Source organism: Caballeronia sp. GAWG1-5s-s (genome assembly GCF_023631445.1).
In the GTDB taxonomy this organism is placed as follows: Bacteria; Pseudomonadota; Gammaproteobacteria; order Burkholderiales; family Burkholderiaceae; genus Caballeronia.
Map to the genome: position 1 here is coordinate 343,903 of NZ_JALQDC010000030.1, position 42,953 is coordinate 386,855.

General features: G+C 62.0%; 43 protein-coding genes and 4 pseudogenes (1 of these 47 running past the window's edge). 31 read left to right on the forward strand and 16 right to left on the reverse strand.

What is annotated here, in order from left to right; genetic code table 11:
* A protein-coding gene (gene adhP / locus NCR34_RS23890; RefSeq protein ID WP_250501198.1) for an alcohol dehydrogenase AdhP crosses the window boundary here: on the forward strand, positions 1 to 718 show its 3' portion. It extends 308 nt beyond the left edge of the window; only the last 718 of its 1,026 coding nucleotides appear in the window; the start codon falls outside the window, past its left edge; its stop codon occupies positions 716 to 718.
* Positions 719 to 975: 257 nt separating this feature from the next.
* Here the strand turns inward: adhP and NCR34_RS23895 are convergent, their stop codons facing one another.
* The 3 genes from NCR34_RS23895 to NCR34_RS23905 form a co-directional block, all read right to left on the reverse strand.
* Positions 976 to 1,272 (reverse strand): hypothetical protein, encoded by a 297-nt coding sequence (locus NCR34_RS23895; RefSeq protein WP_248324166.1) that lies wholly within the window; start codon positions 1,270 to 1,272, stop codon positions 976 to 978.
* Positions 1,273 to 1,366: 94 nt separating this feature from the next.
* Positions 1,367 to 1,666, reverse strand: coding sequence for a DUF4148 domain-containing protein (locus NCR34_RS23900; protein WP_248324165.1), 300 nt, complete (start codon positions 1,664 to 1,666; stop codon positions 1,367 to 1,369).
* A 348-nt stretch (positions 1,667 to 2,014) separates the two neighbouring features.
* Positions 2,015 to 3,589: a S53 family peptidase gene (locus NCR34_RS23905; RefSeq protein WP_250501199.1), complete on the reverse strand. Its 1,575-nt coding sequence runs from the start codon at positions 3,587 to 3,589 to the stop codon at positions 2,015 to 2,017.
* Between the two features lie 884 nt (positions 3,590 to 4,473).
* On the opposite strand from NCR34_RS23905, the gene NCR34_RS23910 reads away from it, so the two are divergent.
* The 9 genes from NCR34_RS23910 to NCR34_RS23950 all read left to right on the forward strand — a co-directional run bounded on the left by NCR34_RS23910 (position 4,474) and on the right by NCR34_RS23950 (position 13,230).
* Positions 4,474 to 5,454 carry an AraC family transcriptional regulator gene (locus NCR34_RS23910; RefSeq protein WP_248324163.1) on the forward strand — a complete coding sequence of 327 codons (981 nt, stop codon included), beginning with the start codon at positions 4,474 to 4,476 and terminating at the stop codon, positions 5,452 to 5,454.
* 133 nt (positions 5,455 to 5,587) lie between these two features.
* A complete protein-coding gene (locus NCR34_RS23915; protein WP_371747487.1) occupies positions 5,588 to 6,520 on the forward strand; it encodes a substrate-binding domain-containing protein in 933 nt (310 codons plus the stop codon).
* A 47-nt stretch (positions 6,521 to 6,567) separates the two neighbouring features.
* Positions 6,568 to 8,088, forward strand: a complete 1,521-nt coding sequence (locus NCR34_RS23920) for a sugar ABC transporter ATP-binding protein (RefSeq protein ID WP_248324162.1) — start codon at positions 6,568 to 6,570, stop codon at positions 8,086 to 8,088.
* Positions 8,075 to 9,079, forward strand: coding sequence for an ABC transporter permease (locus NCR34_RS23925; protein WP_248324161.1), 1,005 nt, complete (start codon positions 8,075 to 8,077; stop codon positions 9,077 to 9,079). The genes NCR34_RS23920 and NCR34_RS23925 overlap by 14 nt, the downstream gene beginning before the upstream one ends.
* Before the next feature lie 34 nt (positions 9,080 to 9,113).
* Positions 9,114 to 10,208: an alcohol dehydrogenase catalytic domain-containing protein gene (locus NCR34_RS23930; RefSeq protein WP_248324160.1), complete on the forward strand. Its 1,095-nt coding sequence runs from the start codon at positions 9,114 to 9,116 to the stop codon at positions 10,206 to 10,208.
* A gap of 17 nt (positions 10,209 to 10,225) precedes the next feature.
* On the forward strand, positions 10,226 to 11,770 hold the full coding sequence (locus NCR34_RS23935) for an FGGY-family carbohydrate kinase (protein ID WP_248324159.1): 1,545 nt from the start codon (positions 10,226 to 10,228) through the stop codon (positions 11,768 to 11,770).
* The gene (locus NCR34_RS23940; RefSeq protein ID WP_248324158.1) at positions 11,767 to 12,501 is read left to right on the forward strand and encodes an SDR family oxidoreductase; all 735 of its coding nucleotides are present in this window, start codon (positions 11,767 to 11,769) and stop codon (positions 12,499 to 12,501) included. Before NCR34_RS23935 ends, NCR34_RS23940 begins: the two co-directional genes overlap by 4 nt.
* A 175-nt stretch (positions 12,502 to 12,676) precedes the next feature.
* Positions 12,677 to 12,934, forward strand: coding sequence for a type II toxin-antitoxin system ParD family antitoxin (locus NCR34_RS23945; RefSeq protein ID WP_248324157.1), 258 nt, complete (start codon positions 12,677 to 12,679; stop codon positions 12,932 to 12,934).
* A complete protein-coding gene (locus NCR34_RS23950; protein WP_248324156.1) occupies positions 12,931 to 13,230 on the forward strand; it encodes a type II toxin-antitoxin system RelE/ParE family toxin in 300 nt (99 codons plus the stop codon). Before NCR34_RS23945 ends, NCR34_RS23950 begins: the two co-directional genes overlap by 4 nt.
* A 513-nt stretch (positions 13,231 to 13,743) precedes the next feature.
* Here the strand turns inward: NCR34_RS23950 and nikE are convergent.
* The 4 genes from nikE to NCR34_RS23970 are packed head-to-tail and all read right to left on the reverse strand — an operon-like array spanning position 13,744 to position 18,893.
* Positions 13,744 to 15,495: a nickel ABC transporter ATP-binding protein NikE gene (gene nikE, locus NCR34_RS23955; RefSeq protein WP_248324155.1), complete on the reverse strand. Its 1,752-nt coding sequence runs from the start codon at positions 15,493 to 15,495 to the stop codon at positions 13,744 to 13,746.
* Entirely contained in the window at positions 15,492 to 16,334 is an 843-nt protein-coding gene (locus NCR34_RS23960; RefSeq protein ID WP_248324154.1) for an ABC transporter permease, read from the reverse strand. The genes nikE and NCR34_RS23960 overlap by 4 nt, the downstream gene beginning before the upstream one ends.
* On the reverse strand, positions 16,331 to 17,269 hold the full coding sequence (locus tag NCR34_RS23965; protein ID WP_248324153.1) for an ABC transporter permease: 939 nt from the start codon (positions 17,267 to 17,269) through the stop codon (positions 16,331 to 16,333). The genes NCR34_RS23960 and NCR34_RS23965 overlap by 4 nt, the downstream gene beginning before the upstream one ends.
* 1 nt (position 17,270) lies before the next feature.
* A complete protein-coding gene (locus NCR34_RS23970; RefSeq protein WP_248324152.1) occupies positions 17,271 to 18,893 on the reverse strand; it encodes an ABC transporter substrate-binding protein in 1,623 nt (540 codons plus the stop codon).
* 482 nt (positions 18,894 to 19,375) lie between these two features.
* Between NCR34_RS23970 and NCR34_RS23975 the strand changes: the two genes are divergently transcribed.
* From NCR34_RS23975 to NCR34_RS23985, 3 genes and pseudogenes are all read left to right on the forward strand, one after another.
* Positions 19,376 to 20,569 (forward strand): porin, encoded by a 1,194-nt coding sequence (locus NCR34_RS23975; protein WP_502800122.1) that lies wholly within the window; start codon positions 19,376 to 19,378, stop codon positions 20,567 to 20,569.
* Positions 20,570 to 20,781: 212 nt separating this feature from the next.
* On the forward strand, positions 20,782 to 22,386 hold the full coding sequence (locus tag NCR34_RS23980) for an ABC transporter substrate-binding protein (RefSeq protein WP_248324151.1): 1,605 nt from the start codon (positions 20,782 to 20,784) through the stop codon (positions 22,384 to 22,386).
* Positions 22,387 to 22,425: 39 nt separating this feature from the next.
* Positions 22,426 to 22,908 (forward strand): annotated as a pseudogene (locus NCR34_RS23985) (MFS transporter); the annotation flags it as partial.
* Between the two features lie 128 nt (positions 22,909 to 23,036).
* Here the strand turns inward: NCR34_RS23985 and NCR34_RS23990 are convergent.
* The gene (locus NCR34_RS23990) at positions 23,037 to 23,651 is read right to left on the reverse strand and encodes a TetR/AcrR family transcriptional regulator (RefSeq protein ID WP_248324150.1); all 615 of its coding nucleotides are present in this window, start codon (positions 23,649 to 23,651) and stop codon (positions 23,037 to 23,039) included.
* A 296-nt stretch (positions 23,652 to 23,947) separates the two neighbouring features.
* Between NCR34_RS23990 and NCR34_RS23995 the strand changes: the two genes are divergently transcribed.
* Positions 23,948 to 24,112 carry a hypothetical protein gene (locus NCR34_RS23995; protein ID WP_250501200.1) on the forward strand — a complete coding sequence of 55 codons (165 nt, stop codon included), beginning with the start codon at positions 23,948 to 23,950 and terminating at the stop codon, positions 24,110 to 24,112.
* A 162-nt stretch (positions 24,113 to 24,274) separates the two neighbouring features.
* Here the strand turns inward: NCR34_RS23995 and NCR34_RS24000 are convergent, their stop codons facing one another.
* The gene (locus NCR34_RS24000; protein WP_248324148.1) at positions 24,275 to 25,261 is read right to left on the reverse strand and encodes a zinc-dependent alcohol dehydrogenase family protein; all 987 of its coding nucleotides are present in this window, start codon (positions 25,259 to 25,261) and stop codon (positions 24,275 to 24,277) included.
* Between the two features lie 90 nt (positions 25,262 to 25,351).
* On the opposite strand from NCR34_RS24000, the gene NCR34_RS24005 reads away from it, so the two are divergent.
* Positions 25,352 to 26,236, forward strand: coding sequence for a LysR family transcriptional regulator (locus NCR34_RS24005; protein ID WP_248324147.1), 885 nt, complete (start codon positions 25,352 to 25,354; stop codon positions 26,234 to 26,236).
* 177 nt (positions 26,237 to 26,413) lie between these two features.
* Here the strand turns inward: NCR34_RS24005 and NCR34_RS24010 are convergent, their stop codons facing one another.
* From NCR34_RS24010 to NCR34_RS24030, 5 genes are all read right to left on the reverse strand, one after another.
* Complete coding sequence (locus NCR34_RS24010; protein WP_248324146.1) at positions 26,414 to 27,163, reverse strand: glucose 1-dehydrogenase; 750 nt, start codon at positions 27,161 to 27,163, stop codon at positions 26,414 to 26,416.
* Positions 27,164 to 27,389: 226 nt separating this feature from the next.
* Complete coding sequence (locus NCR34_RS24015; protein WP_250501201.1) at positions 27,390 to 27,782, reverse strand: winged helix-turn-helix transcriptional regulator; 393 nt, start codon at positions 27,780 to 27,782, stop codon at positions 27,390 to 27,392.
* Positions 27,783 to 27,919: 137 nt separating this feature from the next.
* Positions 27,920 to 28,645 carry an SDR family NAD(P)-dependent oxidoreductase gene (locus NCR34_RS24020; protein ID WP_248324144.1) on the reverse strand — a complete coding sequence of 242 codons (726 nt, stop codon included), beginning with the start codon at positions 28,643 to 28,645 and terminating at the stop codon, positions 27,920 to 27,922.
* Positions 28,646 to 28,657: 12 nt separating this feature from the next.
* Positions 28,658 to 28,816 (reverse strand): hypothetical protein, encoded by a 159-nt coding sequence (locus NCR34_RS24025; RefSeq protein ID WP_248324143.1) that lies wholly within the window; start codon positions 28,814 to 28,816, stop codon positions 28,658 to 28,660.
* A gap of 334 nt (positions 28,817 to 29,150) precedes the next feature.
* On the reverse strand, positions 29,151 to 30,014 hold the full coding sequence (locus NCR34_RS24030; protein WP_248324142.1) for an aldo/keto reductase family oxidoreductase: 864 nt from the start codon (positions 30,012 to 30,014) through the stop codon (positions 29,151 to 29,153).
* Between the two features lie 108 nt (positions 30,015 to 30,122).
* Here NCR34_RS24030 and NCR34_RS24035 point away from each other — a divergent pair, with 108 nt between their 5' ends.
* The 15 genes and pseudogenes from NCR34_RS24035 to NCR34_RS24105 all read left to right on the forward strand — a co-directional run.
* Positions 30,123 to 31,022, forward strand: coding sequence for a LysR family transcriptional regulator (locus tag NCR34_RS24035; RefSeq protein WP_248324141.1), 900 nt, complete (start codon positions 30,123 to 30,125; stop codon positions 31,020 to 31,022).
* A 190-nt stretch (positions 31,023 to 31,212) separates the two neighbouring features.
* The gene (locus NCR34_RS24040) at positions 31,213 to 31,482 is read left to right on the forward strand and encodes a CopG family ribbon-helix-helix protein (protein ID WP_248324140.1); all 270 of its coding nucleotides are present in this window, start codon (positions 31,213 to 31,215) and stop codon (positions 31,480 to 31,482) included.
* A complete protein-coding gene (locus NCR34_RS24045) occupies positions 31,431 to 31,802 on the forward strand; it encodes a type II toxin-antitoxin system RelE/ParE family toxin (protein ID WP_248324139.1) in 372 nt (123 codons plus the stop codon). The genes NCR34_RS24040 and NCR34_RS24045 overlap by 52 nt, the downstream gene beginning before the upstream one ends.
* A 196-nt stretch (positions 31,803 to 31,998) precedes the next feature.
* On the forward strand, positions 31,999 to 32,280 hold the full coding sequence (locus NCR34_RS24050) for a DNA-binding protein (RefSeq protein WP_248324138.1): 282 nt from the start codon (positions 31,999 to 32,001) through the stop codon (positions 32,278 to 32,280).
* 246 nt (positions 32,281 to 32,526) lie between these two features.
* Positions 32,527 to 33,249 carry an ABC transporter substrate-binding protein gene (locus NCR34_RS24055; protein WP_248324137.1) on the forward strand — a complete coding sequence of 241 codons (723 nt, stop codon included), beginning with the start codon at positions 32,527 to 32,529 and terminating at the stop codon, positions 33,247 to 33,249.
* 659 nt (positions 33,250 to 33,908) lie between these two features.
* Entirely contained in the window at positions 33,909 to 34,103 is a 195-nt protein-coding gene (relB, locus tag NCR34_RS24060; RefSeq protein ID WP_248324136.1) for a type II toxin-antitoxin system RelB family antitoxin, read from the forward strand.
* A gap of 47 nt (positions 34,104 to 34,150) precedes the next feature.
* Positions 34,151 to 34,366, forward strand: a complete 216-nt coding sequence (locus tag NCR34_RS24065) for a type II toxin-antitoxin system RelE/ParE family toxin (protein ID WP_248324246.1) — start codon at positions 34,151 to 34,153, stop codon at positions 34,364 to 34,366.
* 302 nt (positions 34,367 to 34,668) lie between these two features.
* The gene (locus tag NCR34_RS24070) at positions 34,669 to 35,052 is read left to right on the forward strand and encodes a hypothetical protein (RefSeq protein WP_248324135.1); all 384 of its coding nucleotides are present in this window, start codon (positions 34,669 to 34,671) and stop codon (positions 35,050 to 35,052) included.
* 64 nt (positions 35,053 to 35,116) lie between these two features.
* On the forward strand, positions 35,117 to 35,518 hold the full coding sequence (locus tag NCR34_RS24075) for a hypothetical protein (RefSeq protein WP_248324134.1): 402 nt from the start codon (positions 35,117 to 35,119) through the stop codon (positions 35,516 to 35,518).
* Complete coding sequence (locus NCR34_RS24080; protein WP_248324133.1) at positions 35,502 to 35,717, forward strand: DUF3717 domain-containing protein; 216 nt, start codon at positions 35,502 to 35,504, stop codon at positions 35,715 to 35,717. The genes NCR34_RS24075 and NCR34_RS24080 overlap by 17 nt, the downstream gene beginning before the upstream one ends.
* A gap of 301 nt (positions 35,718 to 36,018) precedes the next feature.
* Positions 36,019 to 36,471 (forward strand): annotated as a pseudogene (locus NCR34_RS24085) (HAMP domain-containing protein); the annotation flags it as partial.
* 73 nt (positions 36,472 to 36,544) lie between these two features.
* Positions 36,545 to 36,973: an IS66-like element accessory protein TnpA gene (tnpA, locus tag NCR34_RS24090; RefSeq protein ID WP_284506671.1), complete on the forward strand. Its 429-nt coding sequence runs from the start codon at positions 36,545 to 36,547 to the stop codon at positions 36,971 to 36,973.
* Between the two features lie 50 nt (positions 36,974 to 37,023).
* Positions 37,024 to 37,314 carry an IS66 family insertion sequence element accessory protein TnpB gene (tnpB, locus tag NCR34_RS24095; RefSeq protein ID WP_350029449.1) on the forward strand — a complete coding sequence of 97 codons (291 nt, stop codon included), beginning with the start codon at positions 37,024 to 37,026 and terminating at the stop codon, positions 37,312 to 37,314.
* 30 nt (positions 37,315 to 37,344) lie between these two features.
* A pseudogene (gene tnpC / locus NCR34_RS24100) lies at positions 37,345 to 38,939 on the forward strand (IS66 family transposase).
* A gap of 90 nt (positions 38,940 to 39,029) precedes the next feature.
* Positions 39,030 to 39,671, forward strand: a pseudogene (locus NCR34_RS24105) (methyl-accepting chemotaxis protein); the annotation flags it as partial.
* A gap of 325 nt (positions 39,672 to 39,996) precedes the next feature.
* On the opposite strand, the gene NCR34_RS24110 reads toward NCR34_RS24105, so the two are convergent.
* Complete coding sequence (locus NCR34_RS24110; RefSeq protein ID WP_248324131.1) at positions 39,997 to 40,749, reverse strand: hypothetical protein; 753 nt, start codon at positions 40,747 to 40,749, stop codon at positions 39,997 to 39,999.
* A 401-nt stretch (positions 40,750 to 41,150) separates the two neighbouring features.
* On the opposite strand from NCR34_RS24110, the gene NCR34_RS24115 reads away from it, so the two are divergent.
* Positions 41,151 to 41,333, forward strand: a complete 183-nt coding sequence (locus tag NCR34_RS24115) for a hypothetical protein (RefSeq protein WP_248324130.1) — start codon at positions 41,151 to 41,153, stop codon at positions 41,331 to 41,333.
* Positions 41,334 to 41,750: 417 nt separating this feature from the next.
* Here NCR34_RS24115 and NCR34_RS24120 read toward each other — a convergent pair.
* On the reverse strand, positions 41,751 to 42,953 hold a 1,203-nt coding region (locus NCR34_RS24120; protein WP_250501202.1), incomplete at its 5' end, for a hybrid sensor histidine kinase/response regulator.

Sequence of the window (42,953 nt, forward strand, 5' to 3'; positions counted from 1 at the left end):
CTCGGGATGGGAAACGCTTTGCCATGCGCAGAAGAACACGGGCTATTCGGTCAACGGCGGCTATGCGGAATACGTACTCGCCGACCCCGACTATGTGGGCCACCTGCCGAAGCAGGTCGCCTTCGACCAGATCGCGCCGATTCTGTGCGCGGGCGTGACCGTCTACAAGGGCATTCGCGTCACGGACACGCGGCCCGGACAATGGCTCGCCATTTCCGGCATCGGCGGGCTCGGGCACGTTGCAGTCCAATACGCCATCGCGATGGGCCTGCATGTGGTCGCGGTGGATGTCGATCCGGCCAAGCTCGCGCTCGCCCGCGATCTCGGGGCGAAGCTGGCAATCGATGCATCGCTCGGCGATCCCGCCGCCGTCATCCAAAAGGAGATCGGCGGGGTGCATGGCGTGCTGGTCACGGCCGTGTCGCGCAGCGCGTTCGCGCAGGCGCTCGGCATGGTGCGCCGAGGCGGCACAGTGTCTCTGAACGGCCTGCCGCCGGGCGACTTTCCGCTGCCCATCTTCTCGACCGTCCTCAACGGCATCACCGTGCGGGGTTCCATCGTCGGCACGCGGCGCGACCTCCAGGAAGCACTCGACTTCGCCGCCGAAGGCAAAGTGCGCGCGCACATCCGTCGAGACCGGCTGGAGAACATCAACTCGGTGATCGCCGATCTGAAAAGCGGGAAGGTGGACGGTCGCGTCGTGCTCACGCTGGAATGAAAGCGGGAACAGCGCGTGTCCACGGATGATACGGGCGATATGCGACGCGCTGTGAAAGCCGGTGAAGTCGCGCCTCCTCCCATATCTCTGCAACGATATTTACGTCATGGAGCAAGGCGGCGAAGCGCTCGCAAGGCGACTCGGCGCGAAGTGGCCCGCGTGGCTCTTCTTCGATGACGAAGCCATGAATTGCGCCCCGAACCCCTGCATATAACGTTGACACCGGACACCTCGGGCCGTCCTCATTGACCGCGGCGTCACGCGCCCTTGTTCTCCACCAGCGCGGCAATCTGCACGAACTTAACGTCGGGGCGCACGCCATACAGGCCCGCTATTCGATCCAGATTTTCATTGCAGAAGAATGCATTGGCGACGTCGTCCGAGTCCCACACATAGAAGTTCGTCGCCTCGCGCCGCGCGGAATCGACCGTGAACGCTTTCGAGTGTAAGCCCGCCATTCCTTCGAACTTCGCGCGCGCGGTCTGAGCGATGTGCCGAACGGCTTGCTCATCGAAGTCGTCGCCGTAGCGAAATCTGACGAAAACACCAATCATGTCATTTCTCCTTCCGGGACTTTCAGGCAGTCCCGATCTGCGGTCGCGCGGCGGGCTCGCAATCGCTTAATCGGCCATTGCCGGCCGTCGCCACTTACTTGCACTCCGTCTCGAACCACTGGTCGACCAAGCGCTGCGCTGCGTGCAGGTTCGCGGGGTAGTGGGGGTCGTCGTGCCACGGTGCAGGGTTGTAGCCGGCTTTTCTCAACGCCGAGAGCTCGCTGCGGTGTTGCGTCTTTGTCGGGGGCTGCTTGTTTTTCATCGCGGACAGGTCACGGCACTCCGTCGCTGTCAAATGTCGTCCGCCTTGTGAGACGTCGGCGGCAGCAGCGTTTCCGGCCTGTAGGAGCGACAAGGCCGCAAGCGTTAAGCAGCTACCCTTGAGGCTTTTCATAGCAACCTCCACGCGTCGTGATTAGCAGCGCTCGGCGGTGCCAGCCCGCCGCCCGCGCGTCGACTTCCGCATTCATTGTGCTCCAGTCGGCGCAGAGGCGACCAGAGGGAACCAGCAGCGCGATATTCTTCAGCAGCACACGAAGTATGTGCCTCGAAAGGCATCGGGCTTCGTCGGTATGGCTGCCAGGCGCCAATGAGGCCGGTCGCTGAGACCGCCGTGTCGGGCGTGCGTCTTGTTGCGGTAGATTCCTTCGCGCGTCTCGCCGTGAATGCTCCAACGATCCCTCCGGCCGCCGGCGTGCTCGCCAAGCATGACTTGTTGCATCACGAGCACGCCGTGCCCGCTTCAACTCACGGCAGCCTGCACCTTCTTGCCATCAGGCCGTCCGAGCCCGGTACACGCATCCCATCCGGCCGACGCCGCAAAATCCCCGTTATTGCCCTGCGTGATATCCACGAGCAGCGACGGGTTTTTGTAGAGCTGCGGATTGATGTATCCCACCGGCGCGCCCTTGATCGCATTGATGCGCGCGATGAGCCCGGCCCATAGCGGTGCGACCGCGCTCGTTCCGCCGATCACCATGTTGTGACCGTCGACACGCACTTCGTAGCCGGTCTCGGGATCGGCATCCCCCGCGACGTCGGGCACGCCGCGCTTCGTGAGCGGACTGTGCTGACCACCCGCGCGCGTGACGTGAAGCCCTTCCTGCCACGCCGGCAACGCGAAGGTCGCGCTCACCCCGCCGCCGCTCGCACCGCCGCCCGCGCCATTGTTCCAGACGGTCTCGCTGCTCGACTGATTGCCGTTCGCCCGCAGCGACGTGCCGCCGCAACCCAGTGCATACGTGCTGGAGGCGGGAAAATCGACATGATCGGCGCCGTCGTTCACGCCGTCGCCCGAACCGTTGTCGCCCGATGCGACGCAGACCGTGATGCCGAGCGCTGCAGCCGACTGGAACGCCTGATCGAAAGCGCTTAGGGCCTGCGGCGTCCATTCCGATTCGGGACCACCCCAACTGATCGAGATGACCGACGGCCTGTTCTTCGTGTCATGAATCGCCGTGCTGATGGCATCGAGAAAGCCTGCGTCGGTGTTGGGCGCGAAATACACGACAATCTTCGCGCCCGGCGCGACGGCGCCCGCAACCTCGATATCGAGCATCACTTCGCCATCGGGGCCGTTCGGATCGCCGGTCGGATGGTTCCGAGCGTGATCGACGGAGACCGCGGTCACGGAAGGCGCGGCCACCCGCAGCGAGGCGAAATAGGTCTTCAGATCGGCGGGTCTGAATCCTCCGCCAAGCTCGATCAGCGCGATGCACTGACCCTTTCCGTCGCCTGCAGGGAAGTCATACAGCGACGCGATCTGCACCGGCGTGAACGCAGACGGCCCCGCCGCTGCGGCCGCCCAGCGCACATTGCCGTGCGGCGCGCGTGCGCGGAAGTTTGGCCGCGCCTGCGGGCGGTTGTCGAGACCCATGACGGCACCGACCACGCCGTTCAGTTCGTCGGGAAGATGGACCGCTCCGACGCGCCCGCGATACGTGCCGCCCGCATGCTCATACTGTTCGAGGCTCACGTTGAAGGCCGCTTCGAACTGGGAGACGGTGCCGGACAGCACCACCGCGCGCCGTGCCGCATGACACTCGACCACCGCGAGACCGTGCCTCTGTGCGAACGACCGAACCGCCGACAGGTCCGCGTCGTCTGCGCCGAAGTCCCTGGTGAAGTCATCGTGACCGATATGCCTCGCCGATGTCCCTTGCGCCGCGAGTTCGGCCATATGCTTCGCGAATGCGTCGCTCGACCGCCGCCGCACCAGCAGGGTGACCTCGAGGCGTTCGTCCGGGTCTGCCTTGCCGACGGGCTTCGCGCCTTGAAGGGGCGCGCGCTCGCTTCCGTTGAGTGGATGGATTGCCATGTCTGACTGCTCCTAAGAGACGCCGCCTCCGTGCGCTGTCGCATCGATGCCAGGCGGGCGGCGACCGGGCATCGAATGATAGTCAGGCGTACTTCCGTTTGGGTCGGGAGATGGGCGAAACGCTTTTTGTCTTTCGCGTGGGTGGCGCGCGGATTTTGCTGCATCCACCGATGGAATACATTCTCGGCTCGTAATGCGCGATGCACCATCCTGCATAAGTCGCATATCCGGATGGGGGGACGCGCCTATTCGGTACCTGCACGAGAATCAGGGCGCCGGCCCGGGCCAACGCCATTCATCGGCTTTCAAGAAACAAGCGCCGGGGCAGTCTGCTGATCCGTCGGCAATTTTTTGGTGAAGCTGCAGGCTACGCGTCGGGCTCAAGCTCCTACCCCGCGCGTCGAAGAATGAGCAGTCTCCAGGTCCGGCAAACTTTGCACCGAGGCATGATTTCATCCGGCCGGTCGCGTTGAGGCAGGGCAGGGTGGACGCACCGGCGAGGGCACGTTATCGCTCACCGGAATAACCCCACGGTTCCGCTGTAATTCGCGATGCCTTCGCCTTTGGAGGTTTCATGCTCGACAAGACAACTGCGCGTCTCACGAAACTCGCTTGCCTCGTATCGGACGGTCTTGAACCCTGGTCCCTTCGAATCGGGGGAAACCCGCTACGCCGCCGATCAAGAAAATACTGGAGCTGAACATTTTTGCGTCGCACAATTTGCTGTCGAGACGCAATGACCCTCTGTGCATGCAAAAAAGTACATAAAAAGAGGCGAAAAGTTGGTAGAAGCGCGACACTGACCGATCTAAATTGGCGTCAATAGCCGGCGCCCCGAAAATGGCAACAAGCAGCCGGCAATAAAAGAAACTGGAGACGGCTTCATGAGGCACCCCGATCTAGAGGTGGTCGACGTTCGACACGGCGAGTCCTTCAAGGCCTGGTCGCACGGCTATCCGTACAAGACGGTGCGCTGGCACTTCCATCCGGAATTCGAGTTGCAGTTGATCGTCGCCACGCACGGCAAGTTCTTCGTCGGCGATCATGTCGGCTCGTTCGGCCCAGGCAACCTCGTTCTGATGGGAGAGAATCTTCCGCACAACTGGGTCAGCGAAGTGCCGGACGGCGAATTCGTGGAGCGGCGCAATCTCGTGATCCAGTTCGGCACGGACTTCGTCAAGCGCTGCATGGAAGCATTCCCCGAGTGCCGCGACGCCCAGCCGTTGCTCGACAACGCACGTCGCGGGATCCTGTTCGACTCGCAGACGAGCGCGGTCGTCGCGCCGCTGTTCGAAGAACTGTTGACGGCGCGCGGCATCCGGCGCATTTCGCTGTTCCTTCGTATTCTCGAATGCCTTTGCGATGCGAAGGAACAGACGCTCCTCGCGAGCATCGCTTACGAGCAGAACGTCGCTTCGTCCAAGCGGTTCGGTCATGTGCTTGCGCACATCGGCAAGAATCTGGCGTCGGATCTGCGCGAGTCGGATCTCGCCGGCCTCGCCGGACAGAGCGTCAGCGCATTCTCGCGCGCGTTTCATCGCCATACGGGCGCGACGTTCGTTCAGTACGTGAACCGCCTGCGTATCGAAGCGGCGTGTCACATGCTGCTCGCCGACGAAATCAACATCACGCAGATCTGTTTTCAGGCCGGCTTCAATAACGTGTCGAACTTCAATCGGCAGTTCCGGGCGGCAAAAGGCATGACGCCGTCCGAGTTCCGCGCGCTGCAGCGGATCAATGCGCGCAGCCGGGAAGTCAACTTGAACGCGCCGTCGGAAGGCAGCCCGGAGCATGTGTCGCCGGGACACACGGCCGCCGGCTACGCGTCGTCCGTCGATCGACGAATGCGATCGTCGCCCACGTAACGACCAACGCCCAACGCCCAAGGCGCTCGCGCTCTTTTCGCCGTAAAGCAGCCGTCTTGTCGAGATTCGCCCTTCGCTCGCGCGAGGGCTTCATTCACCCTGAAGAAGTGCAAGTTAATTAGGAGACACAACTATGAACCGCATGTCCGTTTCGTCGCTGCGCCGGGGCGCGTTGATCGGCACGCTTGCTTTTGGGGGCGCGCTTTGCGGTGTCGCGCACGCGGCGGCACCGCTCACGATCGGCATGACCTTCCAGGAAATGAACAACCCGTATTTCGTCACGATGCAAAAGGCGCTGAACGAAGCGGCGAATTCGATCGGCGCGAAGGTCGTCGTCACCGACGCACACCATGACGTCAGCAAGCAGGTCAGCGACGTCGAAGACATGCTGCAGAAGAAGATCGACATTCTGCTCGTCAATCCCACCGATTCGACCGGCATTCAATCGGCCGTCACGGCGGCGAAGAAAGCGGGCGCGGTCGTCGTTGCAGTCGATGCGAACGCCAACGGTCCCGTCGACTCCTTCGTCGGCTCGAAAAACTACGACGCCGGCGTGATGTCGTGCGAATACCTGGCGAAAGCGATCGGCGGCAGCGGCGAAGTGGCGATCCTCGACGGCATTCCGGTCGTGCCGATTCTCGAACGCGTGCGCGGCTGCAAGGCGGGGCTCGCGAAGTTCCCGAACGTGAAGCTCGTCGATACGCAGAACGGCAAGCAGGAGCGCGCGACCGCATTGTCGGTGACGGAGAACATGATCTCCGCGCATCCGAACCTGAAGGGCATCTTCAGCGTCAACGACGGCGGCGCAATGGGTTCGCTCTCGGCCATCACGTCGTCGGGCAAGGACATCAAGCTGACGAGCGTCGATGGCGCGCCCGAAGCGGTGGATGCGATCCAGAAGCCGAACTCGAAGTTCATCGAAACGACGGCGCAGTTCCCGGCCGATCAGGTTCGCATCGCGCTCGGCGTCGCACTGGCCAAGAAGTGGGGCGCGACGGTGCCGAAGGCCGTGCCGGTCGACGTGAAGGTGGTCGACAAGGACAACGCCAAGGGCTTCACCTGGTAAAACGCGATGTCGGCGGACGGCTCGCCGTCCGCCCGAAAGAGGCGCAGATGGACATGATTCTCAGGCTCAAGCACATCACGAAGAGCTTTCCCGGCGTGAAGGCGCTGCAGGACATCCACATCGAGATCGCGCGTGGCGAGATTCACGCGCTGCTCGGCGAGAACGGCGCGGGAAAATCGACGTTGATGAAGATCCTTTGCGGGATCTATCAGCCCGACTCGGGCGAGATCGAGATCGACGGGCAGACGCGTCAGTTCCACAACTATCACGATGCGGTCTCGGCGGGCGTGGGTATCGTGTTTCAGGAATTCAGCCTGATTCCCTACCTCAACGCGGTCGATAACATCTTCCTGGGCCGCGAGCGCCGCACGGTGTGGCGCACGCGCGACCGCGCCGCGATGCGCCGCGAAGCCGCGGATATCTTCGCGCGCCTCGGCGTCGGCATCGATCTGGACGTGCCTATCCGCACGCTGTCGGTGGCGCAGCAGCAGTTCGTCGAGATCGGCAAGGCGTTGTCGCTCAACGCGCGCATTCTGATTCTCGACGAGCCCACCGCCACGCTGACGCCCGCCGAGGCCGATCATCTGTTCACGATCATGCGGCAGTTGAAGCAGCAGGGCGTGGCGATGATCTTCATCTCGCATCATCTAGAAGAGATCTTCGATGTCTGCGACCGCATCACCGTGCTGCGCGACGGCCAGTATGTCGGCATGACGGACGTGGCGAAGACCGATGTCGAGCGGCTCGTGGAGATGATGGTCGGACGGCGCATCGAGAGCAGCTTTCCGCCGAAGCCCGCGTTACGCGACGATGCCAAGACCGTGCTCGACGTGAGCTCGCTGCAGATCACGAAGGACGGTCCTGTCAACGCGTTCACGCTGCGCGAGGGCGAGATTCTCGGCTTCGCGGGGCTCGTGGGTTCGGGCCGCACGGAGACTGCGCTTGCCGTGATCGGCGCGGAGCCGGTTCATGCGAAGGAGATTCGCGTGCACGGCGCAATGGCGAAACTGTCGGACCCCGCGGATGCGCTCCGTTCAGGCATCGGCATTCTGCCCGAGAGCCGCAAGACGGAAGGGCTCGTCACTTCCTTCTCGATCCGCGACAACATCTCGCTGAACAACCTCGGCAAGTATCGCTCGCTGCGCTGGTTTTTGAACCATCGCATCGAAGCGCGCACGACGGCGGAGATCATGAAACGCGTCGGTGTGAAGGCGCCGTCGATGCACACCGAAGTCGCGACGCTGTCGGGCGGAAACCAGCAGAAAGTGGTGATCGCGCGCTGGCTGAATCATCACACACGCATCCTCGTTTTCGACGAACCGACGCGCGGCATCGACGTCGGCGCGAAAGCGGAAATCTACGGGCTGATGCGCGAACTCACCGCGCGCGGCTACTCGATCATCATGATCTCGTCGGAGCTGCCGGAAATCGTCGGCATGTGCGACCGCGTCTGTGTGTTCCGGCAGGGACGCATCGAGGCGATTTTGAGCGGCGACGAGATCGATTCGAACACGGTCATGACCTATGCAACAGCCGGGGCACGCGGAGCGACACATGAACACGCCTGACACATCTTCTCCGAACTCACGTGACGTCGCGGCCGCCAGCGCGCACGGCAGCGCGAGCTCGCGCTTCGCGAGCTTCAGACGCTCGACGCTCTTCTATCCGCTCATCGGGCTGATCGTCGTCTGTATCGTGATGATGGTGGCGAGTTCGAGTTTCCTGTCCGCCGCGAACCTCGAAAACGTGCTGCGGCAAGTGTCGATCAACGCGATCATCGCGGTCGGCATGACCTGCGTGATTCTCACGGGCGGTATCGATCTGTCGGTCGGTTCGGTCATGGCGCTGTCGGGCACGATCGCGGCCGGATTGATGGTCTCGGGCCTGAACGCGGTCGCTGCCTTGCTGACGGGCGTCGCCGTCGGACTCGGCTTCGGCGTCGCCAACGGCTTCTTCGTGGCGTTCGCGCGCATGCCGCCGATCATCGTCACGCTCGCGACGATGGGCATCGCGCGGGGCCTCGGTCTCATCTACACCGGCGGCTATCCGATCGACGGCCTGCCCGACTGGGTCAGCTTCTTCGGCAGCGGCAAGGTGCTCGGCATCCAGGCGCCGGTTCTCATCATGCTCGCCGTCTATCTGATTGCCTGGCTGCTGCTCGACCGCATGCCGTTCGGCCGTTACGTCTACGCGATCGGCGGCAACGAGCAGGCCACGCGCTTGTCGGGCGTGCGCGTGGCGCGCGTGAAGCTGATCGTCTATACGCTGTCCGGGCTCACGTCCGCGTTCGCCGCGATCGTGCTGACCGGGCGTCTGATGAGCGGCCAGCCGAACGCGGGCGTCGGCTTCGAACTCGACGCGATCGCGGCGGTGGTGCTCGGCGGCACGTCGATATCCGGCGGACGGGGATCGATCCTCGGCACGCTGGTCGGCGCGCTCTTGCTAGGCGTGCTGAACAATGGCCTCAACATGATCGGCGTGAATCCATACGTACAGAACGTGATCAAGGGCGGAATCATCCTGCTCGCGATCTATATCAGCCGCGAACGCTCGCGCTGATCTCCTCAAGCTGCGAACCTTCAACGAGAGACATATGACGACACAGAACACCGAGTCCCGGATGACCGCCATCGTGTGCCACGCGCCCGAGGATTACCGCGTCGAACAGGTGACGAAGCCGCGCGCCGGCCGCAACGAACTCGTGATCCGGATCGCTGCCTGCGGCATCTGCGCGAGCGACTGCAAGTGCTACACCGGCGCGAAAATGTTCTGGGGCGGCCCGAGCCCGTGGGTGAAGGCGCCGGTGATTCCGGGCCACGAATTCTTCGGCTACGTCGAGGAAGCGGGCGAGGGCGCGGCCGAGCATTTCGGCGTGCAGGTCGGCGATCGCGTGATCGCGGAACAGATCGTGCCCTGCGGGAAATGCCGCTATTGCAAGTCGGGCCAGTACTGGATGTGCGAGGTCCACAACATCTTCGGCTTCCAGCGCGAAGTGGCCGATGGCGGCATGGCCGAGTACATGCGTATTCCGCCGACGGCGATCGTCCACAAGATTCCGCTCGGCGTGTCGCTCGAAGACGCGGCGATCATCGAGCCGCTGTCGTGCGCGATCCACACGGTCAATCGTGGCGACGTTCAACTGGACGATGTCGTGGTCATCGCCGGGGCGGGTCCGCTCGGTCTGATGATGACGCAGGTCGCGCATCTGAAGACGCCGAAGAAACTCGTCGTGATCGATCTCATCGACGAGCGCCTCGAACTTGCGAAACAGTACGGCGCGGACGTGGTCATCAATCCGACGAAGGACAACGCGCTCGACGTGATCAAGTCGCTGACCGATGGCTACGGCTGCGACGTATATATCGAAACGACCGGCGCGCCGATCGGCGTGACGCAAGGTCTCGATCTCATCCGCAAGCTCGGGCGCTTCGTCGAGTTCAGCGTGTTCGGCGCGGATGCCACGGTGGACTGGTCGATCATCGGCGACCGCAAGGAACTGGACGTGCGCGGCGCGCATCTGGGACCGTACTGCTATCCGATCGCGATCGATCTGCTCGCGCGCGGGCTCGTCACGTCGAAAGGCATCGTCACGCATGGGTTCTCGCTGGAGGAATGGGACGAGGCGATCAAGGTCGCGAATTCGACCGATTCCATCAAGGTGCTGCTCAAGCCCGCCGGCGAGCGCTGATCACGCGCGGAGAAGCGATGGAATACGTGATTGGCGTGGACATAGGCACGCAGAGCACCAAGGCGCTGCTCGTCGGGCGCGATGGCGCGATCGTCGCGAAGCATTCGAGCAGCTATCAGCCGGATACGCCGAAGCCGCTTTGGGCCGAGCAATGGCCGTCGGTGTGGTTCGATGCCGTCGACGAATGCATCGCGCATTGCGTGGCGCAGGCTGTGGCGCAGGGCATCGATGCGGCATCCATTCGCGGCGTGTGCGTGAGCAGTCTGTACGGCGGCTCGGGCATTCCGGTGGATGAAGCGATCGAACCGCTGCATCCCTGTCTCATCTGGATGGACCGGCGCGCGACCGGAGAAGCCGATCGCGTGCGCGAGCAGGTCGATCTCGATCGATTGCAGGCGATCACCGGCAATGGCGTCGACAGCTATTACGGTTTCACGAAGATGCTGTGGCTGCGCGAGCATCGTCCGGACGTGTGGGCGAAGACGCGCTATTTCCTGCCGCCGAACGCGTACGTCATTCATCGTCTCACCGGGGAGATCGCGGTCGATCACAGTTCGGCGGGAAACATCGGCGGCCTGTACGACGTCGCGCGGCGCGGCTGGTCCGCCGAGATGCTGGACGCGCTCGGCATTCCCGCGCGCATGATGCCGCAGCGGCTCGTCGAATCGACGGATATCGTCGGCGGGTTGCTGCCGCAATGGGCCGCGCGATGGGGCCTGGCGGCGGGCACGCCGGTGGTCGCGGGCGGCGTCGATGCGGCCGTGGCGACCTTCGCGGCCGGCGCGGCGCGCGCGGGACAGCACGTCGCGATGATCGGCACGAGCATGTGCTGGGGCTACATCAACCAGCACGTCGATGCGCGTCATGGGCTCGTGTCGATGCCGCATGTACTCAACGGCACGCGCGATCTATACGTGTTCGGCGGCGCGATCACGGCGGGCGCGTCGGTGACGTGGTATCGCGAGCAGTTCTGTCAGGCGGAGGTCGCGGCGGCGCGCGCGTTGCCGCACGGCGATCCGCACGTGCTGCTGGAGGAAGCTGCCGCGCGCGTGCCGGCCGGCGCGCAAGGCGCGATGTTCCTGCCGTATCTGATGGGCGAGCGCAGTCCGGTCTGGGATGCGAAGGCGAGCGGCGCGTTCATCGGCCTGAGCCTCGCGCATACGCGCGCGCATCTCTACCGGGCCGTGCTCGAAGGCGTTTCCTTCGCGCTCAGGCACAACATCGAGGCCGGACGAAAGGGCTCGGAATCGCTCGACGACAAGCTGATCGTCGTGGGCGGCGCCGCGCATTCGCCGCTGTGGATGCAGATCATCGCGGACGTCACGGGCTTTCCTGTCTGGACGATCGGCGAGGAAGTGGAAGCCGCGTTGGGCGCGGCGCTGCTCGCGGCAGTCGGCACCGGACTCGTGACGCACGATACCGCGCAAACCGGCTGGTCGACGCTCATCGAGCGCGCGCGGCCGGACGCTGAGAGCGCGGCCCGTTATGCCGATTATTTCGATGTCTACACGGCGCTTTATCCGGCGCTCATGCCATCCATGCACAGGTTGCAATCGATATGAAAACCGAGTTCGACTTTAGCGGCAAGCGCGTTCTGGTGACGGGCGCATCGAGTGGGATCGGGCGTGCCTGCGCGCAGACGCTGGCGCGTTGCGGCGCACATGTCGTCGCGGCGGGGCGCGATGCCGCCGCGCTCGACACGCTCGCGAACGAAACGGGCTGCGCGACGCTGCGGCTCGATGTGGGCGCGCATCGTTCGGTCATCGATGCGGCGCTGGAGCCGTTCGATGCGTTCGATGGTCTCGTGAACTGCGCGGGCATTGCATCGCTCGAACCGGCGCTCGAATTCGACGCCGACGCATTCGACCGCGTGATGGCCGTCAATGCGCGAGGCGCCGCGCTGGTCGCCCGAGCCACCGCGCTGAAGATGGTCGGGCGCGGCGGCAGCATCGTGAACGTGTCGAGTCAGGCGTCGCTCGTCGGCTTGCCGGACCATCTCAGCTATTGCGCGTCGAAAGCGGCATTGGATTCGATTACTCGCGTGCTTTGCATCGAGCTCGGACGGCACGGCATCCGCGTCAACAGCGTCAATCCGACGGTCACGCTCACGCCCATGGCACGCTTTGCCTGGAGCGATCCGATCAAGAGCGAGCCGATGCTTCAGGCGATTCCGCTCGGACGGTTCGCGGAGCCAGAGGAAGTCGTGGCGCCTGTGTTGTTCTTGCTGAGTGATGCGGCGTCGATGATCAGCGGGGTTTCGTTGGCGGTCGATGGGGGGTATACGGCGCGGTGAAGGATGGTTGAATTGACATAATAGAAGTTATCGTCATTTAGCTATGCGCATTCTTAATGCTTATGACGCTGAGGGGTCTCCCCTGAAACAATCACGGACGGCTTCAGTCCGGCATCGCGCTTGATAATAGTTGATAAGCGGTATAATAGCGCTATGTCGACCGGAGGAGCGAAACATGATTAGTGCGGACTTGGGACAGCAGCTCGAGGGATACATTACAAAGCTTGTCGAGACGGGCCGCTATGGCTCAAAAAGCGAAGTGTTGCGCGAGGGGGTGCGACTCATTCAGGACCGCGAGACCCAGCTAGCGGCCCTGGACGCCGTCATCGAACGCGGAATTGCTGATTCAGACGCGGGCCGAGGCAAGGCCGCCGATGAAGTATTCGACCGGCTCGAAGCAAAGTATAAGGCGATGGCTAGTCGAAAAGCATGATCGTCCGCATCCTGCCTGACGCTCAGGCGGAACTAGAAGCGATTGGCGATTACATCGCACGCGCCAATCCGCAGCGCGCCTTGAGCTTCGCTCGCGAACTGCGTGACAAGTGCACGAGCCTTGCAGACATGCCACGCGCCTACCCGCTGGTGCCGCGATACGAGGATCGCGGTGTCCGGCATCGGGTCCACGGTAGCTATCAAATCTTCTATCGGGTCACCGGAAACCCTGAGCGCATCGACGTAATCCACGTTATAAACAGCGCGCGGGACATTGCCGGAATCCTTTTTTTATAGCCCCCGTCGGGAAGCGCGAAGCGGGGTAAGGCGCGTATGTCAAGCGCCACCGCAAGCGGATGGCGTTCTAAGCTCGCTGCTATTGAAGATGAAGTGCGCTGGCTCGTCGTCGACAACTAACGGTGAGACGCGGACGGTCACAGGAAGGACTCGACTCACCGGGGGCGTCTCCTGGTTGCCATGGTCGTCGTCCTCAAGAGATCACAGGCGCATGTCGCCGCAGCCAGTACTGAGACGCGTGCCAAACAAGCCGCAGACTGTCACTAAGAGCGGGGCGCCGGACACCCGCAATGACTTCGCGGCGCTGCGGGCCTTCGCTGTTTGTACATAGCTTGGAACCCCAGCCGCCTGCGTTGGCTGTACGGTGTCAGAGCTGCCTGCTCCGGCGAATGACCGCTTTTCGGTAAGCGGATTTCGTATGGCACCACCCGATCCCGAATCGACCTGGCCGTTCGTAATTCCGGCTCGATTGTCGAAACCGTGATTGAAACGAACCACCGATGACGCGCCCCATCAAGGAATCGGTTCTCGCGCGAGGGACGCCGCCTCATAGTGTCTTTCATCACGCTCATGCCGCAAAGTCGGCGCCGATGCCGACAGCAATCGTGTATAGGCGTGCCGTGGATGCGCGAACACCGCCTCCACGTCGCCCTCTTCGACGACGCGCCCCGACTTGAGGACGAGCACTCGATCGCACAGATGCCCCACGACATCGAGGTCATGGGAGATAAAGAGCAGCGCGGTCGCATGCCGGGCTTGCAGGGACACCAGCAGATCGAGCACCTGCGCCTGCACATAAACATCGAGCGCAGAAACCGGCTCGTCGCAGACGATCAGCGCCGGTTCCGGCGCAAGCGCCCGCGCGATCGCCACGCGCTGCCGCTGCCCGCCAGAAAGCGACGCCGGCCGTCGGTCCAGATACGCCGCACTCAGCCCGACCTGCTCCAGTAATTCGACGCTGCGAGCAAGGACCGCGGCCTTCGAAAGACCTCGCGAATGCAGCCCCTCGAACAGCAATTCGCGCACGGCATGCCGCGGGTCGAACGAACTTAACGGATCCTGCGGGATATATTGCATGCGCGAGCGCAGCGCGCTACGCGCCGTCTCGCCGATACCGGCGCCGTTCCATTCACGCCCCAGAAAACGCACGGCCCCGCGATCCGGCGTAAGCAGCCCCAGCACGATATTCCCGCAAGTGCTCTTGCCCGATCCCGATTCGCCGATGATGCCAAGCACCTCGCCCTCGCGCACGCGAAACGACACATCGTCGAGCGCGGTGAAGCGTTGGTCGCGACCCCCGCCGCGCCGTGCATAGGTCTTGCCGATGCCTGCCACATCGAGCACCGCGCGATCTGACGGGGCCGCCCGAGGCGGCAGTTGATCGCGCACGATCGCCGGCATCGCTCCGCGCGTCGTGACCGCCATGCGCGCCGAACTGAGCCGATGCCCGCGCGACTCCAGCGATGGCTGCGCGGCCAGCAACTGCCGCGTGTAGTCGTGCGACGGATGCTGCAGCACGTCCCGCGTTGCGCCGCTGTCGACGACCTTGCCGCCGTGCATGACGAGCACGCGATTCGCGATGCCCGCGACTACCGCAAGATTGTGGCTGATCAGCAAGACGCCGACGCCCTGCGCGAGACGCTCGCCGAGCACCGCGAGCACTTGCGCCTGCACGGTCACATCGAGCGCGGTGGTCGGTTCGTCCGCGATGACGAGCGCCGGGCCGGCCGCAATCGCCGACGCGATCAGCGCGCGCTGCCGCAGGCCGCCCGAGAGTTCGTGCGCGTATTGCCGGGCACGCATCGCCGGTTCGGGAATGCCCACGTCCGTCATCACGTCGTGCACCCGCGCACGTCTATCGGCGCGCGAGCGCAGCACGCGATGATGCGCGAGCACCTCCTCGATCTCCGCGCCGATCGTGCGCAGCGGATCGAGCGAGACGAGCGCGTCCTGCATCACCAGTCCGGCGAAGGGACCCCGCAAGCCACGCCAGTCGCGCTCGGTGAACGCGAGCGCATCGCGTCCGGCGATCTCGAAGCGTTCCGCGGTAATCCGCGCCCCGCGCCCCGCCAAACCGATCAGACTGCGCGCCGTGAGACTTTTGCCCGAGCCGGACTCGCCCACGAGCGCGACGCACTCGCCGGGCCGGATCGTCAGATCGACGCCCTGCACGAGCGGCGTGCCGCCGTGCCCATTCGCGAAACCGATGGACAGCCCGCGAATCTTCACCAGCGGCCGATCCGTCACCGATGCCTGCGCGTTCATGCGCGTACCTCGAACTTGCGTTGCAGGAAGCGGCCGATGACCGCGAATGACAAGACGGTCAACGTGATCCCCATGCCCGAAAACACGCTCGGCCACCACGCGACGCGCAACACGTCGCGCCCTTCGGCGAGCATCACGCCCCACTCGGGCGTCGGCGGTTGCGGACCCAGCCCGAGAAAGCTCAGTCCTGACACGGCGATGATCGCGCTGCCGATATCGATCGTCGCGATGGCCGGCACCGCGACGAGCACGTTCGGCAGCACATGGCGAAAGAAAATCTGCGTGCGCGAGAGGCCGAAGCTCACCGCGTGCGTGACGTAGTCCGCGTGGCGCACGACGAGCGCCTGCGAACGCAGCACGCGCCCGAACTTCGGAATGCCCGCGATGCCCACGGCAATGGCGATATTGACAATGCCCTGTCCGAGGAAGGTCACGACGAAGAGCGACAACAGGATTGGCGGAAACGCGGAAAGCACGTCGAAGACGCGCGACGCGGCTTCATCGGCGAGACGGTTCGACAAGCCCGCAAAGAGGCCGACGACGAGCCCGATCGCAAGGCTCACGATCATGCTCGCGAGTCCGATCAGCAACGAATAGCGCGCGCCGTGTATCACGCGCGAAAGCACGTCGCGCCCGATGCGATCGGTGCCGAACCAGTGCTGCGCGTCGGGCGGCTGCAGCGTCGCGGCGACGTCGCTCGCGAGCGGATCGAACGGCGTCACGATGCGTGGAAAGGCCATTGCCATGCCGAGCGCGACGACAAACGCCACGGCGATCATCACGCTCGCGGGTAGCGGTGCGCGCCCCCGCGCGAATGCGGTACGTATCACGGTGCTCATTGTCTGCGCAACCTCGGATCGATGAAGAGATAGGCGATGTCGAGCAACGTCGACATGACGACGTGCACGAACGCCGCGAGCAGCACGACGGCCAGCACCACCGGCACGTCTTGCGATGTCACCGCGTAGAGCGTCACGCTGCCGATGCCCGGCCTGCCGAACATTTTCTCGGTGATGACCGCGCCGCCGAGCAGGCTGCCGACTAGCCAGCCGCCGAGCGTCACGACCGGCAGCAACGCATGGCGCAGCACATGGCGCGCGCGCAGGACAAGTTCGGACACGCCACGCGCGCGTATCGTCGTGACGAATGGTTTCGCCAGTGCCGCTTCAATCGATTCACGCATCACCTGCGAAAGAATCCCGGCGGTCGGCAGCGCCAGCGTCACGGCGGGCAGGACGAGCGCGCGCCAGCCGTTCGCGCCCGATACGGGAAAGAGCCGCAACTGGAAGGAGAACGCGATCAGCAGCAACATGCCGAGCCAGAACACCGGCGTGGACGTAAACGTGAGCTCGATCAGCGACGCGCATCGCGCACCGAGCGCGCCCCACGCCCCGCGCGTGCCCTCCCCGCCCGCCGTCACCGTCGCCACCACAATGGCGAGCACGAGCGCGAGCGCGCCGGCAGACAACGCGAGTAGCATCGTCGGCCAAAGCTGGCTGCGCAGCACGTCGCGCACCGGCTGCTGCATCACGAACGACGTGCCCAGGTCGCCATGCGCGAGCCGCAGCAGGAATTGCCCGTATTGCCACGGCAGACTGTGATCGAGGCCCCACTGCGCGGCGATCGCCTCGCGCAAGCCGGGATACGCGAGATCGCCCGCGAGCACGTCCTCGATGCGTCCCGGCAGAGCGTGTATCGCGACGAAAGCCACCGACGCCGCGAGCCACAGCACGAGCAATCCTGTCATCAGGCGCGTCGCAATCTGTCTGCGCATCTCACGCTCCCTGTTTGTCGATCCAGATGTCGTAAGCGCTCGCCGGGCCGTCCAGTTGCGGCTCGAAACCGATGCCATGCACGTTCGACTTCGACGCGAGGTGATACACCGGCGCGAACAGCGGCACGATGAACGCCTGATCGACGGCGCGTGCCTGGATCTCGCCGAGCAGCTTGCGCCGTTCATCGCCGATCGGCATCAGGCGCGCGCGGTCGATGTCGCCGGTGATCTTCTTGTCGGAGGCAGGAATGGCGCTATAGAGGAAGCCCTTGTCGCCGAGCATGTCCCACAGTTCCATCGCGACATCGGACGGGTTGTCCGTGTTCGGATAGATGAACCACACGCCGGTCGCCTTCTGATTGGCGAAGTCGCCTGCAGTCGTGATGCGCAGGTCCAGATTGAGCCCGATGTTCTGCCGCAGCGCCGACTGCACTGCACGGATAAGCACGTCACGGCTGTCGCGGACGTAGGGTTGGGGATAGCCGACTTCGATCGTTAGTCGCTTTCCCTCCTTGGTCCGAAACCCGTCCTTGTCGCGCGCGGTCCATCCGGCTTCGTCGAGCAGACGGTTCGCGTCGGCGATCTTGTTGCCCCATGAACCCTCGAGTTGTTTCGCGTAGTCCGGATTGTCCGGACCGATGTTCGACCATGCGCGCCGCACCGTGCCGAGATACACGCTCTTCACCATGGCGTCGAGGTCGAAGCCGTCGCGCAGCGCGCGCCGCACGCGGACGTCGTTCGCGGGCGGCACCGTGTAGTTGATGTTCAGCGTGAACGATGTGGTCGCGGACGGACCGTGCACGTACTGGAAGCCATCGACCTTGTCGAACGCGGCGATGTCGGTCGGCTGGACGCCTTCGATCAGATCGACCTGCCCCGAACTCAGCGCGCCGGTTCGCACGGCCGCCTCAGGCAAGAACCGATAAGTGACGCGATAGAGATAGGCCGGTCCGCGATGCGCTGCGTTGTCGGGCGCCCATCGATAATCGGGATTGCGTTCGAAGGTCGCCTGCTGTCCGCGCTGATACGACTTGAACACGAAAGGCCCGGTCCCGACGATGCCCGGTCCCCCGCCGCACAGGTCCTTGTTCTCGGCGAGCGCCTTCGGCGAGATGAAGCCGAGCTTGACGCTCGAGAGCGATTCGAGCGTCGTGGAATCGGCCTGCTTCATCACGAGCCTGGCAACGTAAGGCGACACCACTTCGACGTGATCGAACGCGACGAGCAGCGACGCGGACGCCGATGTCGTGCTGACGTTCCTCAGGATGTAGTCGAAGTTGGCTTTCACCGCGTCAGCATTGAACGGCGAGCCGTCAGTGAACTTCACGTCGTCGCGCAGCTGGAATGTGTAGCTCTTGCCGTCGTCGGCAATGCTCCACGACTTCGCGAGCCACGGCGCGTAGGTGCCGTCGGTGCGCTTCGAGACGAGGGAATCGATGTAATTGCGGATGACCCAGAACGAGTTTTGCTGCGATGAACGATGTGGATCGAAGCAAGCGGGTTCGGTCGTCACGCCCCAGATGAGATCGCCGCCCGTCGCCGGTTGTTTTGCGGCCGCGTGCGTGGTTGTTGTGGACTCCGATTTGCTGCAGGCGGTGATCGCCGCGTTCGAGGCGATCGTCATGACTATGGCCAAAGCGCGTGTGAGCGCCGGTCGTTTTACGTTCATCGAATGGAATTCCCCGAGCAGACAAAAAGACGCGATGCCCGCAGCCCTTAGCGTGGTCCGGCGCAGCGTGCAGACAGGCGGGCGGCATCGCGATAGATCGAAAAGCTTACGGTCGACATGACATTCGAGGCAACGAAGCAAAGTTCATAAACATAGTTGACGCCTAGCCTTGCAACCGTTGCGCAAGATTGGGCGGCCGATTCTAGTGCAGCCTTTTCCAAGCGATAACCAATGAGGTTTCATATCGATATCACGCGGGCCTTGCCGGCACGATGGCTTCCGTTTGCGCATCGCTTCTGTTCGACAGATGCTTCGCATTGCAAATCGCCTTGCCGCGACATTACAAATCAGAATTCGTTTGTTCGGCATTGGTAAGCGCGACCGTAAGATCGCCTTCCGCCAGAAACTCCTGGTTAACACGTACAAAAAGGAAGCGAGTGAAACGAGTCGGACTCGCCAGCGCCGCTGGCCTGATGGTCGCCCTTCCCGGCATCGCGCAGGCGCAAAGCTCGGTGACGCTTTACGGGCTCATCGATGCCGGCATCGCCTACACGAACAACCAGCGCGGGGCATCGAACGTGCAGGCGACCAGCGGCAAGCTCAACGGCAGCCGCTGGGGCATCAAGGGCGTCGAAGATCTGGGCGGCGGCTATACCGCGCTCTTCACGCTGGAAAACGGCTATCGCGTCAACGACGGCACGCTTGCGCAAGGCGGACGCGAGTTCGGGCGGCAAGCATATGCGGGCGTGGGAAAGAAAGGCATCGGCACGCTGACGCTCGGGCGTCAATACGATCCGAACACCGATCTCGTCGCCCTCTTCGCAGGGCCGGGGTTCTGGTCGCCCGCCACGCATGTCGGCGATAACGACAATCTGAACCAGACGTTCCGCATCAACAACGCAGTCAAGTTCAAGAGCGATACCATCGCGGGCGTAACCGTCGATGCCCTGTATGCCTTCAGCAATCAGGCCAGTAACGGCGCAGGCGCGGGCTTCGGCAATAACCGCGCGTGGGGCGTATCGGCAAGCTACGGGCGCGGGCCGTTGTCGCTCGGCGCGGGCTATGTACGGCTCGATCATCCGAATGCGACGACGAACACGAGCGGCGCAATCGGCGGTGCATCGACGACATCCGGCGATGACTACAGCGGCGCGCTCTTCTATGGCCTCAACGGTGGCGTCGCGCGTCAGCAGATCACCGTGGCGGGCGGCAATTATGCGATCGGATCGCTGGCGACCATCGGCTTTGCGTGGAGTCACACGCAACTCGACTACAACGACGGCTCCTCGCGCAAGTTCAATAACTACGACGTCAACGGACGTTACAGCATCACGCCGGCGACGACGCTCGTAGGCGTCTACACGTTCACCGACGGCCGCGCTTACAGCCTGCCCGGCACGAATGGCGCGACGCTCAAGCCTCGCTGGCATCAGTTCACGCTGGGCGTCGATTACGCATTGTCGAAGCGTACCGACGTGTATCTGTCGGGCGTCTATCAGCTTGCCGCCGAGGATGCATCGACACGCGTCGGCACCGGCTATCGAGCGATCGCTGCTATCGCCGACGCCGGAGCCGCATCGTCGACGAACCGGCAAGTGGCGGCGTTCGGCGGCGTGCGGGTGAGGTTCTGAGCGAATCGTTATCGCGTTGACGATCCATGTCTGCGTGGATGATCGACGGGGAGCCACGCGTCAACCTCTTTTGCAGCGACGGAATATGTGCGTCATTGCTTCTGTTGGTAAAGTACGCGATCGACCCCGCTCTCACGCGGGATGACAACCCTTCTCGTGCCAAAGCGACAATGACAACAATCGCCGCAACACGCAGTGCATGGGCCGCGCCGATGCGTTCCGTCGCCCTCTCCGCGCTTACCGCACTTGCTGCATTCAGCGCCGCGCCGCAATCCGCGCAAGCAGCAAGCAAGACGCTCGTGTTCTGCTCCGAAGGCAGTCCCGCCGGATTCGATTCCGCGCAATACACGACGAGCACGGACTTCGATGCCGGCGCGCACGCCGTCTTCGACACATTGGTCGAGTTCAAGCGCGGCACGCTGGATCTCACGCCGGGTCTCGCCGAGACCTGGGACGCGTCACCGGATGCGAAGACGTTCACGTTCCATCTGCGTCATGGCGTGAAGTTTCAATCGACGTCCTACTTCAAGCCGACGCGCGACTTCAATGCGGACGATGTCGTGTTCACGTTCAGGCGCATGATCGACCCGAACGAGCCTTTTCAGAAAGCGCATCCGGTCAGCTTTCCGTATCTGACCGACCTCGGCTACGACAAGAACATCGCGTCCGTCGACAAGCTGGACGATTACACGGTGCGCTTTACGCTCAGGACGCCGGACGTCGTGTTCGTGCGTAATGTGGCGATGGAGTTTGCATCCATCGCGTCGGCGGAATATGCCGCGCAGCTGCTCAAGTCGGGCAAGGTCGAGGACTTCAACCAGAAGCCTGTTGGCACCGGCGCTTTCGTTTTCCGCGATTATCAGAAAGACTCGACGATTCGCTACGACGCCAATCCGACCTTCTGGAACAGGAAGGACGTGCACATCGACAAGCTCGTCTTCTCCATCACACCGGACGCCGCCGTGCGCGAACAGAAACTCGAGAGCGGCGAATGCCAGGTCACGTCTTTCGCACGGCCGGCCGATATTGCGAGCGCGAAGAAGAAGCCGAATCTCGCCGTGCTGTCTGGCGTGGGCTTCAACGTCGCTTACGTCGGATACAACACAACGCACAAGCCGCTCGACAACGTGCAGGTGCGTCGCGCGCTCGACATGGCGATCGACAAACAGGCGATCATCAAGTCCGTGTACGAAGGCGCCGCGACGGTCGCCACCAACCCGATGCCGCCATCGCAATGGTCGTATAACAAGGCGTTGAAGGACGCGCCGTATGATCCGGCACGCGCGCGAGCGTTACTGAAAGAGGCAGGCTTTCCCGACGGCTTCGCCATCACGCTCTGGGCCATGCCTGTGCAGCGCGGCTACAACCCGAACGCCCGGCTGATGGCGCAACTCATTCAGTCCGACTGGGCGAAGATCGGCGTGAAGGCGAACATCGTGACTTACGAATGGGCCGAGTACAACAAGCGCGCGAAGACCAATGGCGAACATGACGCCATCCTCTACGGCTGGCTCGGTGACAACGGCGATCCCGACAACTGGCTTGGCACGACGCTCGGCTGCGACGCTGTGCACGGCAGCAACATGGCGAAATGGTGCAACAAGCAGTTCGACGATCTGCTCTCGAGAGCCCGGCTCGTCACCGATCAGAGCGCGCGCACAAAGCTCTATGAAGAAGCGCAGGTCGTGTTCAAGGACCAGGTTCCTTACACGCCGATCGCCCACGCTAACACGTTCCAGCCCATCTCCAAGCGAGTGCACGGATACTTGATTAGTCCGCTGGGCGGCCATCGTTTCGATGGCATAACGCTTGAATGAATCGACCTGCCCCCGGTTTCAGTCCGAGTTGCAGTTAGAGTCGGTTTCGCACTGCGGGCGCTGCCGTTTGCGGGCGGCAGCTATTCGGCCGGATTCTTCCCTGCGCTTCCCGTGCCCGGCCTCGGGATGACGATCACCGTCGCGCCGTTGACCACGACGGTCATGAATTCGGTGCCGGCCGACCGCGCGGGCATTGCGTCGGGCATCAACAACGCTGTTGCGCGCGTGGCTAGCCTGCTGGTGTTTGCCGTGCTCGGCATTGTGTTCGTCTGGTCGCACCATGCGGCGTTGTCGGCGCGGCTCGACGCGTTGCACGTGCCGCAGAATGCACGCGTGACCGCGACGTCGTTGCAGCCGGGTATTGAGTCTGCGACAGCGGCGGGCGATGGACGTGCGCTACCGGTCGCACGGGCAGACGCCGACGCCATCGCTGACGCGCTGCGCGCCGTCGCGCTGGTGGCGGCCGCGTGCGCTTTCGCCGGAGCGGGAATTGCGGCGGCAACCATTCAGCCGCGCAAGTGATGGAATTGTCGTCTTCATCGACGTCCAATTTCGCGGCTTATCAGCATGCTTCGGGTAAGATCAGTGGCGCGGACGGTTAAGTTCAGCGCGCAAGCACATGATCGTTAGCCGATGACACACCCATATCGCTATGCCGAGGCGACCGGCAAGCCGGCGATGAATTCATCGATCGCGGCGAACAGCGACGCGCGGCGCACGCCGTCCTGAGCCTCTATCGACAAACCTCCCATCAGCGTCATGCAGAGCGCGGCGATCGCTTGAACGTTGGCGTTGGCATCGAGTTCGCCTTCCTCGCGCGCCTGTTTGAGCCGTGCGGCAATCGCTCGCGCCACGTTGCGGCGTTCCGCGCGCAATTCGTCGCGTAGTTCGGCGTGCTCGATTCCAACCGACATGCCACCGAGAAAAATCATGCAGCCACGTGGGGCCTGACCGCTCGTGAACAGTACGACGCTCGCGCGGAACATCGCGCGTAGCGCGTCGCGCACAGATTCATGCGCGCGCAACTGTCGAACCGCTGCGCCGCCTTCCTCGCGTGCGTAGAGGGCAAGCGCCTCGCGATACAACTCCTGCTTGCTGCCGAAGGCGGCATAGATGCTTGGCGAATTGATGCGCATGGCATTGACGAGGTCGGACATCGAGCAGGTGTCGAAGCCTTTGGCCCAGAACACCTCCATTGCCCGCCTGAGCGCCGCATCGCGATCGAAAGCGCGCGGCCGGCCACGCGATCTTTGGGGCTCTTCCATGGGGCGCTGTCTGTCTAGCGTCATATTGTCTCCCGGCCCCACTGCACGCGGCGGCATTAATGACGTGCATGGAAATCACAATTATATGTCGAGCGTAACAAAATGTCTGGACCTTATCGCGCGATCGTCATTTAATATATGTGTCGATCGTTACATAAACCAGAGCTTTGGAGCTTTCCATGAGAACGTCTATTGCCGCCTTGTCTGCCGCGCTCGTTATTGCTGCGCCTATCACAACTTTCGCAAGCAGTGCTGCGCCTGTCGCCTCACCAGCGAGCCCTGTTTATTCCGTGTTCGTGGATCAACCGACGGGTTACACGTTCGTGAAGATGCCGTCAGGCTGGAAGTTCGTGGGAGCCGTATCGAAGGATGACGCGGAGCATTTGCCGGCCAACGTGCTGAGGTCCAGTTCGCTGCCCGGGGACTACGCACAGTCGACGGCTGCGGCATCGCTGAAGTGAGTAAGCGGGGAAATCGGGCTTCTCTGGCCGACGTTGTGACGCGACTCGACGTGACTCGACGTGACACGAGTCGTCGTCGCGCCGATCTTCCGCGCCGCGCGCAACGCAGACCCCTTTCCCCACACCGAACCAGCGGCCGCTTCGCACTCGAGGTGTTCGACGTCACGCGACGTCCACCACGATTTTTCCGCGTGCGGTCGCGTTTGCGATGGCATGGTAGGCGAGTTCCGCGGACTGCAGGTCGAACCGGCGAGGATCGAGATGCGACGTGAGCTTGCCGGCTTCGATCATCTGTGTGGCCTCGCGCAGCATCTCTCCATGATGCGCGCGATGCATGCCGGTCAGGAGCGGATAGAGGGTAAAGACTCCCGAGTACGTCGCTTCTCGAAACGATAGCGGAGCCAGCGCATGCGTGCCCCAGCCCAACGCGCTGACGACATGACCATAATGCTTGACTGCGGCGAACGACGCGTCGAGCGAAGGGCCCCCGACGGTGTCAACCACAACGTCGAAGCCTGCACCCTGCGTCAACGAGGCGACGTACTGCTCGACCGATTGCGACCGGTAGTCGATGGGCGTAGCGCCGAGACGCGCAATGAGACCGTGATCACGTGAACTCGCTGTTGCGAAGACCTGCGCTCCAAGTGCGCGTGCCAGTTGCACGGCGACATGCCCGACACCGCCTGCTCCGCCTTGCACCAGAACAGTTTGCCCCGCTTCAAGATGGGCGCGGTCGACTATGCCGGAATACGAGGTGATGAACGCAAGAGGCAGCGCCGCGGATTCACGCATCGACAGGTTGGCCGGCTTCATCGCTAGCAGATCGGCATCGACCGCCGCATACTGGGCCAGCGAGCCCTGAATGCCGCCGACGCCACCCGTCATGCCATAGACCTCGTCGCCGACATGGAAAGAGGTTACCCCCGGTCCAACGGCATCGACCACGCCAGCCATATCGATGCCGAGCACCAGCGGGAGCGGATGCTTCGCATGTGCTGCGCTGCCGGCGCGGATCTTGGTGTCGAGCGGATTAAGGCCGCTTGCGGCAATGCGCACACGGACCTGGCGCTGTGACGGTTCGGGCATCGGAATTTCAGTTAATTCGAGGGGGCCGTTGTAGCGGGTCAGGACGAGCGCCTTCATGGTCATGTGGCTTCCTATCGGGTTGCTTGCTCGAGAACGAGCCAATGGCTTTATTCTGGTTTATGCTGAAACGCATGTAAAACGACGTCTTCGCATATGCGCCATGCAAAAGTGAATGACCCCCGCCTCGATTGGGGTGATGTCCCGATCTTTCTGGCCATTGCCCGATGCGGCACGCTGGGGGCGGCAGCGAAGCGCGTAGGCCAGACCCAGCCGACGATGGGGCGCCGGTTGCGCGCACTCGAAGAGGCGCTCGGTCACGCGCTGTTCCAGCGCACAAGCGATGGCTTCTTGCTGACGGATGAGGGCGTTGCGGTGCTCGCCTATGCCGAGCGAATGGAGGAGGAAGCGCTCGGCTTCGCGCGCGCGCTCACCGGGAAGGAGACTCAATTGACAGGTCTCCTCCGCGTTTCCTCATCGGACTGGTTCGGCGTGCACATACTCACGCCAGTGTTCGCGCGCTTTCTCGCGAAGTACCCGGGCATCTCGTTGGAACTCGTCACGGATTCGCGCCTGTACAACCTCGCGCGCCGCGATGCGGATCTGCTGTTTCGCATCACGCCGTTCGACGAACCCGATGTCATACAGCGCAAACTGATGCACATCGACTACGCGTTGTATGGGCACGTCGATCTCGTTCCGCCGACACGCGGGTCGGGCGAAGGCTACACGCTGATCAGTATGAACAGCGAGTTCGGCTCCCTGCCCGACGTTGAGTGGGTCACACGCATGTTGCCCCGGGCCCGGATCGTCTTCGGCAGCAATAATCGTGGAGCACAGGCGCGCATGTGTGCCGAAGGTTCTGGGTTCGCAGTGCTGCCTTGTCCGCTCGGTGATGCGACGCCGGGCATCCGACGAGTCGATCTGGGCGAAGCGCCGCCGGGCCGCGATGTCTGGCTCGGCTATCATCGCGATTTACGTCGCGTCGCACGGCTGCGCGCACTCGTGGATGCAACGATGGATTCGCTAGCGAACGTCTGAGTGCGATGCTCTTCTGCGGACCTGGGACCGGCTCCAGTAAAGTGCCATTGCGTCGAATTTATCGTCCGACTGCTCGTCATATCGGATGCAACGTCTATTGCATCTTTACGATCTCAGCGCCAACGCAATAAGCGGCATCGCTGACTAGGGCCGATGCCGCCCGCCAGCCGCGTTCTCTTAGACTTGTGCCATCCCGCCATCAACGGTGAGTTCAATGCCCGAGATATAGCTGCTATCGTCGGATGCCAGGAACAACGCCGGCTTGGCGATTTCTTCCGAGAGACCAATGCGGCCCAGTGGCACCTGCGCAGCAATCCCCGACTTGAAGCCTTCAATCTGTTCGTCGGTTAGGCCGGCCTTGCCGAAGATCGGTGTATCTATAGGACCTGGGCTGATCGCATTCACACGTATCTTGCGTGCCTTGAGATCAGCCGTCAACGTGCGCGCCAACGAACGCACCGCAGCTTTAGTGGCCGAATAAACGCTGAACGCTTCCATACCGGTGGACGATGCAATCGACGCGTTCAGAATGATCGATCCACCGTCCGGCACCAGCGGAACAAGCTTCTGCACCGTGAAGTAAGTACCCTTCACGTTGACGTTGAATGTTTCATCGAAGTGCGCTTCCGTAACCTGATCGATCGGTGCGAACGAACCCAAACCTGCGTTCGCGAAGATGATGTCCACGCGGCCGTATTTCGCTTTCACGTGGTCGTGAAGCTTGTCCAGATCCGACAGCTTGGAGACATCGCCCAGCACGCCTTCCGCCTCGGCACCGATGCTTTTCACCGCTTCGTCGAGCTCCTTCTGACGGCGCCCCGTGATGATGACCTTCGCTCCTTCCTTAGCGAAGAGTCGGGCCGTTGCCAAGCCCATGCCGCTGTTTCCGCCCGTGATTACGGCGATCTTTCCCGGTAGTTTCGTCATCTCAGTCCTTGATTGGATGTTCGACCGTCAACATCGGTTGCGTGATGTTGAAGCGACTATAGGGGCGGTGCATCGCGAGAGATAGTAGGTGGCGACGAACACACTCCTCGGCTACAACGAATAATCCAGATGATGCTATCGATATGACGCCAGGGACTGAACGGCGCATCAGTTGAGGACGGCTCGATGCGCGCTGCCGTCCCGCGTAGGGGACGACAAGCATGTTCTAAATCTTCTTCCTTAACTCTTCGTTCCTGCTGTAAGCGTCATAGGTACACTGTGCTCGTTTTAGTGCAGAGCCGTTGGCCAGCGACCAGTTGTAAAGTGCAGCAAAGGGTTCGCGTAGCGAGCAGCCAAGAGCGCAAATCGTATACTCGACACCAATCGGCTGCGTCGGCAGGACTTTGCGATAGATAAGGCCGTTGCGCTCCAAACGCCTCAACGCCTCGGACAAGGCCTTGGGCGTGATGCCGTCCAGGCGGCGCTTGAGGTCGTTGAACCGTGCCGGCTGCGTGCAGAGGACGCTCAGAATCAGCACGGTCCACTTGTTGGCAATATGTTCCAGGATGGGCCGCGTCGTGGTGACATCGAGCGGCAGGTCGAGAACGTCTTTGGACATGGTGTGCGTGTCAATATCTGAAGACCATATAGTGCCTTTTTGCGAGTTGAGACGCGCGCTCTGCCGTCCGACTTGATCGGCGACGAAGCTGCTCGCTGTTGAGTGGCAGCGCCATGTCCTTCGGAAAGCGGCGCAGGTTAGACCTGCGCCATGCCGCCATCGACCGGTAGCTCGGCTCCAGTGATAAAGCTGCTTTGGTCGCTGGCGAGGAACAACGCCGCCGATGCGACTTCCTCGGCACGGCCAAGACGCGCAAGCGGGATCCGTTCCATCAGCGTCTTGCGCACGTCGTCGGACACCGCAGCCATCATCGCGGTGTCGATTGGTCCTGGTGCTACGACGTTGACGCGGATGTTGCGGTGCGCCAGTTCATTGGCCATCGTCCGCGCGAACGAGCGGACAGCAGCCTTCGTTGCCCCGTAGACGCCGTAGCCTTTGGTGCCGAGCTCATCCGCGATGGAGCCTACGAGCACGAGCGAGCCGCCGTCCGGCATGATGGCCGTCGCCGCCTTGACGGCGAACAGCAGCGCGCGGACGTTGACGTCGAAGGTCCGGTCGAAATGTTCTTCGCTGATGTCTTCGAGAGTCGCGAACTCGGAGATGCCGGCGTTGACGGCGAGCACGTCCACTCGTCCGGCCTCGCTCGTCACCGCGTCAAAGAAGGCAGCGAGCGACGTCAGATCGGATGCATCGGCGCGGCGCGTACGCAGCCTTCCGGCCCCGAGCGCGACCTCTCTCTCTTCGACGCGACGACTGCTGGCGTACACTGTGGCGCCTTCCGCCGCGAACCGCTCGGCGATTGCTCCACCGATGCCGCCACAGCCGCCGACCACAACGGCGATCTTTCCATGAAGGTTGCTCATATGTCCTCACATTTACTGCAAAAGAAAAACAGATGTGTATCTTTTCCAACCCGCCAATGCCGGGTCGCCATGGAAGAACGCAGTGCGAGTCATCGGTGCCCTAACGATGCGGTTCGCCAGCTTCATCGCGCCGATACGGAAAGGACGAAACGGGACATCGGTAGCGGTCATCACGGCTCCTTTGAATAGGCCTTGGCGATATACACGCTACACTAGGTCACCCCGGTATACGCAACTAAACCGCGTGGGTGACGAGCGTGTGGGCACGTCACTGCATGGGTTCGCCGGTATGCAATTTTCTTCGCGGAAGCCATGCGCGTCCAGACATCCGCTCGAAGTGCTTGATGATCGCGTCGGTATGCGCTCGCGGCCGCTGTGGTCACGCGAGCGGCCGCTCGCGGAAAGCCTTAGCCGCCCGATGCGCCATTAGACCTGCGCTGTCACGTAACTCGCCTGCGCGGATGCCACGCGAGTCAGGCCGATGACCTCGCGCGCATCGCTCTGCTCACCGCGCGCCAGCAACCCCAATCGCGTCCAGTTCCCTCAACACTTCGTCACTCAACGCGATATCGGCAGCCTTCAAGTTCTCGCGCAAATGCGTCACCGACGACGTGCCCGGAATGAGCAGCATGTTCGGGGATCGATGCAGCAGCCACGCAAGCGCAATCTGCATCGCCGTTGCGTTCAGACGCGCTGCGATATGCGACAGCGCATCCGATTGAATCGGCGAGAAGCCGCCGAGCGGAAAGAACGGCACATACGCAAGGTGTTCCCGCGCCAGCTCATCGACGAGCGCGTCGTCATCGCGATTCACGAGGTTGTAGTGATTCTGCACGCATACGATCGGCGCAATCTTTCGCGCGTCGCGCACCTGCGTCGACGTGGCATTCGACAAGCCGATGTGACGGATCTTACCCTCCTGCCGCATCGTGGCGAGCGCGTGCAACTGCGGTTCGATCGAGCCTTCCGTCGGCCGATGAATGTCGCCCATGATGCGAAGGTTGACCACGTCGATGGCATCGACAGCGAGATTGCGAAGATTGTCTTCGACGCCGCGGCGCAGATCGTCGGGCCCGAACGCGGGCAGCCAGCCGCCCTTGTCGTCACGCACGGCGCCGACCTTGGTCACGATCGTCAAATTCGACGGGTACGGATGCAGCGCCTCCCGGATGATTTGGTTAGTGACGTGCGGACCGTAGAAATCGCTCGTATCAATATGATTCACGCCCGCAGCGACGGCTTCCCTTAACACAGCGACGGCGGCAGCGCGATCCTTCGGCGGGCCGAAGACGCCCGGCCCCGCAAGCTGCATTGCCCCATAACCCATTCGGTTCACTTCGCGTCCCGCAAACTCATAAGTCTTCTTCATCGCTTGACTCCGGTGGCTGATTCGATGGCGCTCATTATCTCCAGCTTGCCGCGTTGAATAAATGACGCTAACTTGCACGGGTTGTTCAAAATTTGAAACGATACGAACGTGGAGCTGAACGATCTCGCTGCTTTTATTTCTGTTGCCCGTGCAGGCGGCTTTCGCGACGCGGCCCGCACGAATGGGGTATCGGCGTCCAGTCTCTCGATTGCGGTGCGCAGGCTCGAAACGAAGCTGGGATTGCGCTTGCTGAACCGCACGACGCGCAGCGTGTCCCCGACGGAGGCGGGTCAGCGGTTGATCGAAACGCTGACGCCCTTGTTCGGCGAGATGGAAGCAGCGCTCGATGTGCTGAACGGCTATCGCGATTCGCCGAGCGGCACGCTAAAGCTCAACGTTCCGGCGAGCGCTGCGCGCACGCTGCTACCGGCGCTGCTCGCCGGGTTCATGCAGGCGTATCCCGACATTCGCGTCGAAGTGATGGTGGAAGACGGCTTCGTCGATGTCCTGTCGATCGGCTGCGATGCAGGCATCCGCTACGACGACAAGCTCGAACAGGACATGATCGCGATGCCGATTGGCCCGCGCGTTCAGCACTTCACGACGGCCGCTTCGCCCGGCTATCTGCAGGCGCACGGCATGCCAGGCCATCCGCGCGATTTGCTCTCTCATATCACTGTGCGTGGGCAGTTCTCGGGCGGTGCGCGGCCAGTGTGGCAGTTCGAACGCGATGGCGAAGTTGTACGCGTCGATCCGCCGTCGCGTCTCGTGGTGCGTCCCGGCGCGGCATTGGGCTTGATGATCGACGCCGCGATCGCGGGGCTTGGCGTCATTCATCTCTTCGAGGAAATGTTGCAGCCGCACGTCAAAAGCGGCGCGCTCGTGCCGATACTCGACGACTGGAAACAGCCGTTTCCCGGGCCGTTTTTGTACTATCCAGGACGCCGGCATGTGCCCGCGCCGCTGCGCGCGTTCATCGACTGGCTGAAGGAAAACGATCGCATGTAGCGCGAGAAATACAGACGCGTCATCGTCCCCGCCAGGAGTTCCGAAGTAAGCAAACCGCGACCACCGAACGGTTGCCTCGCTACCGGCGACAGCTACGGACGACGTGCGTATGCGGCAAGTCGGCGATTGAACAATATTGGAAATTATTGCTATACAATAGACTTACTGAAAACATGCCGAGGGTCAGCAAATGGTCACGGAAACTAGAACGTTGACGGCGCAGGTCCCCGTCGAACTAGCCCGAGAAGTAGATGCTCTTTCCGAGCTTCTTGAACGGCCACGCCAGTGGATCATCAAGAAGGCGCTGGTGCAGTTTCTAGCGCGCGAGGCAGAGAAGCGACGCCTAATTCAGGAAGGTCTCGATGACGTTACCGCGGGTCGCTTGACGTCAATGGAGCAAGCTCGTGCGTGGGCGAACAGTTTGGGCACCGACAACGAATTATCGGTACCGAAGGCGTGAGCATCAAAATCCTGCCGACCAGCAAGGCAATGTCCGACCTGAGCGTCATCGCGGCGCACGTGAAGAAACATAACGATGCCGCGGCTGCCCGGAAGGTCGTCAACGCGCTGCTCGATGAGGCGGAGCGCTTGGGCCAAGAGCATTTTCATCGTCTCGGCGAGGAATTGGACGGCTACGATGGACCCCCGGCGCGAGAAGTACATCGCTGGGTCTGCCTTGCTGGTCGTTTAGAACTGCACTACGAGGTGCTTCCAGCCTACGCGGAAGAGCCGAAGGCCATTGCGATCCTTCGCGTCTGGGACACTCGACAAGACCGTTGAACCAACGTGGGCCCAAGCTGGACGCCTCGGGGCGGCACCCGCCGTCCACAGCCGTCGCTCGCGCACGACCGGGGCCCTGCTATGCATCCAAAAGGTCCGCTGCCCCGCCCCGCCCGACTTTCCCTCCTTCTCCCCTCGCAAAATAACGGAATCCATATATAACGTAACGTCGCCGATAACGTAACGGGGGCGCGTTATGGCAGGCGATGCGACGATCACTCAGGATCAGGTCAGTCGAGCCGCCGAGGCAATCATAGACTCGGGGACGCGGCCCACCGCGGGCGCGATCCGAGAGCGCGTCGGAAAAGGGTCGATGGCAACTGTCCTCAAGTTCTTTCAGGCGTGGCGTGACGCGCAAGTGAAGGTGGCAGAAGCGCCGGTGCCGCCGGCGCTTCAGAAAGGGTTGCTGGATTTCGTCACGTCTGCAGTGGAGTCTGCCAAACCTTATTCAGCGGCCGAGATGGAAGTCGCGACTTAGGCAAACGCCGACCTCATTCTGGAATCGGAGCGGCGGGCGCTCATGATTGAAAATCTAACCAGCACGCTCGAAACGGTGTACGGGAGAAGGCGGAGATCACCGGCCGCCTTAAGCAGGTGCTGGCGGGAACGCAACGCCGCAATGGAAGAATCCAGCCGAGCGTCAAGCAGCTGAAACTGCGCTAACTGAATTGCCAAGGCTCTGCTGCGTCTGGAAACGTTGCCGCGGCTCGAAAACGGGTCGATCATGCGCCTGAACGTGAACGAGCCCTTTCAGAAAGCGCATCCGGTCAGCTTTCCGTATCTGACTGACCTCGGCTACGACAAGAACATCGCGTCTGTCACAAGCTGGACGATTACACCGTGCGCTTCGCGCTCAAGACGCCGGACGTCGTGTTCGTGCGCCAACGTGGCAATGGAGTTCGCATCGATCGTTTCGGCGGAATATGCCGCGCAGCTGCTCAAGTCGGGCAAGGTGGAGGACTTCAATCAGAAGCCCGTTGGCACCGGCGCTTTCGTTTTCCGCGATTATCAGAAAGCCTTGACGATTCGCTACGACGCCAATTCGACCTTCTGGAACCGGAAGGACGTGCACATCGACGAGCTCGTCCTCCCCATAAATGCCAGATCACGTCTTTCGCCCGGCCGACCGATATTGCGAGCGCCACGAAGAAGCCGAATCTCGCGGTGCTGTCGGGCGTGGGCTTCAACGTTGGGCGGCGGGTATCCGCTGTACGAACGCACGGAGCGCGGCGAAATGATTGCGCGTGTACGCCGCGCGGCTTTTGGTGACGGTTTGCGGCTTGTTGGCCATGGCGGCGCTTTTTATCGTTGTGAGAGGCCCGTTGGGACGGGGCGTAGACGCCCTACCCCCTTATTTTACCCATTAACCTTAATCCTGATAATACGAGTTATCAGGATTAGAATCGACACGGCGGGCGGTAACTCTTGGCTATTCGCTGTTTGGTGAATGTTCCAAGCGGCTGGCACTAAGTTCGATCTGAATACTGAGCCGCCGACCGAGAATCGCCGTGGAACCCATCACTGTCGTTCGCGAGGTGCTGTCACGCACGCCCCGGCAATGAAGTTCGCACTGCCAGTTGCTGCGCTCGTGGCGGTTGCCGTATTGATCAGGGATAGGAAAAAGGTGGTGAGACGCCGTTTTCGGCGCACTGGTGGTTATGCTTTCTACAGCAGCGTCGGGGGCAACGTTTATCGCACGATCGTGCCATTAACAATCGGCGCTGTTCTTGATGCGGTTTCCACGTGGAAACGGAAAATTCCCACAGCTTTCCTCCCTGACAGCGACCTGGCGAACCTTAGGCTCCGTCGACCAACTACTCCGCGCAGGTTGGAATCACGCTCCCCGTGCAGGCAACGCGTATTAGCACGTCTGGACTAACTATCGAGATGGCTCGTCGAAACCGTCCGCTGGCGAGACCCACTAGCGAAAACCGGAACACATGGTTGAGGTCACCTTCTTCCTCAAGCCTACCAGTCAAAGGCGGAGCCACCGCATACCGAAACTAACGTAGTCGTCAGCAGGGCGCGCCTGTCCTCTGGCCCGGATCCACCCTGACGCCCCAAGGTGCCCGCGGTATCATGAGGGGTATCTGAGCGAGGTGTCTCATGGGAAATATTTGGACCGAACCGGCAGTGAGCGGGCACGACACGAAGGAAGAAGCCGAAGCCTACGACGATTGGTTCCGAAAGGAAGTCCAACTCGCGCTCGATGAGAAAGGCGAAGACATTCCGCACGATCAGGTCGTCGCGGAGATGCGCGCGCACATCGAGGCGAAACGACGGGCACGCAATGGTCGCTGACTGGCGCCCGCGCGCTCGGCGCAGACTTCCAGAGCATTTACGATCACATTGAAGAAGACAATCCGGCCGCCGCAGACTTCGTATTCGAAGCTCTCATCGCGGCGGCCGCTTCTTTGCCCGATCACCCCTACGTCTACCGCGAAGGCCGCAAGCCAAACACCCGGGAGATGGTCGTGATGCCGAACTACATCATTGTGTATCGCGTGAAGCGCGATCGTATCCAGATCGTGAACGTGCTTCACGCGCGGCGTCGTTACCCCTGAATCTCCCGTAGCATGGGGCCTGCACGAAGTGCTCCGCCTCCGTTACCAATCCAGTTATGCGATCGTAGGATCGGAGAGCGAATGCAGCTCGACGAAGCTGCGCCCGATCGTCACTCCCTTTAGGATGTCTGCCGTCCGTCGCTGGCGCGGCTTGACTTTGCCACGCGGACCGTAATCTGTCACTTGCACTGCGCTGCCTAAACAATTTCAACGGGTTGCCGTTATGCACAGTTGTGCCTGCCCATGTGCGGGCCGTCGCAACCGCTTAAATCGCGACAAATTCAACAAGTGACAGAGGAAAAATGTATTTCACTACGCCCCAATGGTGGGAAGACGCTCGACAACTGACAGAGATTCAGCGCGACGTCACTGGCAAAATCGTAGAGTCGTCAGTCGCTGCCGGAATGAACGACCTGCAAGCGAGGCGCAAGGCCTATGGGATGTTTCTCGACCTTGCGAAGGCAGAGATGAATTTGAGCAGCGTCGTACTTCGCCAGACTGTCGGTATTTATGAGCGCTTTGGGCAGTCGGAGATGAGGCCCGAACTTACGCGACTGTTCGGACTTACGGACATTTCTGCGCTCACTTCGAAAAGCGACGAGGAGGTGAAGCTTGCGCTGACGCTGAAGAAAGCCGATCCCCAGATTACGCGCCATGAACTGCTGAGCCGTCTGTCGATGCACTAGACCCTCGGTGACCGTGCGGCAGGCACGGTCGAACGGACCCCTCAATCGGAAAGATCACGCAACGATGCTGGAATCGTATAAGAAGCTGAACACGTCTGACTGGATGGAAATCGGCCGGGAGCTACTGGCCTACAAGAAGCAAGTGCGAGCCGCGTACCCGGGTGACTCCATTTACCGCGAAAGGCGCGCTGCTCAACTCTTCTATGACTTCGCCGAGGTTACCCACAAAATAGGAAAGGGAACGGCGCGTCACCTGATCAGGAACTACGAACGGTTCGGCGCGTCATCTATGAGAGACGACCTTGAACGTGCTTTTACCACCAGCGAGTTGACCATACTGGCGGGAAGGACAGACGAAGAGGTCGCTGACGCTCTCAGGTTTAGGCTCGCAAACCCCGGCGCTGGCCGCGAAAAACTGAGAGCCTATCTGAAATCGACGACTGCGAAAGATGTACTCGATAACTGACGTTGAGCAGGCCATCAACTATTGGCGGGCGCGCCAAGCTTCGACGGACGATTTCTCCATCTGCCCGCGCGGTCGCGTGCTCGCTGACGTCTATGGCTCGATGATTTTTCACCAGCAAGAATTTGTTGAGCCGCGGCACCTGACACCGGAGCAGAACGAGGCGCTGAGCCTAGCTCTCGCCCAGAGAGAGCTTTTCTAGGTAGTGCATGTAGCGGAAAGGCTGTCGGAAAACTCAGCACACCTACCCTGTCAAGTGCGCGCCGCGCGTGCCGTTAACTGAGCCATCGCGAATCTTCCACGGCTCACACGTTCTCTTCTATTCGCAGTCGCGTTCTTGCTGCTTCGGTCGCCATCGTCGTTGCAGGCTTGGCCGTCAATACGGGCGTCAACTACACAGTCGCTCATCGCTATAACAGCGAATCTATCGAAAACAGCCTAACGGCGGTTCTTACCGGCCACGAGGCCGGTATCGAGGAATGGGTCACATCGAAAACGCAGATGATCGGAAGCTCGTGCGTACCCGCGCGGTCCCGGGCACCGATTGGCTGACTCTCGTTGCGCTCGACAAGTCTGAAGCGACTGCCGGGATGCGTTCGCTGCTGGCTGGCTCGATCGCTTCGCTCGCCGTGCTTGCTGCGATCGCCGCCGCCATTATTGGCGCCGTAACCGGAGCGGCGTTCAGAGGTCTTGCGAGGGTGCGTGGCGCTATGGAAGGTATCGGCTCGGGCAGCGGAGACCTCACGCAACGCCTGCCTGCCGCCGGCAACGATGAAGTCGCGCAGATCGCTCGCTCTTTCAACGCGTTCGTCGGCAAGATCAACAGCGTGATGGTGCAGATCCGCGACACGAGCGAGGCCGTTCGCCATGCCGCCAACGAGATCGCATCGGGCAACCACGACCTGTCGCGTCGCACCGAATCGGCTGCCGCAAGCCTCGAGGAGACTGCTGCTTCGTAAGCGGCTCGCGAGGGCCGTTCTCGACGGCTGATTGAGATGGTCGGTAGTTTGGTTCCCACTAAACGATTTGATGGGAACTAAAGTGGACGAGACATTGAGTCGTAGCCCGAAGTTCAAACGACCGAACTTTCCCGTCGCTACCAAGCGGCACTTGGCCGAGCAGACCTTCGAGCCCGGGGCTTCTGTATCGCTGGTTGCGCGGCGTAACGACATCAACACCAATCTGCTGTTCAGGTGGCGACGGCAGTATCTTCAGGGCATTTTCGGTACACCACATCCCGAGCATGCGGCTGCAGTCGCAAATCCTGAGACCGGTGCGCCGGTACTACTGCCGGTGAGCATTGTGACGGAGACGTCGGAGGTCGCGCCCAATAGCCACGAGACTAACTCGCCACCCGAGAACGTCTGCGAGATCGAATTTGATCGTGCACGCGTTCGCATTGCCGGTGACGTTTCACCGGCGATACTGCGGCTACTCATTCGCGAGCTTACCCGATGATCGGCCTGCCTTCAGGCGCGCGCGTCTGGCTTGTAGCGGGTATCACTGATATGCGTTGCGGCTTCCAGGGTCTGGCCGCCAAGGTGCAAACGGCGCTTGAAGAGAACCCCCTGGGCGGGAACGTCTTCATTTTTCGCGGGCGCCGCGGTGATCTCGTAAAGGTGCTTTGGACTACTGAGGACGGGATCTGGCTTCTCGCGAAACGATTGGAGCGAGGGCGTTTCGTCTGGCCACAGGCCGATGGCGGCAAGGTCTCCCTGACCTCTGCTCAGCTCTCGATGTTGCTTGAGGGCATTGACTGGAGGCAACCACGCCGCACCGCTGCACTGTCGATGTTGTAAACCGCGCGGAAGGCTCGTAAACTGCGCCTCATGTCGAACGGCGCCGATCTCCCTGAGGATGTCCACGCGCTGCAAGCGTTGGTGCTTGCGCAACGCGCGTCGCTTGCCGAACAAAGTGGCGAGATCGAGCGGCTGCGGCGGGACATGGCCGAGCAGGATCTCGAGATCGAGCGGCTGAAGGCGCAGATCGACAAGCTCAAGCGGATGCACTTTGGTCGCAAGTCCGAGCAGCTTGACCGTCAGATCGCCCGGCTCGAGACCGAGCTGGAGGAACTGGCTGCCGGGCGCGGCGTTGCGGATGTGCGCCGTGCCCGCGCGTCGCCCGCAAGCACGTCCGGCGGTAACCTGTCGCCGAAGGAGGCGCTGCCGCCCCATCTGCCGCGCGAAGAGCATGTGCTCGAACTCGATCCGGGCTGCCCACTGTGCGGAAACGCCATGCAGTTGATCGGCGAAGACATTTCCGAGCAGCTCGCTCGCGTCTCGGCCGCCTTCAAGGTGATCCGCACGATCCGACGCAAGGGCGTCTGCACCTGCTGCAATCACTTCTCGCAGCCGCCGATGCCTGGTCTGCCGATCGAGCGCAGCATTGCCCACCCGAGCCTGTTGGCTGACATCCTCGTTGCCAAGTACGCGGACCATACCCCGTTGTACCGTCAGTCGGAGATCGCCGCACGCGACGGCGTCACGCTCGACCGCGCGAGCATGGGGCGCTGGGTTGGTCAGTGCGAGGAGCTCTGCCGCCCGCTGACCGAGGCACTGCGCCGCTATACGATGGCCGGCACGAAGCTGCATGCGGACGACACACCGATTCCCGTGCTCGCGCCGGGCAACAAGAAGACCAGGACCGGTCGCCTGTGGGTCTACGTCCGTGACGATCGTCGCTCGGGTTCGAACGAACCGGCCGCAGTGTGGTTCGACTACTCGTCCGACCGCAAAGGCATCCATCCCCAGACCCGTCTCGCCGGATTCAAAGAATCCTGCAAGCGGACGGCTACGATGGCTTCAACGAGCTGTACGCCAGCGGCAAAGTTCGTCAGGCAGCGTGCTGGGACCATGCCAGCAGACGGTACTACGAAATTCACGCCAGCACGCCGACCGACGACACGCAGGAACTGCTCGATATGCTCGGCGAGCTCTACAGCATCGAGGCCGATATCCGCGGCAAACCAGCCACCGAACGGCTGCGAGTGCGGCAAGAGAAGAGCAAGCCTCTGCTCATCGCATTCGAGACGAAGATCAGGGCCAAGGTTGCGACGCTGTCGCGCAAGTCGGAGCTGGCCGGCGCAATCAACTACTCGTTGAATCGCTGGGCCGAATTGATGCTGTTCTGCGAAGACGGTCAGGCCGAGATCAGCAATATCCTGGCCGAAAATGCCCTGCGCTGCGTAAGCCTCGGTCGCAAAAACTTCATGTTCGCCGGTTCCGACAGCGGTGGCGAGAGGGCCGCCGCGATGTATGGTCTGATCGGCAGTTGCAAGCTCAACGGTATCAATCCGCGTACCTATCTCGAATACGTGTTGACCCATATCGCCGATCACAAAGTCAACCGCATCGAAGAGCTACTGCCCTGGAATGTGGCCCCAAAGCTTCGCGACAAGGGCGGCCCTCCTGCCTCAACCTCCTGATTGCCTGGTAGATCACAGATCCTGCCCACGAACGCCGACTTTGGCGAATTGCCCGCGTAACGTCGAGAACGGCCCACGCGAGCCGCTTACGCTGCTTCCATGGAAGAAATCACTTCGACGGTGTCGCAATCGGCCAGCGCCGCTCGACAGGCCGACCAGACCGCGGCCACCGCAGCGAGCGCAGCATCCCGTGGCGGCCCGGTAGTGTCCGACGTCGTCTCGACGATGCAGGAAATCGAAGGCGCGTCCGGGAAGATCAGCGACATCATCGGCGTAATCGAAGGGATCGCCTTTCAGACAAACATTCTTGCGCTTAACGCTGCGGTTGAGGCCGCACGCGCAGGCGAAGACGGCCGGGGGTTCGCCGTTGTGGCGGGCGAAGTGCGCACGCTCGCTCAGCGCAGCGCCCAAGCAGCCAAGGAGATCAAGGAACTGATCGATTCGAGCTTGACCAGTGTGTCGGCGGGTGCGTCGCTGGTGCAGCAAGCAGGCGAGACGATGAACGATATCGTCGGACGTGTGTCGAGCGTCACCACGATCATCGGCGAGATCACGAACGCAGCGGACGAACAGACGCGCGGAATCCAGGAGATCAACCGCGCCGTCTCGCAACTCGACGAAATGGTTCAGCAAAATGCAGCGCTCGTCGAACAGTCGGCGGCAGCCGCATCCTCGCTCCAAACGCAGGCTAATGAGCTCTCAGCCGCCGTTGGTCAGTTCCGCGTCGCGTGAGATCAGCCTTGCCGGCGTCGGCAATGCGCGGACGCCGGCAATAAGGGTTTTCAGTCGAAGGTAGAAACGTGGCGGGAAATGAAAAAAGCCCAAGTCGCTAGACTTGGGCCTTCTAGTAGTCTTCGGTGTCTTGGCGTTACCAGCACCAGAATTCTAGTGGGTAGTGTTGGGATCGAACCAGTGACCCGCCGTGTGAAGGCAGTGCTCTACCGCTGATCGCTCGAACGGGCTCTATTTCATAAGGCTCTCAGGGCTCGCTCAACCACCCAAAGACCGGATTGTTGTCCCTCTCCTGTCCCGTAGCTGTCCCGCCGTTGCGAGGCATTTACTGCTTCGTCCCGAGGAACAGGACGCCCGCATACGACCCCGTTTGAAGGATCGCGTGCATCACCGAGTTATTGACGACGGCCACGCCCGACGCCGACGTGTTCGGGTATGCGCAGGGGTAGGCACCGAAGTTCAAGTTCACGTCGTAGACGTTGCCCGAAGCGTGCGGCTTGATCGTGCCCGTGAACGAGCAACCCGTGCCCGTGCCGGTGATCGAGCCGTTGGCATCCGCCGTGATCGCGACGTTGGAATCCGACCCGAGGTTCGTGACGCTGGTGCCCTTGAAGGTGCCAGTGACGGTCGCTTGGGTCGGCGTCGTGTCGTAGCTGCTGTCGTACTTGCCGTTGAAGACTGTCTTCGCGCCGTTCGGGTATCCGATGGTCGCCGTCAGAGAGGACCTCGGGGTGTACGTGGCGTTGACGCCCACTGATTCCGTGCCTTGGCCTTCAAGGTTGTAGTCGAACCCGGTGCCAATGGACGTGCCATTGCTACTAGACGTGAACGTTCCGACCACTCCGCCAGCGATGACGCTGGGCTGGCCGACGACCGAGTACAGCGAGTACACACGTCCGTTGTCGAGCACGAGAACCGAGGTCTGACGGTTCGTATCGGTCGAGCCCGTGTAGAGTCCGGCTGCCGATTGGTTCGTCGATGCAGGCGTCGAGTTGCTGCCGCCACCGCCGCCACCGCCGCCGCCACATGCCGTGAGGATGACCGCCGCTGCTGCGGCTGTAATGATTTGGCCCTTCATTGCTTATTCTCCTGTGTCTGGCCTGACGTTTGGCCGACGCTCAGTGTAAGATTTTGTAACGTCCGAGGATATTGCGTGCTTACAACAGACCGGACCGAAGTCTAACTTGGTGATCCGTGGCATAGTGCCGCCCCCGCTCGCGCTGCCTTTCCCCTATGCCGGGGCTGCGGCGTGCCCCTCGGAGAAGATCAGCGACCACCTCCTGCCGCACCTTCGCGTCTCATGCGACAAGGCGCGCAGACGCGCAGCCATCCGAGGCGTGCGTCTTTAGCCGAGAAACACACGCCTGATGTGCCGCCGCCCTCACCGCGACGTCGCGTCCATGCTTGACTACGCCCATTGAGCGATAGCCTAAAGTGATTGTCCGAGCAGCCGCTCGGCTTAGCTCAGGAGTCGCAAATATGGCCTTCAGCATCGATGCTCCAAGCATTGCCTTCATTCAAACTCGCCGGGGCGTCAACGCTGTCGCTTTCATCGTTTCCGACGATCAGAAGCGCGTGGGCAAGATCCACGATGTCGTAGAACGCAATGAAACTGTCACCACTCGCGGAACGGCAGGATGCGGGAAAGCGGCGTTGCGGTGACACCTTTGCTTCAGCTTCGAGCGCAATGAAAGTGTCAATTCGCCTCAGTCCGGATTGAATCTGTCACTTCGCATCGCGAACCCTAAATTCGTCTCTATCCTATTGATTTGTTGCTGGAATGGACGTGGCGGAGAGTCAGGCAATTGCGCGGCCCCCGCGACCGAGAGCAAGGTGCGATTCGCACCGACGCAGTTGCGGCCGGAGAAGCGACTATTGCGATAAGAAAACTTATCGCAATAGCGCGGTCTGCATACGCATCTGTAACCGTATCGATACTTGGGCAGGTCGTCGCAATCCTGAACTGTGGCTGTCCGGCCGACACCATTGGCGCTTGACGACCCCTAGGCGCCGCTTGCCCTTTGTATCGCCGAGCGGCAGATGACTGGACAATACGAGCCATTCGGCTTTGCCACATGGTCAGCATGAGCTTTTATTCGCGAGTTGGTCGCCTGCGGCAGAGATCGCCTCAAGCAACGCGGGCGGGGCCACCGGTTTCACCAGATGCAGGTCGAAGCCCGCCTGTTCCGAACGCTCGCGGTCGCCCTTCGTCCCGTAGCCAGTGACGGCGACTATCGTGGCCTTCGCGGTCGCGGGTAATGCGCGCAGCCTGCGCGCCAACTGGTAGCCATCCATGCGCGGCATGCCTATGTCCGCGAACACGACCTGAGGCGCGAAGGTCTTGGCGATCTCCAGCGCGGTTTCTCCGTCAAAAGCTGTACGGACCTCGTGCCCTTCCATCTGGAAAAGCGTCAGCAACGCAGATGCGATGTCCGGTTCGTCATCCACGATCAGGATGCGGCGGCTGACGATTGCCGGCCGGGCGAGCGTTTGATCGGCCGCAGGCTGCGCCGACATAGGGTGCGGCGTGCACGGCAGCGTCACAACGAAGCGGGACCAGCGGCCACTGCGGGCCCGCTCGAGCGTCAACGAGCCGCCATGCCTCTCGACGATCTGCCGCGATACCGCCAGCCCGATGCCGAACCCACCCTGGGAGCGGTCAAGTTCGCGCGGCCCCTGCACGAATAACGAAAACACCCGATCGCGCAGCGGCTCCGCCACGCCAGGGCCGTCGTCGCTGACGCAGACCCTCACCTCACCGTCGCCCACGACCATCGAAATATCGATGTGGCCGTGCGGCGGCGCATAAGTCGTCGCATTGTTCAGCAAGTTGACGAACACCTGGTTAAGGCGCACGGGGTCCCCGGCAATCGTCGCCGAACGGTCGAGTCCATCGATTGTCACGGTCTGCCCGTTCTGCGCGGCCGCAGGACGTATTGCATCGACAGCCTCATCGATGATCGCCGACAGTTCGACCGGCACTGGGTCGATTGAAAACATTCCACGCACCGTTCGGTCCGCCTCGAGCAGATCGTTGAGAATGACCGAAAGGTTGCGCACCTGGCGCTTGACGATATTGCTCGCCGCCGCGGCCGGACTTTGTTCGGGTACTGAACGGCGAATCACCTCGATCGCGCTCTCAATCGGCGCGAGTGGATTGCGCAGTTCGTGGCTCAGCATCGATAGGAACTCATCTCGCTCTCTCAGCAAGACTTCCAGGTCGCGCGTGCGGGCGTCGACGCGAGCTTCGAGTTCCGCATTCGTGCGCTCGAGCTCCGAGCG

Coding starts and splice junctions, on each gene's coding strand:
- NCR34_RS24030 (WP_248324142.1), bottom strand. CDS start 30,014: ATGAAGAAGACTTATGAGTTTGCGGGACGCGAAGTGAACCGAATGGGT.
- NCR34_RS24010 (WP_248324146.1), bottom strand. CDS start 27,163: ATGACGAAACTACCGGGAAAGATCGCCGTAATCACGGGCGGAAACAGC.
- NCR34_RS23950 (WP_248324156.1), top strand. CDS start 12,931: ATGATCGTCCGCATCCTGCCTGACGCTCAGGCGGAACTAGAAGCGATT.
- NCR34_RS23945 (WP_248324157.1), top strand. CDS start 12,677: ATGATTAGTGCGGACTTGGGACAGCAGCTCGAGGGATACATTACAAAG.
- NCR34_RS24115 (WP_248324130.1), top strand. CDS start 41,151: ATGGCCTTCAGCATCGATGCTCCAAGCATTGCCTTCATTCAAACTCGC.
- NCR34_RS23940 (WP_248324158.1), top strand. CDS start 11,767: ATGAAAACCGAGTTCGACTTTAGCGGCAAGCGCGTTCTGGTGACGGGC.
- NCR34_RS23910 (WP_248324163.1), top strand. CDS start 4,474: ATGAGGCACCCCGATCTAGAGGTGGTCGACGTTCGACACGGCGAGTCC.
- NCR34_RS23990 (WP_248324150.1), bottom strand. CDS start 23,651: ATGGAAGAGCCCCAAAGATCGCGTGGCCGGCCGCGCGCTTTCGATCGC.
- NCR34_RS23915 (WP_371747487.1), top strand. CDS start 5,588: ATGAACCGCATGTCCGTTTCGTCGCTGCGCCGGGGCGCGTTGATCGGC.
- NCR34_RS23900 (WP_248324165.1), bottom strand. CDS start 1,666: ATGAAAAGCCTCAAGGGTAGCTGCTTAACGCTTGCGGCCTTGTCGCTC.
- NCR34_RS24005 (WP_248324147.1), top strand. CDS start 25,352: ATGCGCCATGCAAAAGTGAATGACCCCCGCCTCGATTGGGGTGATGTC.
- NCR34_RS24110 (WP_248324131.1), bottom strand. CDS start 40,749: ATGAAGGGCCAAATCATTACAGCCGCAGCAGCGGCGGTCATCCTCACG.
- NCR34_RS24080 (WP_248324133.1), top strand. CDS start 35,502: ATGTACTCGATAACTGACGTTGAGCAGGCCATCAACTATTGGCGGGCG.
- NCR34_RS23980 (WP_248324151.1), top strand. CDS start 20,782: ATGCGTTCCGTCGCCCTCTCCGCGCTTACCGCACTTGCTGCATTCAGC.
- NCR34_RS24000 (WP_248324148.1), bottom strand. CDS start 25,261: ATGACCATGAAGGCGCTCGTCCTGACCCGCTACAACGGCCCCCTCGAA.
- NCR34_RS24040 (WP_248324140.1), top strand. CDS start 31,213: ATGGTCACGGAAACTAGAACGTTGACGGCGCAGGTCCCCGTCGAACTA.
- NCR34_RS23930 (WP_248324160.1), top strand. CDS start 9,114: ATGACGACACAGAACACCGAGTCCCGGATGACCGCCATCGTGTGCCAC.
- tnpA (WP_284506671.1), top strand. CDS start 36,545: ATGGGAACTAAAGTGGACGAGACATTGAGTCGTAGCCCGAAGTTCAAA.
- NCR34_RS24055 (WP_248324137.1), top strand. CDS start 32,527: ATGCGCCTGAACGTGAACGAGCCCTTTCAGAAAGCGCATCCGGTCAGC.
- NCR34_RS24075 (WP_248324134.1), top strand. CDS start 35,117: ATGCTGGAATCGTATAAGAAGCTGAACACGTCTGACTGGATGGAAATC.
- NCR34_RS24050 (WP_248324138.1), top strand. CDS start 31,999: ATGGCAGGCGATGCGACGATCACTCAGGATCAGGTCAGTCGAGCCGCC.
- NCR34_RS23965 (WP_248324153.1), bottom strand. CDS start 17,269: ATGCGCAGACAGATTGCGACGCGCCTGATGACAGGATTGCTCGTGCTG.
- NCR34_RS23920 (WP_248324162.1), top strand. CDS start 6,568: ATGGACATGATTCTCAGGCTCAAGCACATCACGAAGAGCTTTCCCGGC.
- NCR34_RS23935 (WP_248324159.1), top strand. CDS start 10,226: ATGGAATACGTGATTGGCGTGGACATAGGCACGCAGAGCACCAAGGCG.
- NCR34_RS24025 (WP_248324143.1), bottom strand. CDS start 28,816: ATGACCGCTACCGATGTCCCGTTTCGTCCTTTCCGTATCGGCGCGATG.
- tnpB (WP_350029449.1), top strand. CDS start 37,024: ATGCGTTGCGGCTTCCAGGGTCTGGCCGCCAAGGTGCAAACGGCGCTT.
- NCR34_RS23970 (WP_248324152.1), bottom strand. CDS start 18,893: ATGACGATCGCCTCGAACGCGGCGATCACCGCCTGCAGCAAATCGGAG.
- relB (WP_248324136.1), top strand. CDS start 33,909: ATGGGAAATATTTGGACCGAACCGGCAGTGAGCGGGCACGACACGAAG.
- NCR34_RS24015 (WP_250501201.1), bottom strand. CDS start 27,782: ATGTCCAAAGACGTTCTCGACCTGCCGCTCGATGTCACCACGACGCGG.
- nikE (WP_248324155.1), bottom strand. CDS start 15,495: ATGAACGCGCAGGCATCGGTGACGGATCGGCCGCTGGTGAAGATTCGC.
- NCR34_RS23905 (WP_250501199.1), bottom strand. CDS start 3,589: ATGGCAATCCATCCACTCAACGGAAGCGAGCGCGCGCCCCTTCAAGGC.
- NCR34_RS23895 (WP_248324166.1), bottom strand. CDS start 1,272: ATGATTGGTGTTTTCGTCAGATTTCGCTACGGCGACGACTTCGATGAG.
- NCR34_RS24070 (WP_248324135.1), top strand. CDS start 34,669: ATGTATTTCACTACGCCCCAATGGTGGGAAGACGCTCGACAACTGACA.
- NCR34_RS23960 (WP_248324154.1), bottom strand. CDS start 16,334: ATGAGCACCGTGATACGTACCGCATTCGCGCGGGGGCGCGCACCGCTA.
- NCR34_RS24020 (WP_248324144.1), bottom strand. CDS start 28,645: ATGAGCAACCTTCATGGAAAGATCGCCGTTGTGGTCGGCGGCTGTGGC.
- NCR34_RS23925 (WP_248324161.1), top strand. CDS start 8,075: ATGAACACGCCTGACACATCTTCTCCGAACTCACGTGACGTCGCGGCC.